52 protein-coding genes and 2 pseudogenes (2 of these 54 only partly in view) are annotated in these 56,190 nt (G+C 62.5%); 29 read left to right on the forward strand and 25 right to left on the reverse strand.

Features of this window, described 5'->3' with window-relative positions; all coding sequences use genetic code 11:
* Window positions 1–689 carry the 5' end (the start) of a propionate catabolism operon regulatory protein PrpR gene (gene prpR / locus DWV00_RS17435; RefSeq protein WP_181885501.1) on the reverse strand. 1,297 nt of this gene lie to the left of the window's left edge, so the window shows 689 of its 1,986 coding nt (coding positions 1–689); its start codon is at window positions 687–689; the stop codon falls past the left edge of the window.
* Between the two features lie 239 nt (window positions 690–928).
* Here prpR and prpB point away from each other — a divergent pair, with 239 nt between their 5' ends.
* The 5 genes from prpB to prpF all read left to right on the forward strand — a co-directional run bounded on the left by prpB (window position 929) and on the right by prpF (window position 8,631).
* A complete protein-coding gene (prpB, locus tag DWV00_RS17440; RefSeq protein WP_115534850.1) occupies window positions 929–1,801 on the forward strand; it encodes a methylisocitrate lyase in 873 nt (290 codons plus the stop codon).
* 38 nt (window positions 1,802–1,839) lie between these two features.
* Entirely contained in the window at window positions 1,840–3,006 is a 1,167-nt protein-coding gene (gene prpC, locus DWV00_RS17445; protein ID WP_115534851.1) for a bifunctional 2-methylcitrate synthase/citrate synthase, read from the forward strand.
* Window positions 3,007–3,091: 85 nt separating this feature from the next.
* Window positions 3,092–4,735 carry an acyl-CoA synthetase gene (locus DWV00_RS17450; RefSeq protein WP_115534852.1) on the forward strand — a complete coding sequence of 548 codons (1,644 nt, stop codon included), beginning with the start codon at window positions 3,092–3,094 and terminating at the stop codon, window positions 4,733–4,735.
* A gap of 73 nt (window positions 4,736–4,808) precedes the next feature.
* Window positions 4,809–7,403 carry a Fe/S-dependent 2-methylisocitrate dehydratase AcnD gene (gene acnD / locus DWV00_RS17455; protein WP_115534853.1) on the forward strand — a complete coding sequence of 865 codons (2,595 nt, stop codon included), beginning with the start codon at window positions 4,809–4,811 and terminating at the stop codon, window positions 7,401–7,403.
* A gap of 46 nt (window positions 7,404–7,449) precedes the next feature.
* Window positions 7,450–8,631, forward strand: coding sequence for a 2-methylaconitate cis-trans isomerase PrpF (gene prpF, locus DWV00_RS17460; RefSeq protein WP_115534854.1), 1,182 nt, complete (start codon window positions 7,450–7,452; stop codon window positions 8,629–8,631).
* Window positions 8,632–8,710: 79 nt separating this feature from the next.
* Here prpF and DWV00_RS17465 read toward each other — a convergent pair whose 3' ends face one another.
* Both DWV00_RS17465 and DWV00_RS17470 read right to left on the reverse strand, forming a co-directional pair.
* Window positions 8,711–10,024 (reverse strand): MFS transporter, encoded by a 1,314-nt coding sequence (locus tag DWV00_RS17465; protein ID WP_115534855.1) that lies wholly within the window; start codon window positions 10,022–10,024, stop codon window positions 8,711–8,713.
* Window positions 10,025–10,139: 115 nt separating this feature from the next.
* The gene (locus DWV00_RS17470; RefSeq protein WP_115534856.1) at window positions 10,140–11,222 is read right to left on the reverse strand and encodes a tartrate dehydrogenase; all 1,083 of its coding nucleotides are present in this window, start codon (window positions 11,220–11,222) and stop codon (window positions 10,140–10,142) included.
* Window positions 11,223–11,364: 142 nt separating this feature from the next.
* Here DWV00_RS17470 and DWV00_RS17475 point away from each other — a divergent pair, with 142 nt between their 5' ends.
* The gene (locus DWV00_RS17475) at window positions 11,365–12,276 is read left to right on the forward strand and encodes a LysR family transcriptional regulator (RefSeq protein WP_115534857.1); all 912 of its coding nucleotides are present in this window, start codon (window positions 11,365–11,367) and stop codon (window positions 12,274–12,276) included.
* A gap of 36 nt (window positions 12,277–12,312) precedes the next feature.
* Here DWV00_RS17475 and DWV00_RS17480 read toward each other — a convergent pair whose 3' ends face one another.
* The gene (locus tag DWV00_RS17480; RefSeq protein ID WP_115534858.1) at window positions 12,313–13,236 is read right to left on the reverse strand and encodes a LysR family transcriptional regulator; all 924 of its coding nucleotides are present in this window, start codon (window positions 13,234–13,236) and stop codon (window positions 12,313–12,315) included.
* A gap of 114 nt (window positions 13,237–13,350) precedes the next feature.
* Here DWV00_RS17480 and DWV00_RS17485 point away from each other — a divergent pair, with 114 nt between their 5' ends.
* The 5 genes from DWV00_RS17485 to DWV00_RS17505 are packed head-to-tail and all read left to right on the forward strand — an operon-like array spanning window position 13,351 to window position 17,383.
* The gene (locus DWV00_RS17485; protein ID WP_115534859.1) at window positions 13,351–14,025 is read left to right on the forward strand and encodes an RraA family protein; all 675 of its coding nucleotides are present in this window, start codon (window positions 13,351–13,353) and stop codon (window positions 14,023–14,025) included.
* Window positions 14,022–14,687 carry an RraA family protein gene (locus DWV00_RS17490; RefSeq protein ID WP_115534860.1) on the forward strand — a complete coding sequence of 222 codons (666 nt, stop codon included), beginning with the start codon at window positions 14,022–14,024 and terminating at the stop codon, window positions 14,685–14,687. Before DWV00_RS17485 ends, DWV00_RS17490 begins: the two co-directional genes overlap by 4 nt.
* On the forward strand, window positions 14,684–15,334 hold the full coding sequence (locus tag DWV00_RS17495) for an RraA family protein (RefSeq protein WP_115534861.1): 651 nt from the start codon (window positions 14,684–14,686) through the stop codon (window positions 15,332–15,334). The genes DWV00_RS17490 and DWV00_RS17495 overlap by 4 nt, the downstream gene beginning before the upstream one ends.
* Window positions 15,331–16,545: a pyridoxal phosphate-dependent aminotransferase gene (locus DWV00_RS17500; protein WP_115534988.1), complete on the forward strand. Its 1,215-nt coding sequence runs from the start codon at window positions 15,331–15,333 to the stop codon at window positions 16,543–16,545. The genes DWV00_RS17495 and DWV00_RS17500 overlap by 4 nt, the downstream gene beginning before the upstream one ends.
* A 10-nt stretch (window positions 16,546–16,555) precedes the next feature.
* Entirely contained in the window at window positions 16,556–17,383 is an 828-nt protein-coding gene (locus DWV00_RS17505) for an alpha/beta fold hydrolase (RefSeq protein ID WP_115534862.1), read from the forward strand.
* A 106-nt stretch (window positions 17,384–17,489) separates the two neighbouring features.
* On the opposite strand, the gene DWV00_RS17510 is transcribed toward DWV00_RS17505, so the two are convergent.
* Window positions 17,490–17,942 (reverse strand): outer membrane protein assembly factor BamE, encoded by a 453-nt coding sequence (locus DWV00_RS17510; protein ID WP_245964917.1) that lies wholly within the window; start codon window positions 17,940–17,942, stop codon window positions 17,490–17,492.
* 275 nt (window positions 17,943–18,217) lie between these two features.
* Between DWV00_RS17510 and DWV00_RS17520 the strand changes: the two genes are divergently transcribed.
* Window positions 18,218–19,429: an RNA-guided endonuclease InsQ/TnpB family protein gene (locus tag DWV00_RS17520; RefSeq protein WP_115534864.1), complete on the forward strand. Its 1,212-nt coding sequence runs from the start codon at window positions 18,218–18,220 to the stop codon at window positions 19,427–19,429.
* Window positions 19,430–19,451: 22 nt separating this feature from the next.
* Here the strand turns inward: DWV00_RS17520 and DWV00_RS34905 are convergent, their stop codons facing one another.
* On the reverse strand, window positions 19,452–19,583 hold the full coding sequence (locus tag DWV00_RS34905) for a hypothetical protein (RefSeq protein WP_281272636.1): 132 nt from the start codon (window positions 19,581–19,583) through the stop codon (window positions 19,452–19,454).
* Between the two features lie 280 nt (window positions 19,584–19,863).
* Here DWV00_RS34905 and DWV00_RS17525 point away from each other — a divergent pair, with 280 nt between their 5' ends.
* Entirely contained in the window at window positions 19,864–20,244 is a 381-nt protein-coding gene (locus tag DWV00_RS17525; protein WP_115534865.1) for a hypothetical protein, read from the forward strand.
* Between the two features lie 109 nt (window positions 20,245–20,353).
* On the opposite strand, the gene ydiJ is transcribed toward DWV00_RS17525, so the two are convergent.
* Window positions 20,354–23,479 carry a D-2-hydroxyglutarate dehydrogenase YdiJ gene (gene ydiJ / locus DWV00_RS17530; protein ID WP_115534866.1) on the reverse strand — a complete coding sequence of 1,042 codons (3,126 nt, stop codon included), beginning with the start codon at window positions 23,477–23,479 and terminating at the stop codon, window positions 20,354–20,356.
* A 159-nt stretch (window positions 23,480–23,638) separates the two neighbouring features.
* Between ydiJ and DWV00_RS17535 the strand changes: the two genes are divergently transcribed.
* A complete protein-coding gene (locus tag DWV00_RS17535; RefSeq protein ID WP_115534867.1) occupies window positions 23,639–24,595 on the forward strand; it encodes a LysR substrate-binding domain-containing protein in 957 nt (318 codons plus the stop codon).
* A gap of 43 nt (window positions 24,596–24,638) precedes the next feature.
* On the opposite strand, the gene DWV00_RS17540 is transcribed toward DWV00_RS17535, so the two are convergent.
* Window positions 24,639–25,190, reverse strand: coding sequence for a GNAT family N-acetyltransferase (locus DWV00_RS17540; RefSeq protein ID WP_342766987.1), 552 nt, complete (start codon window positions 25,188–25,190; stop codon window positions 24,639–24,641).
* Between the two features lie 132 nt (window positions 25,191–25,322).
* On the opposite strand from DWV00_RS17540, the gene DWV00_RS17545 reads away from it, so the two are divergent.
* On the forward strand, window positions 25,323–25,733 hold the full coding sequence (locus tag DWV00_RS17545; RefSeq protein ID WP_115534869.1) for a hemerythrin domain-containing protein: 411 nt from the start codon (window positions 25,323–25,325) through the stop codon (window positions 25,731–25,733).
* 134 nt (window positions 25,734–25,867) lie between these two features.
* On the opposite strand, the gene DWV00_RS17555 is transcribed toward DWV00_RS17545, so the two are convergent.
* The 3 genes from DWV00_RS17555 to betC form a co-directional block, all read right to left on the reverse strand.
* Window positions 25,868–27,010 carry a porin gene (locus DWV00_RS17555; protein ID WP_115534989.1) on the reverse strand — a complete coding sequence of 381 codons (1,143 nt, stop codon included), beginning with the start codon at window positions 27,008–27,010 and terminating at the stop codon, window positions 25,868–25,870.
* A gap of 41 nt (window positions 27,011–27,051) precedes the next feature.
* Window positions 27,052–28,020: a choline ABC transporter substrate-binding protein gene (gene choX, locus DWV00_RS17560; protein ID WP_115534870.1), complete on the reverse strand. Its 969-nt coding sequence runs from the start codon at window positions 28,018–28,020 to the stop codon at window positions 27,052–27,054.
* Between the two features lie 74 nt (window positions 28,021–28,094).
* On the reverse strand, window positions 28,095–29,636 hold the full coding sequence (gene betC / locus DWV00_RS17565) for a choline-sulfatase (RefSeq protein ID WP_115534871.1): 1,542 nt from the start codon (window positions 29,634–29,636) through the stop codon (window positions 28,095–28,097).
* A 185-nt stretch (window positions 29,637–29,821) separates the two neighbouring features.
* On the opposite strand from betC, the gene DWV00_RS17570 reads away from it, so the two are divergent.
* On the forward strand, window positions 29,822–30,748 hold the full coding sequence (locus tag DWV00_RS17570; protein ID WP_115534872.1) for a choline sulfate utilization transcriptional regulator: 927 nt from the start codon (window positions 29,822–29,824) through the stop codon (window positions 30,746–30,748).
* Window positions 30,749–30,785: 37 nt separating this feature from the next.
* Here DWV00_RS17570 and DWV00_RS17575 read toward each other — a convergent pair whose 3' ends face one another.
* Window positions 30,786–31,217, reverse strand: coding sequence for an Lrp/AsnC family transcriptional regulator (locus DWV00_RS17575; RefSeq protein ID WP_115534873.1), 432 nt, complete (start codon window positions 31,215–31,217; stop codon window positions 30,786–30,788).
* Window positions 31,218–31,459: 242 nt separating this feature from the next.
* On the opposite strand from DWV00_RS17575, the gene ctlX reads away from it, so the two are divergent.
* Window positions 31,460–32,425 carry a citrulline utilization hydrolase CtlX gene (ctlX, locus tag DWV00_RS17580; RefSeq protein ID WP_115534874.1) on the forward strand — a complete coding sequence of 322 codons (966 nt, stop codon included), beginning with the start codon at window positions 31,460–31,462 and terminating at the stop codon, window positions 32,423–32,425.
* Window positions 32,426–32,437: 12 nt separating this feature from the next.
* Here the strand turns inward: ctlX and DWV00_RS17585 are convergent, their stop codons facing one another.
* Window positions 32,438–33,370 carry a LysR family transcriptional regulator gene (locus DWV00_RS17585; protein WP_115534875.1) on the reverse strand — a complete coding sequence of 311 codons (933 nt, stop codon included), beginning with the start codon at window positions 33,368–33,370 and terminating at the stop codon, window positions 32,438–32,440.
* A complete protein-coding gene (locus DWV00_RS17590; protein ID WP_115534990.1) occupies window positions 33,367–34,944 on the reverse strand; it encodes a methyl-accepting chemotaxis protein in 1,578 nt (525 codons plus the stop codon). The genes DWV00_RS17585 and DWV00_RS17590 overlap by 4 nt, the downstream gene beginning before the upstream one ends.
* A 389-nt stretch (window positions 34,945–35,333) precedes the next feature.
* Between DWV00_RS17590 and DWV00_RS17595 the strand changes: the two genes are divergently transcribed.
* A complete protein-coding gene (locus DWV00_RS17595) occupies window positions 35,334–36,104 on the forward strand; it encodes a putative hydro-lyase (protein WP_115534876.1) in 771 nt (256 codons plus the stop codon).
* A 130-nt stretch (window positions 36,105–36,234) separates the two neighbouring features.
* Entirely contained in the window at window positions 36,235–37,470 is a 1,236-nt protein-coding gene (locus tag DWV00_RS17600; RefSeq protein WP_115534991.1) for an MFS transporter, read from the forward strand.
* Between the two features lie 34 nt (window positions 37,471–37,504).
* On the opposite strand, the gene DWV00_RS17605 is transcribed toward DWV00_RS17600, so the two are convergent.
* Window positions 37,505–38,260: a Fic family protein gene (locus tag DWV00_RS17605; RefSeq protein WP_115534877.1), complete on the reverse strand. Its 756-nt coding sequence runs from the start codon at window positions 38,258–38,260 to the stop codon at window positions 37,505–37,507.
* Between the two features lie 135 nt (window positions 38,261–38,395).
* Window positions 38,396–39,451: a saccharopine dehydrogenase family protein gene (locus DWV00_RS17610; protein ID WP_115534878.1), complete on the reverse strand. Its 1,056-nt coding sequence runs from the start codon at window positions 39,449–39,451 to the stop codon at window positions 38,396–38,398.
* A gap of 190 nt (window positions 39,452–39,641) precedes the next feature.
* Between DWV00_RS17610 and DWV00_RS17615 the strand changes: the two genes are divergently transcribed.
* Window positions 39,642–40,235: a TetR/AcrR family transcriptional regulator gene (locus tag DWV00_RS17615; RefSeq protein ID WP_115534879.1), complete on the forward strand. Its 594-nt coding sequence runs from the start codon at window positions 39,642–39,644 to the stop codon at window positions 40,233–40,235.
* 13 nt (window positions 40,236–40,248) lie between these two features.
* On the opposite strand, the gene DWV00_RS17620 is transcribed toward DWV00_RS17615, so the two are convergent.
* Window positions 40,249–40,989 carry an SDR family oxidoreductase gene (locus DWV00_RS17620; protein ID WP_115534880.1) on the reverse strand — a complete coding sequence of 247 codons (741 nt, stop codon included), beginning with the start codon at window positions 40,987–40,989 and terminating at the stop codon, window positions 40,249–40,251.
* Window positions 40,990–41,095: 106 nt separating this feature from the next.
* Between DWV00_RS17620 and DWV00_RS17625 the strand changes: the two are divergent.
* A pseudogene (locus DWV00_RS17625) lies at window positions 41,096–41,971 on the forward strand (AraC family transcriptional regulator); the annotation flags it as partial.
* Window positions 41,862–42,266, forward strand: a pseudogene (locus tag DWV00_RS35095) (GNAT family N-acetyltransferase); the annotation flags it as partial. The pseudogenes DWV00_RS17625 and DWV00_RS35095, both read left to right, overlap by 110 nt.
* A 33-nt stretch (window positions 42,267–42,299) precedes the next feature.
* Here the strand turns inward: DWV00_RS35095 and DWV00_RS17635 are convergent.
* Window positions 42,300–43,205: an NAD(P)/FAD-dependent oxidoreductase gene (locus DWV00_RS17635; protein ID WP_115534882.1), complete on the reverse strand. Its 906-nt coding sequence runs from the start codon at window positions 43,203–43,205 to the stop codon at window positions 42,300–42,302.
* A gap of 129 nt (window positions 43,206–43,334) precedes the next feature.
* Here DWV00_RS17635 and DWV00_RS17640 point away from each other — a divergent pair, with 129 nt between their 5' ends.
* The gene (locus DWV00_RS17640) at window positions 43,335–43,787 is read left to right on the forward strand and encodes an Rrf2 family transcriptional regulator (protein WP_115534883.1); all 453 of its coding nucleotides are present in this window, start codon (window positions 43,335–43,337) and stop codon (window positions 43,785–43,787) included.
* Window positions 43,788–43,835: 48 nt separating this feature from the next.
* Here the strand turns inward: DWV00_RS17640 and DWV00_RS17645 are convergent, their stop codons facing one another.
* Window positions 43,836–44,753 carry a LysR family transcriptional regulator gene (locus tag DWV00_RS17645; RefSeq protein WP_115534992.1) on the reverse strand — a complete coding sequence of 306 codons (918 nt, stop codon included), beginning with the start codon at window positions 44,751–44,753 and terminating at the stop codon, window positions 43,836–43,838.
* A gap of 176 nt (window positions 44,754–44,929) precedes the next feature.
* On the opposite strand from DWV00_RS17645, the gene DWV00_RS17650 reads away from it, so the two are divergent.
* Window positions 44,930–45,823: an NAD-dependent epimerase/dehydratase family protein gene (locus DWV00_RS17650; RefSeq protein WP_115534884.1), complete on the forward strand. Its 894-nt coding sequence runs from the start codon at window positions 44,930–44,932 to the stop codon at window positions 45,821–45,823.
* A 57-nt stretch (window positions 45,824–45,880) separates the two neighbouring features.
* Here the strand turns inward: DWV00_RS17650 and DWV00_RS17655 are convergent, their stop codons facing one another.
* The 4 genes from DWV00_RS17655 to leuC form a co-directional block, all read right to left on the reverse strand.
* Complete coding sequence (locus tag DWV00_RS17655) at window positions 45,881–46,603, reverse strand: GNAT family N-acetyltransferase (protein WP_115534885.1); 723 nt, start codon at window positions 46,601–46,603, stop codon at window positions 45,881–45,883.
* A gap of 92 nt (window positions 46,604–46,695) precedes the next feature.
* Window positions 46,696–48,021 carry a 2-hydroxycarboxylate transporter family protein gene (locus tag DWV00_RS17660; protein WP_115534886.1) on the reverse strand — a complete coding sequence of 442 codons (1,326 nt, stop codon included), beginning with the start codon at window positions 48,019–48,021 and terminating at the stop codon, window positions 46,696–46,698.
* Window positions 48,022–48,136: 115 nt separating this feature from the next.
* Window positions 48,137–48,775 carry a 3-isopropylmalate dehydratase small subunit gene (leuD, locus tag DWV00_RS17665; protein ID WP_115534887.1) on the reverse strand — a complete coding sequence of 213 codons (639 nt, stop codon included), beginning with the start codon at window positions 48,773–48,775 and terminating at the stop codon, window positions 48,137–48,139.
* A complete protein-coding gene (leuC, locus tag DWV00_RS17670; RefSeq protein WP_115534888.1) occupies window positions 48,768–50,180 on the reverse strand; it encodes a 3-isopropylmalate dehydratase large subunit in 1,413 nt (470 codons plus the stop codon). The genes leuD and leuC overlap by 8 nt, the downstream gene beginning before the upstream one ends.
* Window positions 50,181–50,293: 113 nt before the next feature.
* Between leuC and DWV00_RS17675 the strand changes: the two genes are divergently transcribed.
* The gene (locus DWV00_RS17675) at window positions 50,294–51,205 is read left to right on the forward strand and encodes a LysR family transcriptional regulator (protein WP_115534889.1); all 912 of its coding nucleotides are present in this window, start codon (window positions 50,294–50,296) and stop codon (window positions 51,203–51,205) included.
* A gap of 129 nt (window positions 51,206–51,334) precedes the next feature.
* Here the strand turns inward: DWV00_RS17675 and DWV00_RS17680 are convergent, their stop codons facing one another.
* Together DWV00_RS17680 and DWV00_RS17685 are read right to left on the reverse strand one after the other, a co-directional pair.
* A complete protein-coding gene (locus DWV00_RS17680) occupies window positions 51,335–52,084 on the reverse strand; it encodes an SDR family oxidoreductase (RefSeq protein ID WP_115534890.1) in 750 nt (249 codons plus the stop codon).
* Between the two features lie 30 nt (window positions 52,085–52,114).
* Complete coding sequence (locus DWV00_RS17685) at window positions 52,115–52,516, reverse strand: nuclear transport factor 2 family protein (protein ID WP_115534993.1); 402 nt, start codon at window positions 52,514–52,516, stop codon at window positions 52,115–52,117.
* A 162-nt stretch (window positions 52,517–52,678) separates the two neighbouring features.
* On the opposite strand from DWV00_RS17685, the gene DWV00_RS17690 reads away from it, so the two are divergent.
* The 4 genes from DWV00_RS17690 to DWV00_RS17705 form a co-directional block, all read left to right on the forward strand.
* A complete protein-coding gene (locus DWV00_RS17690) occupies window positions 52,679–53,296 on the forward strand; it encodes a TetR/AcrR family transcriptional regulator (protein ID WP_115534891.1) in 618 nt (205 codons plus the stop codon).
* A gap of 307 nt (window positions 53,297–53,603) precedes the next feature.
* Entirely contained in the window at window positions 53,604–54,368 is a 765-nt protein-coding gene (locus DWV00_RS17695) for a carbonic anhydrase family protein (protein WP_115534892.1), read from the forward strand.
* 199 nt (window positions 54,369–54,567) lie between these two features.
* Window positions 54,568–55,758 (forward strand): CaiB/BaiF CoA transferase family protein, encoded by a 1,191-nt coding sequence (locus DWV00_RS17700; RefSeq protein ID WP_115534994.1) that lies wholly within the window; start codon window positions 54,568–54,570, stop codon window positions 55,756–55,758.
* A 55-nt stretch (window positions 55,759–55,813) separates the two neighbouring features.
* On the forward strand, window positions 55,814–56,190 hold the 5' portion of the coding sequence (locus tag DWV00_RS17705; RefSeq protein WP_115534893.1) for a hydroxymethylglutaryl-CoA lyase. The gene runs 550 nt beyond the window's last position; 377 of the gene's 927 nt are visible here — the first part of the coding sequence; the start codon lies at window positions 55,814–55,816; the stop codon falls past the right edge of the window.

The following is a 56,190-nucleotide window of genomic DNA, read 5'->3' on the forward strand; positions in this document are numbered from 1 at the left end:
ACGCGGCCGTTCGCATCGAGCGCGACGACGCCGTCGCGCAGATGCTGCAGCAGATTGTCGATGTGCCGACGACGCTTCGCCTCGACGCGCGTGGCCTGAGCCAAATCCATGGCCGTCTCGAAGCCGCGCCGGATCGAAGCATGCGAATAGAGGAACACCGTATCGATCCCCGCCGCCGCCGCCAAGTCGGCGATGAGGCCGGGGCCGACGATCGCGCCGACCCCAAGCTCGCGCAAACGGTGCACGCAAGCGTCGGCATCCTCGGCCGAGCGATACGACGCGAACACGACATCGAGCCCATAAGCCGAAACGAAATCGCGCACCTCCGGCGGCGTCTCCCCCGGCGTCACGAGCGCCACTTGTCGCTCGCCGTGCTTGCGCGCCCGTGCCAGCGACTGCATGACGTCGAAGCCGGTCGGATTGATCTGCACGACCGGCACCGACAGGCGCGTTTTCAAGTACGCGGCATTGGATCCGCCCGCGACGATCACGTCCGGACGCCTCGCCCCGGCCGTCTCGACCTCGTGCACCGCATCGTCGTAAGCACGCGCGATCACGCGCAGGTCGGCGCGCTCGTCGTATTCGCCCGCGATCTCGAACAAGAGATCGCGCAGGCGGCTGATGCCGAAGGCCCAGATCCGCGGAAGCGGGGACACGGCGAATGAATGATCGGAAGGAAGACGGCTCACGGAGCAAACTCGTTCGTTGAACAGCGCGGATATCACGCAGGCACGCGCAGCCGGTATTATGCTCGCGTTATTTCCACTATGAAACACGTGATTTCATTTTTGAAATAGCATGAACGGCCGGACTCGGCGGCACCCTCGTAGAATCAAGCAGTTACGCCCCATAGAGCCACCTGGTCCGCACCTTGCTCTATGGGTTCACCTTTCTTGGAGCCAACGTGGAAACAGGTCATCAGCAACCCATGCGTGCCGGCGCGGCTTTCCGCGCGGCCGTCGCGAACGAACAGCCGCTGCAGGTCGTCGGCGCGATCACCGCTTACGCCGCGAAGATGGCGCAAGCCACCGGCTTCAAAGCCGTCTACTTGTCGGGCGGCGGCGTCGCCGCCAATTCGCTCGGCATTCCCGATCTCGGCATCAGCACGATGGAAGACGTGCTGATCGATGCCCGCCGCATCACCGACGCCTGCTCGCTGCCGCTGCTCGTCGATATCGACACCGGCTGGGGCGGCGCCTTCAACATCGCCCGCACGATTCGCTCGTTCATCAAGGCCGGCGTGGCCGCCGTGCACCTCGAGGATCAAGTCGGACAAAAGCGCTGCGGACATCGTCCCGGCAAGGAATGCGTGCCGAAGGAAGAGATGGTCGATCGCGTGAAGGCGGCCGTCGACGCGCGCACGGACGAATCGTTCGTGATCATGGCGCGCACCGATGCAGCAGCCTCCGAGGGCATCGACGCGGCGATCGAGCGCGCCGTCGCCTATGTCGAAGCCGGTGCGGACATGATCTTCCCGGAAGCGATGCGCACGCTCGACGATTACCGCAAGTTCAAAGCCGCCGTCAAAGTACCGATTCTGGCGAACCTCACGGAATTCGGATCGACGCCGTTTTTCACGACCGACGAGTTGAAGACGGCCAACGTCGATATTGCGCTGTACTGCTGCGGCGCCTACCGTGCGATGAACGCGGCGGCGCTCAACTTCTACGAGACGGTGCGCCGCGACGGCACCCAGAAAGCGGCCGTGCCGACGATGCAGACGCGCGAGGATCTCTACAAGTATCTCGGCTATCACGCGTACGAGGAAAAGCTCGACGCGCTGTTCGCCGCCAACAAGTAATCGTTCGATTTTCGAATCTCGAAGCTGGAGACAACACCATGAGTGAAGCAGTGAAGGAAGCGCCGGCCGCCGGCACGTTCAAGCCGAAGAAATCGGTCGCGCTTTCAGGCGTCACCGCCGGCAACACGGCGTTGTGCACGGTCGGCCGCACCGGCAACGACTTGCACTACCGCGGCTACGACATCCTCGATGTCGCCACCACCTGCGAGTTCGAGGAGATCGCCTACCTGCTCGTGCACGAAAAGCTGCCGACCACCGCCGAGCTCGCCGCCTACAAAAAGAAGCTCAAGGCACTGCGCGGTTTGCCCGCCAACGTGAAGGCCGCCCTCGAGTGGGTGCCGGCCTCGGCACACCCGATGGACGTGATGCGCACGGGCGTGTCCGTGCTCGGCACGGTGCTGCCGGAGAAGGACGATCACAGCATCGCCGGCGCGCGCGACATCGCCGACCGCCTGATGGCCTCGCTCGGTTCTATGCTGCTCTACTGGTACCACTACTCGCACAACGGCCGCCGCATCGAGGTGGAAACGGACGACGACTCGATCGGCGGCCATTTCCTGCATCTGCTGCACGGCAAGACGCCGTCGAAGTCGTGGGTCGAAGCGATGCACACGTCGCTGATCCTCTATGCCGAGCACGAGTTCAACGCTTCGACGTTCACGGGCCGCGTCATCGCCGGCACGGGTTCGGACATCTACTCGGCCGTCACGGGCGCCATCGGCGCGCTGCGCGGCCCGAAGCACGGCGGCGCGAACGAAGCGGCGTTCGAGATTCAGACGCGCTACACGACGCCCGACGAAGCCGAAGCCGACATTCGCCGCCGCGTGGAAAACAAGGAAGTCGTAATCGGCTTCGGCCATCCCGTCTACACGATTTCCGACCCGCGCAACAAGGTCATCAAGGAAGTCGCGCGCAAGCTCTCGAAGGAAACCGACGACATGCGCCTGTTCAACATCGCCGAGCGGCTCGAATCGGTGATGTGGGACGCGAAGAAGATGTTCCCGAATCTGGACTGGTTCAGCGCCGTGTCCTATCACATGATGGGGGTGCCCACCGCGATGTTCACGCCGCTGTTCGTCATTTCGCGGATGTCGGGCTGGAGCGCGCACATCATCGAGCAGCGCATCGACAATAAGATCATCCGTCCGAGCGCCAATTACACGGGACCGGAGGACTTGAAGTTCGTGCCGATCGGCAAACGCTGATCGGAGGAGCGGGCCCACGCCGAGAGGATGGGGTGGGCCCGTCGTCGCGGTATCGAACGGCTGGAACGAGGTGGGGAGACACACCATGAGCACACAGATGTACGAAGCGGGCCTGGAGAAAAACGCCGCCAATTTCGCTGCGCTCACGCCGTTGACGTTCATCGAGCGGGCTGCAAGCGTCTACCCGACGCGCCTCGCGGTCGTGCACGGCGACATTCGCCGGACCTGGCAGGAAACGTACGCCCGCACGCGCCGCCTCGCATCGGCGCTGGCCGCGCGCGGCATCAAGCAAGGCGACACGGTAGCCGTCATGCTGCCGAATACGCCGGCCATGGTGGAAGCGCATTTCGGCGTCCCCATGATCGGCGCCGTGCTCAATGCGCTCAACACGCGCCTCGATGCCGCCACTCTCGCCTTCATGCTCAATCACGGCGAAGCCAAAGCCGTGCTCGTCGATCGCGAGTTCTCCGAAGTCATGCGCGCGGTGCTGCCCTCGGTCGAGCGCCCGATCCTAGTCGTCGATGTCGACGATGCGCTCTACGCCGGCCCCGGCGAGCGGATCGGCGAAATCGAATACGAGGCGCTGCTTGCAAGCGGCAACCCCGAGTTCGAATGGCAACCGCCGAGCGACGAATGGAGCGCCATCAGCCTGAACTACACGTCGGGAACGACGGGCAATCCGAAGGGCGTCGTCTATCACCATCGCGGCGCCCACACGGCCGCGATCAGCAACATCCTCGAATGGGACATGCCCAAGCATGCCGTCTATCTCTGGACGCTGCCGATGTTCCATTGCAACGGGTGGTGCTTCCCTTGGGCCGTGGCGGCGCGCGCGGGCGTCAACGTGTGCCTGCGCAAGGTCGACGCGAAGGCGATCTTCGATCTCATTCGCGCCGAGCACGTGACGCATTACTGCGGCGCGCCGATCGTGCATAACCTGCTCGTCAATGCCCCCGATGAGGTCAAGGCCGGCATCGCGCATCGAGTCAACGCGATGGTGGCCGGCGCCGCGCCGCCCGCCGCGCTGATCGAAAGTCTCGAACGCCTCGGCTTCGAGTTGACGCATGTGTACGGGCTGACGGAAGTGTACGGACCGGCCTCGGTCTGCCCTCAGCAAGAGCAATGGCGGACCCTCGACATCGGCGAGCGTGCCCGCCTCAATGCGCGCCAAGGCGTGCGCTATCACTTGCAGGACGGATGCGCCGTACTCGATCCCGACACGATGATGCCCGTGGCGCTGGACGGCGAAACGATCGGCGAAGTCATGTTCCGCGGCAACATCACGATGAAGGGCTACCTGAAGAACCCGAGCGCCACCGAAGACGCCTTCCGCGGCGGCTGGTTTCACACGGGGGATCTCGGCGTGGCCTACCCCGACGGCTACGTGCGCATCAAGGACCGCAGCAAGGACATCATCATCTCGGGCGGCGAGAACATCTCCAGCATCGAGATCGAGGACGTCCTGTACCGGCATCCGGCCGTGATGGCGGTGGCCGTCGTCGCCAAACCCGATCCGCGCTGGGGCGAAACCCCGTGCGCATTCGTCGAACTGAAGGCAGGCGCGGCCGTCACAGCGGCCGATCTGATCGCGCATTGCAAGGCGCATCTGGCCGGCTTCAAGGTGCCGCGCGCGATCGAATTCATCGACTTGCCGAAAACCGCGACGGGCAAGATCCAGAAGTTCGAACTGCGCAAATTGGCCCAATCCGTTTCCGCGATCGACGTATGACCGTCGTTCGCATTCCTAAACATTTTCCAGCCCTGCGGTTCGCCTGGGCCGGCCCTCGCTCGACGCATGCAATATGAACACTGAATACCGCAAAGCTCTGCCCGGCACCGGGCTCGACTATTTCGACGCACGCGCAGCCGTGGAAGCGATCGAGAAAGGTTCGTACGACACCCTGCCCTACACGTCGCGCGTGCATGCTGAAAACCTCGTACGCCGCTGCGAGCCGTCGCTTTTGACCGATGCGCTCAAGCAGCTGATCGAGCGCAAGCGCGATCTCGACTTCCCGTGGTTCCCCGCGCGCGTGGTCTGCCACGACATTCTCGGCCAGACGGCCTTCGTCGATCTCGCCGGGCTGCGCGACGCCATTGCCGACGCCGGCGGCGATCCCTCGCTCGTCAATCCCGTCGTGCCGACGCAGCTCGTCGTCGACCACTCGCTCGCCGTCGAATGCGGCGGCTTCGACAAGGATGCGTTCGAGAAGAATCGCGCGATCGAGGATCGGCGCAACGAAGACCGCTTCCATTTCATCGACTGGACGAAGAAGGCGTTCAAGAACGTCGACGTCATCCCGCCGGGCAACGGCATCCTGCACCAGATCAATCTGGAGCGCATGAGCCCCGTCGTGCAGGTGCAGGGCGGCGTCGCGTTCCCGGACACGCTGGTGGGCACCGACTCGCACACGCCGATGGTCGACGCGCTCGGCGTCATCGCCGTGGGCGTCGGCGGCCTCGAGGCCGAAAGCGTCATGCTCGGCCGCGCCTCGTGGATGCGCCTGCCCGACATCGTCGGCGTCGAGCTGACGGGCGAGCGGCAGCCCGGCATCACGGCCACCGACATCGTGCTTGCACTGACCGAGTTCCTGCGCAAGGAAAAGGTCGTTTCGGCCTACCTTGAATTCTTTGGCGAAGGCGCGTCGCGTCTTACCCTCGGCGATCGAGCGACGATCTCGAACATGGCGCCCGAATTCGGCGCCACGGCCGCGATGTTCTATATCGACGAGCAGACGATCCGCTACCTGAAGCTCACGGGCCGCGACGACAAGCTCGTCGCGCTCGTCGAAACGTACGCGAAGGAGGCCGGCCTCTGGGCCGATTCGCTGGCGCACGCGCAATACGAGCGCGTGCTGCGCTTCGATCTGTCGAGCGTCACGCGCAACATCGCGGGCCCGTCGAACCCGCACCGGCGCGTGCCGACGGCCGAACTCGCCGCGCGCGGCATCAGCGGCAAGGTCGAAAACGAGCCGGGGAAAATGCCCGACGGCGCCGTCATCATCGCGGCGATTACGAGCTGTACCAATACGAACAATCCGCGCAATATGATCGCGGCCGGCTTGCTCGCGCGCAACGCCAATCGGCTGGGGCTCGTGCGCAAGCCGTGGGTCAAGAGTTCGCTCGCCCCGGGATCGAAGGCCGTGACGCTCTACCTCGAGGCCGCCGGTCTCATGCCCGAACTCGAGCAGCTCGGCTTCGGTGTCGTCGCCTATGCGTGCACGTCGTGCAACGGGATGTCGGGTGCGCTCGACCCGGTGATCCAAAAGGAAATCGTCGATCGCGATCTCTATGCGACGGCCGTGTTGTCCGGCAACCGCAATTTCGACGGACGCATCCACCCGTACGCGAAGCAGGCGTTTCTTGCCTCCCCGCCGCTCGTCGTTGCCTACGCGCTCGCCGGGACGATCCGCTTCGACATCGAGAAAGATGTACTCGGCGTCGATGCCGCCGGCAAGCCGATTCTGCTGAAGGACCTGTGGCCGTCGGACGACGAAATCGATGCCGTGGCCGCTTCGAGCGTGAAGCCCGAGCAGTTCCGGCGCGTCTATGAGCCGATGTTCGCCCTCGCCGCGCAGCAGAGCGAACGGGCCGATCCGCTCTACGATTGGCGCCCCCAAAGCACCTACATCCGCCGCCCGCCCTATTGGGAAGGCGCGCTGGCCGGCGAACGCACGCTCAAGGGCATGCGTGCGCTGGCCGTGCTCGGCGACAACATCACGACCGACCACATCTCGCCGTCGAACGCGATCATGCGCGCGAGCGCGGCCGGCGAGTACCTCGAAAAAATGGGCCTGCCCGAGGAAGATTTCAACTCGTACGCGACGCACCGCGGCGATCACCTGACCGCACAGCGCGCAACGTTCGCCAATCCGACGTTGAAGAACGAGATGGTGCTCGAGAACGGCCAGGTGAAGGCCGGCTCGCTCGCCCGCGTCGAACCCGAGGGCAAAGTCACGCGGATGTGGGAAGCCATCGAAACCTACATGGAACGCAAGCAGCCGCTCATCATCGTGGCCGGCGCCGATTACGGCCAAGGTTCGTCGCGCGACTGGGCGGCGAAGGGCGTGCGCCTCGCGGGCGTCGAAGCGATCGTGGCAGAAGGATTCGAGCGCATTCACCGCACGAATCTCGTCGGCATGGGCGTGCTTCCGCTCGAATTCAAACCCGGCACGAATCGCGAGACGCTCGGCATCGACGGCACCGAAACGTTCGATGTGATCGGCGAGCGCACGCCGCGCGCCGATCTCACGCTCTTCATCGAACGCAAGAACGGCGAACGCCTGACCGTGCCGGTCACGTGCCGGCTCGATACGGCCGAGGAAGTCTCGATCTACGAAGCGGGCGGCGTGCTGCAGCGCTTTGCGCAAGATTTCCTGGAATCTTCCGCGGCGGCATAAGGCACGAAGCAACAAGCAAGAAACAAGAGTCAAGGACACCTAACGAATGACGCACTCCCCTCAAATCAAGGTGCCCGCCATCTATATGCGCGGCGGCACGAGCAAAGGCGTGTTTTTCCGGCTGCAGGACTTGCCTGAAGCCGCGCAAGTGCCCGGCGCCGCGCGCGACGCGCTGCTCATGCGTGTGATCGGCAGCCCCGACCCGTACGGCAAGCAGATCGACGGCATGGGCGGCGCCACGTCGAGCACGAGCAAGACGGTGATCATTTCGAAGAGCACGCGGCCCGATCACGACGTCGACTATCTGTTCGGGCAAGTGGCGATCGACAAGGCGTTCGTCGACTGGAGCGGCAACTGCGGCAATCTCTCCGCCGCCGTGGGCCCGTTCGCGATCTCGAACGGCTTGGTGGCCCCCGATCGCATCCCCGCCGACGGCATCGCCATCGTGCGCATCTGGCAAGCCAACATCGGCAAGACGATCGTCGCGCATGTGCCGATGACGGGCGGCGCCGTGCAGGAAACGGGCGACTTCGAACTCGACGGCGTCACGTTTCCGGCCGCGGAAGTCGCGCTCGAGTTCATGGACCCGGCGGCCGACGAAGACGGCGCGGGCGGCGCGATGTTCCCGACGGGCCGTCTCGTCGACGATCTCGAGGTGCCCGGCGTCGGTACGCTGAAGGCGACGATGATCAACGCCGGCATCCCGACGATCTTCGTCGAGGCGGAAGCGATCGGCTACAAGGGCACGGAACTGCAAGACGCGATCAACGGCGACGAAAAAGCGCTGTCGATGTTCGAGACCATTCGCGCGTACGGTGCACTGCGCATGGGCCTGATCGAGCGCATCGAAGACATCGCGAAGCGGCAGCATACGCCGAAGGTCGCCTTCGTCGCGAAGCCGGCCGATTACGTTGCGTCGAGCGGCAAGACCGTGCGGGCGGGCGATGCCGATCTGCTCGTGCGCGCGATATCGATGGGCAAGCTTCATCACGCGATGATGGGCACGGCGGCCGTCGCGATCGGCACGGCGGCGGCGATTCCCGGAACGCTCGTCAATCTGGCGGCCGGCGGCGGCGAACGCGAAGCCGTGCGCTTCGGCCATCCGTCGGGAACGCTGCGCGTCGGCGCGCAGGCGGCGCTCGTCGACGGCCAATGGGTCGTCAAGAAAGCGCTGATGAGCCGCAGCGCACGCGTGTTGATGGAGGGATGGGTGCGCGTGCCGGGTTGATCGGTCGGCAGCGCAACGCTTGAAGCAAGACGACGCCGGCCTTTCTAAGCCGGCGTCGGTCTTTTGGCATCCACCCCTGTCAGTGGTCGTGTTTGGCCTGAGCCATCGCCGGCCGTCCTTCCTTGCTGCTCAGCAACAGGGTGACCACCGCCGAGACCGCCAGCGTGGCCCCGACGAAGTACAGGCCTGCGCTATAGCTGCCGGTTCGATGTTTCAACCAGCCGATCATGGCCGGGCCGAAGAATCCGCCAAGATTGCCGATCGAGTTGATCATCGCGATGCCCGCCGCCGCGCCGGCACCAGAGAGAAACTTGCTGGGCATGGCCCATAGCGGCGCTTTCGCCGCGCTGATGCCGACGTTCACGACGACGAGCGCGAGCACGATCAGCAATGCCGTATCGGCCTGCCCAGCGAACACGAAGCCGATGCAAGCGAGTACGCAAGGGATGACGACGTGCCAGGTGCGCTCCTTCGTTCGATCGGAGTGCCTCGCCCACAGAATCATCGCCACCACAGCGGCGATGCTAGGAACGGCGTTGAGCAAGCCCGTCTCCATCGCGCTGAATCCATACTGCCGGATGATCAGCGGCGCCCACAAGCCGAGCGTGTAAAGCCCCGCCGAGGTGCCGAAGTAAATCAGGGCAAGCGCCAGCACGCGCGGGTCGCGCAGCGCCTTCAGCGCGCCGGCCGTGTGCCCTGCATGAGACTCGCGCTCCCGCGATTCCTCTTTCATCCGCGCCACGAGCCAATCGCGCTCGTCGGCTTGCAGCCAGTTCGCTTGTGACGGCGTATCCGTGAGGAATTTCAGCACGACGAACCCGAGCAGAACCGCCGGAACCGCTTCGATCACATAAAGCCATTGCCAATTGGCGAGCCCGAGCATCGAGTGCATCTGCATGATCGCGCCCGAGATCGGCGAGCCGAGCACGGTCGAGAGCGGCGCCGCGGCCATGAACCAAGCGGCAGCGGCGGCACGCTGCTTGGTCGGAAACCACAGGCTCAGGTAAAGGATGATGCCGGGGAAGAAGCCTGCTTCGGCCGCCCCGAGCAGAAAGCGCAGGACATAGAAGCTGGTTGGGCCGGCCGTGAACGCGGAAGCGGCCGAGACGAGGCCCCAGGTGATCATCACGCGCGCGATCCAGATGCGCGCGCCCACCCGGTTGAGAATCAAGTTCGACGGCACCTCGAACAGAAAGTAGCCGATGAAGAACAAACCTCCGCCCAAACCGAACGCGGTCGACGACAGGCCGATGGCCTTGTTCATCGTCATCGCCGCGAAGCCCACGTTGACACGGTCCAAGAAACTCACGAAGTACAGCAGCATCACGAACGGAATGATGCGCCACGTGAGTTTGCGCGTTACCCGCGATTCGACGTCTGATTGCCTTTGCATTTGTCTCCTCCATCGAGGCTGGGCGGCGCTCTGTTCGATTCGGCGCCGCTCGCGTATCGGTACGACCTAGCGGTACAACTTTTTGGTACTGCTCTGCGACTATCCGGCGGCAGGATCAGGCCGCCACAGCTTCCTTCTGCAAGAACGCGCAGACGGCGGCCGTCACTTGCTCGGTCGTCGCCTGGCCGCCGAGATCGCGCGTGTGCAGTGCCGGATTCGCCGTCACGCTCTCGACGGCGCGCATCACGCGCGCGGCGGCATCCGCTTCGCCCAGATGCTCGAGCAGCATCACGACCGACCAGAACGTACCGATCGGATTGGCCAGCCCCTTGCCCATGATGTCGAACGCCGAGCCGTGAATCGGCTCGAACATCGACGGATAGCGGCGCTCGGGATCGATATTGCCCGTGGGCGCGATGCCGAGACTGCCGGCCAGTGCGGCCGCCAAATCGCTGAGGATATCGGCGTGCAGATTCGTGGCGACGATCGTATCGAGCGTCGCGGGGCGATTGACCATGCGGGCCGTCGCGGCGTCCACGAGTTCCTTGTCCCATTTGACGGCCGGAAACTCGAGCGCCACTTGATTGGCGATCTCGTCCCACATGACCATCGCGTGACGCTGCGCGTTGCTCTTCGTGATGACCGTCAGCAGCTTGCGCGGGCGCGACTGCGCGAGCCGGAAAGCGAACCGCATGATGCGTTCGACGCCCGCACGGGTGAGGATCGACACGTCGGTCGCGGCTTCGATCGGATGACCTTGGTGCACGCGGCCGCCCACGCCCGAGTATTCGCCTTCCGAGTTTTCGCGCACGATGACCCAGTTCAATTCCGCGGGCTCGCAGCGTTTGAGCGGCGCGTCGATGCCGGGAAGAATCCGCGTCGGCCGCACGTTCGCGTACTGGTCGAAGCCTTGGCAAATCTTAAGACGCAAGCCCCACAGCGTGACGTGATCGGGCACGTCGGGATCGCCCGCCGAGCCGAACAGAATCGCGTCCTTGTCGCGGATCCGATCGAGACCGTCCGCCGGCATCATCACGCCGTGCGCGCGGTAGTAGTCGGCACCCCAATCGAAGTCCTCGAAGTCGAACGCGAAACGGTCCGTCGTTTTGGCGAGCGCGTCCAATACCGCCCGGCCAGCCGGAACGACTTCCTTGCCGATGCCGTCGCCGGGGATGGTTGCAATGCGATAGGTCTTCATGTCTTTCGTCCGGGAAATGAATGAGCGTGTGAGCGAATGAGTGAATCGATGAGCCGACGTCGATGCACTCTACCGAATCGGAAGTTGAAGAAACGGTGCTAGACTCAAAGCGCCTTTAACTTAAATTCACAAATCAACCGCGATGGACGCCGTCCAACCTGCCGATTTGGGCTTCTTTTCGACGCTGGCCGCGTCAGGCAGCTTGAGTGCCGCGGCTCGGGAGCTAGGGCTGACGCCCGCAGCCGTCAGCAAACGGCTGTCGCAGATGGAGGAGCGAGCCGGCGTGCCGCTGATCAATCGCACGACACGCCGGATGATGCTGACGCCGGAGGGCGAGGTCTATCTGGAGCACGCGCGCCGCATCCTCGACGAAATCGACGAGTTGGGCGAACTGCTCGGCGGATCGAAGAAGAACCCGACGGGGCTCTTGCGCGTCAATGCCACTTTGGGTTTCGGGCGCAGCCACATCGGGCCGGTGATATCGGGATTCATCGCGCAATATCCGCAGGTCTCCGTACAGCTTCAGCTTTCGGTCGCGCCGCCCCCGATCAGCGACGATACGTTCGACGTCTGCGTGCGTTTCGGCGAGCCGCCCGACAGCCGCGTCATCGCTCGGCGTTTGGCGCCGAATCGACGGCTGCTGTGCGCGGCACCAGCCTATATCGCTCGACGCGGCCTACCCGCCACACCGCACGATCTCGCCAAGCACAATTGCATCGGCATTCGCCAGGGCGACGAGCCTTACGGCGTCTGGCGGCTCTCGAGCCAACGCGGCGCGGCGCGCCAGACCGAAGCCGTGCGCATCAACGGCAATCTGACGACGAACGACGGCGAGATCGCCGTGAAGTGGGCGCTCGACGGGCACGGCATCTTGATGCGCGCCGAATGGGACATCAAGGAGTACCTCGCCGACGGGCGCCTCGTCGCCATCCTGCCCGGCTACGACACGCCGGGCGCCGACATCTATGCGGTCTATGCCCAGCGGCATCAGCTGTCCACGCGGATCCGCGCGTTCGTCGATTTTCTTGCGCTGCGGCTTGCCGGGGCGGAATAGGTCCGTGGGCCGGGGGAGCGGCCGGGCCAGTATCGGCTAGCTTCGGCCGCGGCGCGCCTTGTGCGCGAGCCCACCCGCGCGAAGCACGGCAACGATTTCGTCGACGAGCGGGTTGTCGCGCGTGGCGTTCCATGCCACGGCGGTCGTGACAACGCTCAGGTTTTCCGTCAGCGGGCGTAGAACGACGTTTTGCGGGGCGAGCTTCCGGAGCGAGGCTGGCACCAATGCGATGCCTTGCCCGCAACCGACGAAGGCCACCTGCGAAGCCACCGAGCGCACCTCGTGTACGACACGCGGCAAGAATCCATTCGAGCGGCAGGCGTCGACGAGGCTGTCGAAATAGACGGGGCTGACGCGCCGGGAGAACATGACGAACTCCTCCTGCGCGAGTGCCGCGAGCCGGATGCGGGAGCGGCCCGCGAGCGCGTGGTCCATCGGCATCGCCACCATCAGCCGGTCTTGTTCGAGCGGCATCGAGCCAATCGCCGGCCCTAGCTCTCCCTCGAGCCGCGCGAATGCAAGGTCGATATCGCCCGATTCGAGGGCGGGTATCGCCTCGACGCTGTCGATTTCCTTCACCGATATGGTCAATTGCGGGTGGCCGGCTTTGAGCTTGGCGATCAGCGGCGGCAGGAGATCCATCATGGCCGACGAAATCGCACCGATCGTCAACACACCGCTGCGTCCGGCAATCGCTTCGTGCACAGCGAGTTCCAGCCGCTCCACTTGATCGGCGAATTTGCGCACCGCCGGCAAGATCGCCGCGCCCACGGGCGTCAATTGCGCCCCGCGTCGCGAACGCTCGAACAGCTTGACCTTGAGCGCTTGTTCCAGGGCTTGAATCTGCTCGGTCAACGGCGGCTGCGACATATTCAAGCGCTGCGCGGCGCGCCCGAAATGCTGCTCCTCGGCTACCGCGAGAAACAGCCAGAGATGGCGGATCAAACGAAAATTGACCATGGTCGATCGATAGGTTTGGCGTATTGAATCGTTACTTTATTCGGAATTTACATATCGTGTGCCGGAACCGAAAGTTAGGCATCGCAACTGCTGCTGCCACGCCGGTAACTTTCCATGTCTACTCATCCGCTCCTCGATCGCCTTGCCGCGCTCGACACCAACACTGTCTCCGACGCGCTCGATTTTCTCGGTCTGCCCGGAGCCACGTTCGGCCTGCGCCCGCTTTGGCATTGCCCCGCTATCGTCGGGCGCGCCAGCACGATTCAACTCGGGCCTAAAACCGACGCTAGGCCTACCGTCCATCTGATCTCTCCTGTCGTTGCCGAAATCCAGTCCGACGACCGCGTTCTCGTCATTGCGGGTGGAGCCGAAGGCATTTCGTGCTGGGGCGACATTCTCGCCAATGCCGCGAGATGCAAAGGCGTACGCGGTTCCGTCATCGACGGCGCGTCGCGCGACATCGAAGGCAGCGAATCGATCGGATACCCGGTCTTCGGTCGTGGCGTCACGATGATCAGCGCACGCAATCGCATCGTGCAAGTTTCGTCGGGACAGCCGATCATGGTCGCCGGCGTGCTCGTTCATGAAGACGACTATGTTATCGCCGATCGATGCGGGGTCGTCTTCGTGCCCGCCGCGCGAATCGAAGCTGTGCTCGAATTGGGCGAACGCATTGCAGCGCGTCAGCGCGGCATGGTTCTGGCCGTCCGCGCCGGCCGCTCAGTTGCCGATGTCATGCACGACAAAGAATTCGATGCCATCGCCATCAAGGAAGACTGCAAATCATGAAAGACGACGATCGCGAGTTGGCTGCGCTATTCGCGGGGCTCGACACGCCCGGCGTATCCGATGCGCTCGACAAGCTCGGCCTGAATGGCCAGTGCCTCGGCATCGTGCCGCTCGAGAACTACACCGGTGTCGTCGTGGGCCTTGCCTTCACGGTCAAATATGTCCCGGCCGCCACGCCACCTGGAACCGTCGGCGATTTCATCGACGACGTCCAGCCAGGTGATGTAGTCGTAATCGACAACGATGGCCGTACGGATTGCACCGTCTGGGGCGACATCATGACCCAATACGCGGGGGTTCGTAACATCGCGGCGACCGTCATCGACGGTGTCTGCCGGGACGTCGCCAAAGCGCTGAGCGACGAATATCCGTTGTTCACGAAGGGCCGCTTCATGCGTACGGGGAAAGACCGCGTCGAAGTCGGTGCCGTCAACGTGCCGGTGTCAATCGGAACGGCGCGCGTCTGCCCGCGCGACATCATCGTCGCCGATGCGAACGGCGTCGTCGCGGTCCCGCGCGATCTTGCGCGCGAGGTGGCCGAGACGGCACGGCAAATCGAGGCGGTAGAGGCAAACATCCGCGGCCAGATCGCAAGCGGCAAGACTTTGAGAGAAGCACGTTCGGCGCTCGGCTATCACACACTGCAACGGAGAGTTTCGTGAGCGAGAATCAATCATCGTTTGCGCTGCCGGCCGCTCTTGCGTCGCGTGCGCGAGCACTAGGCACCGCAACGCTCTATGAAGCATCCGGGCTGCCGTGCGCGGTCGATCCGCAGGTGCGTCCGGTTTGGCCAGGCGCATTCATTGCGGCGCCTGCCTATCCGCTCGTCTGCTCGCCCGGCGACAATCTGGCGATTCACATCGCCATGGAACGTGTGCCGCGAGGGAGCGCACTTGTCGTCGGCACGAGCAATTTCCTCGCGGGCTATTGGGGAGAAGTCCTGACCGTCGCCGCCGAAGCCGCGGGCGTCACCGGCCTGATCATCGACGGCGGCGTGCGCGACGTCGCGGCCATCGCCGCGCGCTGCTTTCCGGTGTTCGCACGCGGCATTTCCGTGCGCGGCACCGTGAAAGCGAGCGCGCCGTCGGTGGGAAAACCCATGATCTTCGCAGGCGCTGCTGTCGCGGCGGGCGATCTCGTCGTCGCTGACGATGACGGCGTCGTCTTCATTCCGTCCGCGGAGATCGAGCGAACGATCACCGCCGGCGAAGCTCGCGCGGAGAAAGAAGCCGCGATGATGCAGCGTATTGCGCAAGGCGAAAGCACCCTCGAATTGATGGGTCTGACGCAATGGAGGCACAACGCATGAGCACGGACACGCAACGTTTGAACGTGCGTCTGGCCGATGCGCAGCCATCGGCGACCTATCGCATGATCGACCGCGTCGCCGCGCGCCGTGCTGCCGGGGCGAAGATCATCTCGCTGAGCGCCGGCGAACCGGACTTCGACACACCGTCACACATCCGCGAAGCTGCCATCTACGCCATCCGCGCGGGCCATACCCGCTATACGCAGGTTGCCGGCCTGCGTAGCCTGCGCGAAGCGGTGGCCGATAAATTCCAGCGTGAGAACGCCCTCGAAATCGGCTGGCAAGACACGATCGTCTGCTGCGGCGGCAAGCAAGTGATCTACAACGCACTGGCCGCGACGCTCAACGAGGGAGACGAGGTCGTCGTGCCGGCGCCGTACTGGGTCAGTTACCCGGAAATAGTGCGGCTCTGCGGCGCGAAGGCGATCGTCGTCCGCTGCGGCAGCGATAGCGGCTTCAAGCTGACGCCCGGCGCCCTGGCCGAGTCGATCGGGCCGCGAACGCGTTGGCTGATCTTGAACTCGCCGTCCAATCCGACCGGTGCCGTCTACAGCCGCGAGGAACTCGCCGCGTTGGCGCAAGTGCTGCTCGATCATCCGCACGTCCTCGTGCTTTCGGATGACATCTACGAGCATCTGATCTTCGACGGCGCGCCGTTTCATACGATCGCGCAAGTCGAGCCGCGACTGATGCCGCGGGTATTGACGACGAATGGCGTGTCGAAAGCCTACGCGATGACAGGATGGCGCATCGGCTTCGGTACCGGCCCGCGCTGGCTTCTCAATGCCATGGAAAAATTGCAAGGGCAGCAGACCTCCGGTGCCAGCTCGATTTCCCAGCATGCCGCACTGGCGGCCTTGACGGGGCCGCAGCAGTTCCTCGATGAGGCGCGGTCCGTGTTCGAACAAAGGCGAGATTTGATGGTCGATTTACTCAACCAAGCTCGCGGGCTACGATGCGCGAAGCCGGCCGGGGCGTTTTACGCGTTCGCTTCATGTGCCGATCTGATCGGACTTCGCACGCCCGCAGGCGTTCAGTTGAAGGACGACGAAGACGTCGCAACCGCGCTACTCGACGAAGCCGGCGTCGCCGTCGTCCCGGGTAGCGCGTTCGGCCTCGCGCCATTCATCCGTATCGCCTATGCGCTCGACGACGACGCACTCGTCGCCGCGTGCCGCGCGATCCGGCAATTTTGCGAATCGCTCATTTAGGACGGGACCGATGCAACCGCTGCTTGAACAACGCACCGTGTCCACTTCCGTGGAGGGCGTCGAACTCGACATCGCAACCATGTATCGGGCCGGCGACCTGACGCCCATCGTATTTCTGCATGGCTTCGGATCGACGAAGGAAGACTACGCCGACATCGTTCACTATTCGGCCTTCGACGGCCATCCAGTCCTCGCGTACGATGCGCCCGGATGCGGGAAGACGCTTTGCAGCGACCTCTCTCGGGTTTCAATTCCGTTCCTCGTTGAGACGGCGGGGGCGATCCTCGATCGCTTCGGTATCGATCGATTCCATTTGGTCGGTCATTCAATGGGCGGGCTGACGGCGCTCATGCTCGCGCATGCAAACCCAGAGCGGATGCTGAGCTTCACGGACATCGAAGGTAATGTTGCCCCGGAAGACTGCTTCCTTAGCAGGCAAGTCATAGACTACCCGGCCGACAGCGACCAGGCGTTCTTCGATGCCTTCATCGAAAGAATCTGGCACTCGCCGTACTTCTCGTGCCCGCTCTACGCCGCAAGCCTGCGTCATAAGGTACGCGCGCAGGCGGTACGAGGGATCTTTACGTCGATGGTGGAACTGTCCGATCACGCCGATCTGATGACGAAGTTCTTGTCGCTGCCGTGCCTCCGCATGTTCATGTACGGCGAGCAGAACGCATCATTGTCGTATCTAGGACATCTACGAGACAACGGCGTGGCCTTAGCGGAGATCAAGCACGCCGGCCACTTTCCGATGTATTCGAATCCTGTGGAGATGTGGGGCCGCCTGGCGCAATTCCTTGCGGACGCCGGCATGAACGCCGATATGCCCGGCTAGTCGGTCTCCTCGCCGAATTTGATCAGATTGCCGCCGGGGTCGAGCACATAGCGTTCGGCCATACCCCGAATTTCGCATGACTCTCAGTCATTGCCTCTCCCCCTGATTAATGCCCGCGGAAGATATCGGATCGCGACGTCGTATAGACACGCCCCGACGCATCGAAATGCACGTCGAAGAACGCATCGCCCGACGGCCCGCCCTCCTGCCACTTCCAACTCCACACCGTCTCCGGCTTCAATCGATAGACAGCGACGTCACCAGGCTTCCCCAACAGCTGCCGCACTTCGTCCTGCGTCATGCCGATGCGCACTTTCGCGAAGTTCTCCGCCGTCAGCACTTGCGTGACAGAGATCAACTTGCCGTGCGCATCGATGTCGACCATATAGGTCGTCGTACCCTGCGGCCCCCGCGGATACTCGAGGCGTTTGAAGCCATCCGGCAACATACGCTCCGTTTCCGGCTGCCCCATCTGATCGCGAACCTGCGCCTCGGTCGTCACACCGGGCGTCAGCCCTCGCCAAAGGAGCGAGTCCGGCTTGATCGAAATGCACGTCAAACCTCGTCCTTCAGGGCGAGGAAGGATAGTGCGGACGCCGCAGGCGTCCTTCTGAGGGGTTGGTGCGGGCGCTGCTGGTCGATGCGCTGACGCACGATCTTAATCGGTGCCCCGCGCCGCAGCCACCCGCGAAATGGGAGGAGGACCGTAGTGTGCCTCCCCATCGCTTTTTCTGGGTGCTCGGGTAGGTCTTCTTTCTGACAAGTAGGCTCGGCACGCATTTTCAGAACTGTCCTAGGCGTCAATGTAACCGCCTCGGTGGACAATACGACCCTATGCAACGACTCCAAGCCTTCCGATTCGAACTGAAGCCGAACGGCGAACATGCGCGCAAGATGCGTCAGTTCGCGGGCATGTGCCGCTTCGTCTATAACAAGGCGCTGGCTTTGCAGAAGGAAACCCACGAAGCGGGTGGAAAGTTCATCGGCTATGTGCCGATGGCAAAGCGTTTGACGGCATGGCGCCATTCGCTGGAAACGCCATGGCTGAAGGAGGCACCGGTTCACACTTCGCAATGCGCGCTCAGGGACTTGGATCGCGCCTTCGTCAATTTCTTCGAGAAGCGCGCGGCCTTCCCCCGCTTCAAACGTAAGGGCATGGGCGATAGTTTTCGCTATCCTGACGCGAAGCAAATTAAGCTCGACCGGAGAAACGGCCGTATTGCGCTGCCCAAGCTCGGCTGGCTGCGTTATCGCAATAGCCGTTTGGTACTGGGTGAGGTGCGCAGCGCGACGGTATCGCTTCGCGCAGGCAAGTGGTACGTATCCATTCTCACGGCGCGCGAGGTCGAGCAGCCGGTTCCACATGGCCCGGCGGTGGGTATCGATGTAGGTGTCGTACGTTTCGCGACGCTGAGCGACGGTACGTTTATCGCGCCACTGAGCAGCTTCAAGAAACACGAACAGCGCCTCGCGAAGTATCAGCGTCGCATGGCGCGCAAGGTGAAGGGCTCGGCGAACTGGAAGAAGGCTAAGGTCAGAATTCAACGCATTCACGCGAGCATCGCAAACGCACGCTCGGATTTTCTGCATAAGGCATCGAACACGATCTGCAAAAACCACGCAATGATCGCCGTCGAAAACCTTCAAGTGCGCAACATGACGCGCTCGGCCAGAGGGACGGTCAAAGCGCCGGGGCACAACGTTCGAGCAAAAAGCGGGCTGAACAAGTCGATCCTCGATCAGGGATGGGGCGAGTTCCGTCGCCAACTCGCGTACAAGACGGCGCGGCACGGCGGTCTCTTCATCGCCGTTGCGCCGCGGAACACGAGCCGCACGTGTCCGTGCTGCGGTCATATATCGGCCGGCAACCGTAAGACGCAAGCCCTATTCGCCTGCATCAAGTGCAGGCACGAGGCAAACGCCGATCACGTCGGCGCAATCAACGTTTTAGCGGCGGGACACGCCGCGATTGCCTGTGGAGGGATGACGCTGTCAGGTCGCCCGGCGAAGCAGGAACCCACTGAAGCGCAAGCCATCGTGGCTTAAGCGCAGTAGGAATCTCCGCCCTTTAGGGCGGTGAGGATGTCAACGCATTGAGAAACGCTTTGAGTTTTCCCATCGTTTGCTCGTATTCACGATCGTCGCAGCCTGTGAGCGCAAGCGACACACTCAGGCCGGCGACGATGGCCAGCAATTTCATCGAGTTTTTCATCTTGCATGAACGATACGCGTAACGCGTTGCCGATCGATGGGTAAGCATAGCGCACCTCGGTGCGGACATTCAAAACGAAGCGCTCCGAGAAACCTAGTTCGGTTGAAGGTTCGCTTGAAAGTTCAATCGATCGAACCCAAGACGCACGTTCATTCGTTTCGTCACACCGCTTACGTTTTGTCACGAGAGCCGCGTCAACTCGCGTCATCTTCGCAGCGTTAAACCGGCAGCGCTGAACTCTTTCGGCCGCCCTAAATAGGAGTCACCTATGAAGACGATGTTTGCTGCCCTCGCTTCCGCCCTGCTCGTTTCGACGGCTTTCGCACAAACCACCGCGGCACCTGCGCCGTCCACCAACGCAACCACGTCGGCTCAAGCCGGCCAAGCCAACTTGAAGGCGAGCACCGCAGTACAAAACGACACGGTGAAGACCGATACGGCGACTAACGAAGCCGGCGCTGCAAGCGAGAAGGCGACGACGAAAGGTCACGCTGCGAAGAAGTCGGCCGTGCATTCGAAGAAGACGCACGCGCACAAGATGAGCAAGAAGAAGGAAAGCACCGCCGCCGGTGCCGATAAGCAAGCCGCCCCGGCAAAGGCCGACGTGAAGGCCGACACCAAGACCGATGCCGCCACGAAGACGCAATAACGAGATCGGTCACCGGCAGATACCAGTCCGCGGTCCATAACGCTGGAAACGCCGTTAAGGGCGAGCCTTCGGGCTCGCCCGCTTTTATTTGCTCTACTGTTTCTACTGCTTACAGGCAACGATCACCGCTGCGATAGACATCGAGCAATGCTTCGATCGGATGCCGAAGCCGGCGACCTCTCAGGCGATTGACCTGGCATCGGCACGAATAGCCTGTCGCCAGCAATTCAGGCCGATCGGTTGCGGCCTGCCGCGTGCCGCCAGGAGATAACCACGCATCGACGTGCCGAGCCCAAGACTGCTCGAAGATAGTCTTCGACGTCTCGACATTGCGTGCTTCGTGCCCATAGGTACCTGACATGCCGCAGCATCCGCTCGCGGGCATCGTCAACGACAGCCCTGCTCGAGCGAATACGTCGGGCCAAAGCGCCGCGGCGGCCGGCGCGTTCGTCCGCTCGGTGCAATGCGCCAGCAAGCGATAATGTGCGGCGACGCCCGAGCTTTCGCCCCGTAGAGCATTCGTCGAATCGCTGCCGCTGTCGGACGCGCCTGCGCTAAGCGCGTCGATGAGCCATTCCTGGGGCAGCATCACCATCGGACATCCGTCGACGCCGTCCACCTTCCGATACTCCTGCCGGTACACGAGCGTCATGGCTGGGTCCATGCCGATCAGCGGCACATCGAACGCGGCGAGCGCGCGCAACTGTGCGGCGTTTCGCAGTGCAGTGCGCCTGAATGCGCGCAAGAACCCTTGGACATGCAGCGGCTTTCCATTCGGCATGTACGGCGCAAGGAACACGCGATAGCCGAGCCGCACGGCAAGTTCGACGAACGCCGCAACAACGCCCGTTTCGAAGAACTGCGTGAACGCATCCTGAACAAAGATGATGCTGCGCTTGCGCTGCGCGTCGCTTAGCTTGCTTAAGCTTTCCGCGGTTGCGGGTTCAACTTGCCATCGCCGGGTCACGTCTCTCCATGACGCCTCGCTCAACAACGGACTATCGACAATGCCGGCGACACGCCTCAACAGCGCTTTAACCGCGAGGGCACGCATCAACACGTTGTAGACCCGGCGCGCACCGGGAATTGCCGCCACGTAGGGCATGCTGTACTCGAGCGACCCGATCAGGTAATCCCGCGGCGACCGCGCGTAGCGCGAGTGATAGTGTTCGAGGAAGCGGGCCCGAAACTCCGGCACGTTGACCTTGACCGGGCATTGTCCCGCACACGATTTGCAAGCGAGGCAACCCGCCATCGCGCCATGGACTTGATGTGAGAAGTCGCGCTCGCCGCGATGCTTGCGCCATGTATTGACGATCCGCACCGGCAGCGCCGCGGGCGTTGGCTCAGAAATCAAATCCGCCCCCGCCTCGCCCTGGAGCCTCAGCCACTCGCGCATCAACGATGCACGCCCCTTCGGCGAATGAATCCGTTGCCGAGTCGCCTTCCACGACGGGCACATCGCATCGTCGGGATCGAAGTTGTAGCAGGCCCCATTGCCGTTGCAATGCACGGCATCGCCGTTACGCTGCCAAACGCGCTCGTCGATGCGCCGGTCGGCCTCGCCTCGGATCGGCACCGCATCGATACGGAGCAGCGATTTGCCGCTATCGGCCGGCGTCGCGATTTTGCCGGGATTGAGTTGATCGTGAGGATCGAACGCCGCTTTGAGCCGTTGCAGCGCGGGATACAGCGGGCCGAAGTATTCGGGCACGTACTCGGATCGAACGCCCTTTCCATGCTCGCCCCACAGCAGGCCGCCGTACTTCAGCGTCAATGCCGTCACGGCATCGGAGATCGGCCGGATCAACGCGGCTTGACGCGGATCGCGCATGTCCAATGCCGGTCTCACGTGCAATACGCCCGCATCGACGTGCCCGAACATGCCGTATCGCAAACCTAGGCCGTCGAGCAGTGCCCGAAATTCCGCTATGTAGTCAGGCAGATTCTCGGGCGGCACGGCCGTGTCTTCGACGAACGGCTGCGGGCGGCTTTCTCCGCTCACGTTGCCGAGCAAGCCTACGGCGCGCTTGCGCATGGCGTAGACGCGATTGACCGCTGCCTCGCCCTCGGCGATCGTGACTGCCATTCGGCGGCCACCGGCGTCCGTTTTCAAGTGTTCGACGAAGGCTTTCACCTTGGCCCGCAGTTCTTCGGCATCGTCGCCGCTGAATTCGACGAGATTGATGCCCCCGGCTCCATCCTCGGAAGCGCCGACGTCGGGCAAGTATTCGGCCACGTTCCGCCAAACGATATCCTGCCGAGCAAGCGTCAACACGGTCGAATCCACCGTTTCGATCGACAGCGGACGGTGTGCCATCAGCGGCTGCGCGTCACGCAATGCATCCATGAAGCTCGCGTAGCGGATGTTGACGAGCGAGGCATGCGCCGGAATCGGCAATACGTTCAGCGTCGCTTCCACCACCAAGCCAAGCGTGCCCTCCGATCCGCACAGGATGCTGTTGATGTCGAAGCGGCCGGCATCGTCGCGCAGATGTGCGAGGTCGTACCCTGTGAGGCAACGATTCAGTTTTGGAAAGCGCTCGCGAATCAGGTCCGCATGACGTTCGCTGACATCGCGCGCGGTGCGATAAACGAGCCCGACCTTATCTTCGCGGCTACACAGGCCGTTCAAGGCTGCGGTGTCCACCGGCGCGCTCGATAAACGCTCGCCGCCGATCAAAATCGACTCCAGTGCCAAGACGTGATCGCGCGTCTTTCCGTAAGTGCAACTACCCTGACCGCTCGCGTCGGTACTGATCATGCCGCCGATCGTCGCGCGGTTCGACGTCGAAAGCTCGGGCGCAAAAAATAGGCCGTGCGGTCTGAGCGCGGCATTGAGCTGGTCTTTGACGACGCCGGCTTCGACGCGCACCGTGCGCGTCTTCGGATCGATCGACAAGATCCGGTTCATATGACGGGACAAGTCGACGACGATGCCGTCCGTCAACGATTGACCGTTCGTTCCTGTGCCGCCGCCGCGCGCGGCAACCGTCACCCGGCGAAATTCCGGCTGACCGAGGAGTGCTGCGATGCGCTGCACGTCTTGCGCATGGCGCGGAAAGACCGCCGCCTTAGGATAGCGCTGGTAAATCGAGTTGTCGGTTGACAACACCGTTCGGAGCGCTTGGCTGTAGTCGATCTCGCCTTCGAATCCCGACGCTCGCAGTTCGACGAAGAAGCTTGTATGCAGACTATCGGTCGAATCGTTGGGGGGGAGGCGGGCAATCGTCATCTATCTGCGCTCGGTGCCGGTCATATTGGGTTTCGACCATGTAAACTCTGCATGGGACGAAGCATGCCGGCACATGCATCTCTCCCATTCGATCGATTTTCCGAGGCTCTTCCACCGTGCGCAAGCGGAAGTTCTTCGGGATGTTCATGAGATTTATGAATGAATTACCGCAAGCTCACCCCGTCGATGTCGCTGCTCCTGGCGTTCGAGGCTTCGGCCCGTCATCGGAGCTTTACCCGCGCGGCCGAGGAGCTATCGTTGACGCAAAGCGCCGTCAGCCGCCAAGTACAGACGCTGGAGGCCATGCTCGGCGTGGCGTTGTTCCAGCGCGAGGGCAAGCGCATCGTCCCCACCGATGCGGGCCGCGCCTATATGACCGAGGTGGGTGCCGCGTTGACGTTGATCCGTAACGCGACGTTGCAAGCCTTGTCTTCCGAGGCGCTCGGCAAGCGCCTGCGCGTGGCGACGCTGCCGACGTTCGGCGCGAAATGGCTTTTGCCGCGCCTGCACCGTCTTTATCAAGCGCATCCCGATCTGCAGATCGATCTGCATTCGCGAATCGAGGAAGTCGACTTCTCGTCGCAGCCGCTCGATGCGGCAATCGCTGTCGGAGATGGGCGCTGGCCGAACGTGGTGGCGCACCGGCTCTATGCCGAGGAGCTCGTGTTGATCGGCAGCCCAACCGTATTGAAGGCAAAGGAAAAGCGGCAACGCGGCGGCCGCGCTCGATCGCGTGCGGGCGCCCAAACCATACGCCCGACCGTCGCCATGCTCGAAGGGCTCACCCTTGTGCGAGTCAGCAGCTTTCCCGACGCTTGGCGCGAATGGTGCGCGCATTTTGGGCTGCCCCATGATGCGCTGCGGCTCGGCCCGAGCTTCGAGTTGACGTCGCATCTGATTCAAGCGGTCGTTGCGGGGATCGGGGTGGGACTCGTGCCGCATATGCTCGTCGAAGACGAGTTGAACGATGGGCGGCTGTGCAGCCCTTTCGAGCCGGTGCCAAGTTCACGTTCCTACTATTTCACGTACCCCGAGCGCGTTCAGCGTCACCCTGCGCTCGTGGCATTCCGCGAGTGGCTGTTGCATGAGTTGGTCGTACCGCGGCCATCAGTGTGAAGCGATGCTCACTGCGAGCCCAGAAGGTTACGCCAATCGGGATCTATCGATCACCGGCGCTCGCCGCAGATGCCGTGAAGTCCGTCCGGATCAACGCGAACTGAAGCAGATCGTGGTAGGCGCCATGCCAATAACCAGCCTGGCGCAGGTAGCCCTCGCGAGCGAAACCGAGCGTCTCGAGCGTTTTGATCGAAGGCTCGTTCTCCGGGTGAACCTGGGCTTCGACGCGGTTCAACTGCATCGTCTCGATGCCATAGCCAATCGCGGCGCACAAAGCTTCGCGCATGTATCCTTGGCCGCGGGCTGATCGCGCCAGCTCATAGCCGACCGTGCAACTGCGCCATCCGCGGTTCCAGCGGAACAGACCGCACGTGCCTAGAAACGCCTTATCCTCTCTCCTTTCAATTGCCCAACGAAAACCCGACCCGCCGCTTCGTAAGTTGGCGAATACCTGAACCATCCTTTCCGCGTCGCTGAGTTGGGTCATTGGATCCGTACCGAACCATCGCATGCCTTCGGCATCGGAATGTACCGCGAACAACGCGCGGGCATCATCGGGCAGTATCTCGCGCAGCGAAAGGCGCGACGTCGCCAACAGCGGGAATGAGTCCATGGGATCAGGTCGAAGATTTCGTAAAGAAAATCGCTTCCGATCCCGCAATCTATCATCTAAAGTTTCCTGACGAATCGGACATAATACGTTTGACACACATCTAAGGGGACGCGGATGAACATCGACAAGTTCAAGCATCAGCACATCGAGATCATGGAAGCCGTGAACGAGTTGCGCCACCTGGTGGCCGAGGGCATCGTGAGAAACGCCGACCGGATCGCAGCCAAGATGGTCTCGATGAGCGGCACGATCAAGCTGCACTTGTCGGTCGAAGATTCCGTGCTCTACCCCGCGCTACAGAAATCGCAGAACGCTGCGCACGTAGCGTTGGGCAACCGGTACCGTTCCGAAATGGACGGCCTGGCCGCCGCCTACACACAGTTTGCCGGAAAATGGCTGTCCGCCAAGCGAATCGCCGATGACGCCGACGGCTTTCGAGCCGACGCGAACACGGTCTTCAAAGCGCTCCACGAGCGGATCCAGCGGGAAAACAAAGAACTGTATCCCGTGCTGGAGCAGATCTAGGACTACGAGCAGTCGGTACAACTCGGCGTCGAATACGCGCCCGCACAGCCGTTCGACTGCGGGCGTCGGGAGCGCGCGAAAAAAACAGCGGGCCGTGCCAAAGACACGCCCGCCAAAGTACGACGAGGAGTTGCTCAGAACGAATGCCGCATGCCAATGCGCACGTCGGCTTGCGTCGACGTGGTCGACGGCGTGAAGCTGTATCCGATTACCGCGTCCACTCCGCTCGACGCTTTCAAATAGTCTCCGGAGATATAAACGTCCGTCCACTTCGACAACAGATAATGCAACCCTGCCGACACCTGATTCCAATGGTGTCCTTCGAAGTGCGTGTACTGATACCCGCCGTCCAAGGTCAGTGCGGGCGTCATGCTCCAAGACGCCCCGCCCTCCCCGACTTGCATATGTGAAGACTGGCCGAATCCCTTGATCGTCGTATAGGAGTAGTTGCCCATCAGCATCACGGGACCGAGCTTATAGCTCGCACCGACGCCGAGCGTGCCTTGCTTGTCCACCGCGAACGCCGTACTCGAATACAGATCCGTGATCGCTCCCGTGGTGGGGTTAACGCTCACGGTAGGCTGGCCGAGGAAGGTCTGCGTCCCGATCATCGCGTACGGATCGAACCCGTAAATACCGTTCGGATTGTTCAACTGCGTATAGGCGGCACCCATCGTAAAGGGGCCATTCGCATAGTGCGCCCCGACGCTATACGCACTGTTTTGATGGAAATTGCCGGCGATGTTCCCGAACGACCACATGCCCCCGAACTTGAACCCATCGATGTCGTTCGACATGAACTTCACCGAGTTAGGCAGACGATCCCCATTGAATCGATCGAAGTCGCCCTGATGGATCGCGTATCCGCTTGCCCACGCGGAGATGTTGTACAAGAACACCATCTCCTCGGTCATGTCGAGCTGATCGCCTAACGACACCGTGCCCCAAGGGCTGGAGAGGCCGACGTAAGCCTGCCGGCCGAACTCGGCGCCGCCGAAGGCCAGCCTGCCCGTGCCGAGCTTGAATCCGCTTTCCAGCGCGAACACGGCGGCCAGCCCGTTTCCGAGATCCTCCTTGCCCTTGATGCCCCAACGGTTGCCGTAGGAAATGCCGTCATCGAACCTCACGACATGCGAGCCGCCGGTATTGGTCACGTAAGTGACGCCGGCATCGAGAATGCCGTACAGCGTGACGCTGCTTTGAGCGTGGCTGACGGCCGGCGAACAGGCGAGCGCCAGCGCCACGCCCGATAGAATCGGGGCGCGTAATGCTTTCATCATGATGGTCTCTTTGTGTTGTCTAGCTGTAGCTGTGGGTATCAGTGATCGGCAAGTGCGCTATTGACCGCCTGCAATCCATTCGCGCCGCTCGCTGTCGTTACGCCGTCGAGCCAAGGCCCAAGCATCTGCGGATGAGCCTTCAGCGCGTCCCTCGCGGCCGTATTCACGCTCACCTTGTTCTGCAGAACGTTCGCGATGATCTTGTTTTCGAGGTCGACGTTGAACGTCATCTGCTTGAACAGGCGGCCGAGATTGGTGCACTGATTCGCGAACCCGGTCCGGGTCACCGTATTGACCGTCGCGCCGCCATAGTTCGGGCCGAAGTACGCATCTCCGCCCGACAGATACGTCAAATGAAACTCCGTGTTCATCAGATGGGGCTCCCACGCGAGAAACACGATCCACTTCTTGTCTCGAACCGCGCGTCCGACCTGCGTCAACATCCCCGTCTCGCTCGATGCGACGAGCTTCCAATCGCCGAGTCCGAACGCCTTGTCGCCGATCATCTTCGAGATATTCTGATTCGCCGGCGCGCCCGGCTCGATACCGTAAATCCTGTCGCCGAACTTCTCGCTGTACTTGGCCAGATCCGCGAACGTATGCACGCCCGCCGCCGCCACGTAATCCGGCACCGCCAGCGTGAACTTCGCATTCGTCAAATTGGCATGCAGCACGTCGATCGAATGGCTGTCGACGAACGGCTTCACGAGCGGGCCCTGCGCCGGCATCCAATTGCCGAGGAACACGTCGACCTGCCCTTTCTTCAACCCCTCGTACGTGATCGGTACCGATAGATTCGCGACGTCCTGGTGATAGCCGAGCGCGCCCAATATCACGCCGGCCATGGCATTGGTCGCATCGATGTCGGTCCATCCGGGATCGGCCATGCGCACTTGCGTGCAACTGCCGGGATCCGCTGCGTGCGTCGTCGCCCAAGGCACGATGGCAGCCGCCGATAAGAGCGCGGCGATCCAGCGCCGGGACTTGTGGTGCGTGCTTCCGTTCATTTCCCACTCCTGTGTGGTAGATCTGCTTGTAGTTGATAGTTGGATTAAGTTAGGCGACGGTCCCGGCCGCCTGCTCATTCATGCACGACACGCGGAAAGCGTGCCATCGCTTCGAGCGTGTCGAGCTCGATGTGATTGCGCATGTATCGCTGGCTCGCATCGTTGAAGGGCTGCCAGTCCCACGATTGAATGCGTCCTTGCGTCGTCGCGGCGTAGTGGAAGCGCCGGCGGCGTTGGCTCGCGACCACCTCCCGACGCAACGTGTCGAGATTCCAGCGCTGCCGGACTTCGGCGCGCAATGCCTCGACGGTCTTCGCATGCGCGGGATCGCTCGCGAGATTGATCAGCTCTTGCGGATCCGCTTCGAGATCGAATAGCTGGTCAGGGTCCGCAGGGGTGTGGATGAATTTGTACGATCCGCGGCGAATCATGACGATCGGCGCGATCGCACCTTCGGCTAGATATTCGCCGAACGTCTCGTCATGGCCGCCGTCGCCGCGCAAATGCGGCACGAGACTATGGCCGTCGATCGGATCGGGCCAAGCGCTCTCTCGGTTGCCCGTTGCAAGTTCGACCAGCGTGGGCAATAGATCGATCGTCGACACCGATGCTTTTACGCGGTGCGGTGCGAACGCTTTGGGAGCGTGCACGATCAGCGGCACCCGCGCGGCGTTCTCGAAGAACGTCATCTTGTACCAAAGCCCGCGCTCGCCGAGCATGTCTCCGTGATCGGAGGTGACGACGACGATCGTGTCGTCGGCCAATCCCGTCGCTTTCAGTGCGTCGAGGATCGCCCCGAACTGCGCGTCGACGTACGACAGCGCCCCGTAGTAGGCGTGGCGCGCATTGCGCACCTGCTGCTGCGTCGGTGGCGTGCGGTCGTTCTCGCTGACATGGCGCAAGCGCTTGGAGTGCGGATCGCTTTCGTCGTAGCTCAGGTTCGTGCGCGGCAAATCGATCTCTTCGTCGCGATAGAGATCCCAATACTCCGACGGAATCGCATACGGATCGTGAGGATGCGTCAACGACGCCACGATGCAGAAGGGCCGGGCATCGCTGCCCACCTGGCGTTCGCGCGCGATGTCGTAAAGCTTTTGCCGCACGGTGAACGTCACTTCGTCGTCGAAGTCGAGTTGATTGGTTCGCACACAGGGGCCCGCGTCGAGCACCGAGCTCATATTGTGGTACCAGCTCGGCCGCACCTCGGGTTGTTCCCAATCGGGCACCCAGCCGAAATCGGCCGGATAGATATCGGTCGTCAGGCGCTCCTCGAAACCGTGCAGTTGATCGGGGCCGCAGAAGTGCATCTTGCCCGAGAGCACGGTCCGGTAACCCGCGGCGCGCAGGTAGTGGGCAAAAGTCAGCGTTTGCGCCGGGAGTTCGGCGGCGTTATCGTAAGCTCCGATCTTCGACGGAAGTTTGCCGGCCATGAAGGCGAAGCGCGACGGCGCGCAAAGCGGGCTCGCGCAGTAAGCGGAGTCGAACACCACCCCCTCGCCGGCGAGCGCGTCGATGCGCGGCGTCTTCGACACCGTATTGCCGTACGAACGCAGCGACGAAGGCGTCATCTGATCCGCCATCAGAACGAGGATATTTTTTCCGGTATTGGGCTTCATGAAGTCGATGATTACAATGCGTTGGAGTCGTTGGTGCGGCGCCGGATGTTCCGCGGCGCATCCATGGTCCCGGCGCTCCGTCGCTGCACTGCGGGATCGCTTGCAGCCGGAGCATGACGTCAATATGTCGACCCAGAATTCGCGTGTGAAGACGCCCGCCATTTATGGCCCCATAAGGCAGCCTTATGTCTGACCAAGATCGTTTGCCGCCGCTGCAGATGCTGTCGGTGTTCGAGTCCGCGGCTCGGTTGACGAGTTTCACGGCGGCCGCGCGCGAACTCGGTTCGACACAGCCGGCCGTCAGCCAGCGGATCGTGCAGCTTGAAGCCGAACTCGGCGCGCCGCTGTTCGAGCGCGGGCACCGCGGCGTCACCCTCACGGCCGACGGCCAGCGTCTATACGAAGCGGTACGTCAAAGCATGGCGACGATACGCGACGCCGTCGCGGACATTCGCGCCGCGCGCGCCAAAGGTGCATTGACGATCGTGACCGATGCCGGCTTCGCCACCTACTGGCTGGTCCCGCGCCTCATGGACTTGAGGCGCCTGTTGCCTGATATCAATGTAAAAGTGGTCACGTCGCAGCTCGCATTCGATCCGCGCCGCGATCATGCGGACGTGGCGATCGCGTTCGGTGACGGCGATTGGTCGCCTTGCACCGCAACACGGTTGTTTCCCGAGGAAGTGATTCCGGTTTGCTCGCCCAAGTTTCGCGACACGCATCCGCGGATTGCCGCCCCATCCGATCTCTATGCCGTGCCCTTGCTGCACGTGCAGCCGGCCGAACCCGAGCGCTGGCTCGGCTGGAACGGCTGGTTCGCGGTGCACGGTCTCAGCGCGCCGCCCGATCACCACGGATCGACGTTCAACAGCTACGCGCTCGTCATGAACGCCGCGCTCACGCATCAAGGTGTCGCGCTCGGGTGGCGGCCGCTCGTCGACGAACTCATCGCGACGGGACAATTGGTGGCGCTGTTCGACGAGCCGGTGACGACCCCGCGCGGGTATTTCCTGGTCTGCCCGCCCGCGCGCCCCGAGACGCCCGCCGCGCCGGCTTTCCGGCGGTGGCTGTTCGGGGCCTGCGCGGCAAGTGTCGCGGCGACGGCGTCGTAAGGCGACGATGCCGGCGTGCCGCCCCCGACGATGGCCATCATGCCTTGTGCGTCGACAGCAAAATGCTCGTCTCTGTATTGGCGATGCCGTCGATCATGCGAACCGCCCCGAGTACCCGATCGAACTCCTCCAGCGAATCGGCCTGCAACTCGGCGATCAAATCCCAGCGCCCGTTCGTGCTGTGGATCGTCGTGACGTTGGGATGACCCCGTAGCACCTTGATGATTTCCGCCGCGCGATTGCCCTGCAGGGCGACCGACATCAACGCGCGGATCCGATGCCTTTCCGCGGCACGCTTGAGCCGCACCGTGTAACCAACGATCACGCCATCGTTTTCGAGGCGCGTCAGCCTGTTCTGCACGGTCGCCCGCGCCACCCGCAACGCCTTCGCAAGCGCCACCACCGGCATTCGCGCATCGTCGCGCAGCAACGCAATGAGCTGCCGATCGACATCGTCGAGATTCATCATTTTCAGTTGCCCCCTCCGCCCAGGGCCGCGCTCCCGTCAGCGCACCCAAGCCGCCGACTGAACAAATTTCCATCCGAATTGAGCATATTGTCAATTCTGGCTATCAATTTGTCACCTTTGCCAGCTTTTTGTTGGCTCCGCCCGCGGAAATAATGACTCCACTCTGCGGCGAACGACGCTGCGGCATTCAGGAGACGACACCCCATGACTCGCTTTCTCAACGTTCCCGTCGCCACTCCCTTATGAATACCCAATCGATTCAAGCCCCCATCGCCGTGGCGATGGTCCGTCCGCACCGTTTCATGCCGAATCCGGAAACGGCGGCGGACAACGCGTTTCAATGCAATCGCGCGACGGGCGACGCAGCAGCGATAAGATCGCTGGCCGACAAGGCTCGCGATGAAGTAACGGCGGCCGCGCATGCCCTCTCTGAGGCGGGCGTGTGCGTGCATCTGTTCGACGATCACGGCGAGCTGGAAACGCCCGACTCCGTCTTTCCGAACAACTGGTTTTCCACACATGCGGGCGGCCACGTAGCGTTGTTTCCGATGTACAGCCCCAATCGCAGACGCGAACGCCGCGCCGACATCATCGAGACGCTCAAAGCGAAGTACCGAGTTCGGGAAATCGTCGACTACTCGGGGCTCGAAAACGACGGCGTGTTTCTGGAAGGGACCGGTGCGATGGTGCTCGATCACATCGGCCGTATCGCCTTCGCCGCTCGCTCGCATCGCGCAAACCCGATCGCGCTGGAACGCTTTTGCGCTCGGTTTCACTTCGAGCCGATGTGCTTCGACACGGCCGACCCCGACGGGCACCCCATTTATCACACCAACGTGATGATGAGCGTCGCAACCGAGTTCGCACTCGTGGGGCTCGATTCGATAAGCGACGCGCGTCAGCGCGATGAAGTGCGACGGCGGCTGATGGAGACGGGCCGCACCGTCATCACGCTCGATCATCGGCAAATCGCGGGCTTTGCCGCCAATGCGCTTGAATTGAACGCCCGAGGCGGGCGCATATTGGCGCTGTCCCGGCGGGCCTTCGATAGCCTCACACTCAGCCAACGCGCGCTGATCGAGCAGTCGGCGCGGCTCGTCCCACTCGATGTGCCGACGATCGAAACCGCCGGAGGGTCAGTGCGCTGCATGCTTGCCGGGATTCATCTTTCTGCTCGCGCATTGACCGGCGTCAGCGCGCCGGCATGACCGATGCCTTCTTCAAAGCGCTTCGACCAAGTCGCGCCGCTTCGTCCGGCAATAGGCGGTGCAGGCGAGATGCGCGGCACTGGCCGCCGCATTGACCATCGCGGTCGCGTTGGTGGGCTTGCACACCGACACGACGATCGGCGGCGGCACGGGCTTGAGCGGCAACTCGACGAATTCGCCTGTCTGCAACTCGTCGGTGACGAACAGGCTCGGAATGCAGGCCACGCCGTAGCCGTCGCGCACGAGCTGCACGATCGCGGCCACCGACGGCGAGCAGGTCACGCGCGTTTGCTCTGGGCGCACGTTCTCTTGCCGGGCGAGCGTGAGCACGATGCTTTGCAACGCGACTTGCGGCGCCGTGCCGCGGCCGAACGTCAAGATGGGCCGGTGCAGCACACGCGAGGCAAGGCCCGCCGTGCGCCGCGACAGCAGGCCACGCTTCGCGATCCAGCGCACGGGATAGCTGGCTATCGCACTCGAAGCGATCTTCGTGCTGTCGATGCCCTCGACGCGAATGGCCAAATCGAGTTCGCCCGCCAGCAGCCGCTGCTGCAGCACCGCGCTCGAATCCACCGTCAAATCGACGTCGAGCTGCGGAAATTTCGCATTGAGGTGGGTGACGTAGTGCGAGAGCCACGAATGGACGACCGTCTCGATCACCCCCAAACGCAGCTTGCCGCCCACGACAACTTCCTGCCCTGCCGCCTCGCGCAGCGCACGCGCGGCGTCCACGACGTTGCGCGCCAGCCCGAGCAGGCTTTCCCCGGCGGGCGTGAGGCGAAACTGGGTCGTCGAGCGATCAATGAGCTCCGCGCGCAACTCGTCTTCGAGCGACTTGATCCGCAGCGAAATCGTCGCCGGCGTGGCGTGCAAGACGCGCGCCGTCGCACGGAAGCTCTCGAGTTCCGCCAGCGTGACGAACGTTTCGACGAATCGTGTATTCATCGCCCGGCGGAGTGAGCCGCATCCGTCGCCACGCGAAATACCTGCATGGCCTCGCCCAGTTGCTGAGCCTGCTCGTTGAGGGACACGGCCGCCGCCGCGGCCTGTTCGACGAGCGCGGCGTTCTGCTGCGTCGCGCCGTCCATCTGCGAGATCGCGCGGTTGACTTCGTCGATGCCGATGCTTTGCTGCGTCGATGCCGCCGCGATTTCCCCGACGATCGACGTGACGCGCTTGACCGCCGCGACGATGCCGCCCATCGCTTCGCCCGCGCTTTCCGCCAGAGCCGCTCCGCTCTCGACCTGCGAAAGCGAGGTGTCGACGAGCACGCGGATCTCCTTGGCCGCCGCCGCGCTGCGTTGAGCCAGGCTGCGCACCTCGCTCGCGACGACAGCGAAGCCGCGGCCGTTCTCCCCGGCGCGCGCGGCTTCGACCGCCGCGTTCAGCGCGAGGATGTTGGTTTGGAATGCGATGCTGTCGATGACCGAGGTGATGTCGGCCACCTTCTTCGAACTCTCGGCGATCGCCCTGACCTTGCTCACGACGTCGCCCACCACGCCGCCGCCGCGCTCGGCTTCGGACGATGCGCTCGCCGCCACTTGCGTGGCATGCGACGCGTTCTCGGCGTTTTGCTTGACCGTCGACGTCAACTCGTCCATCGCCGCCGCGGTTTCCTCGAGCGATGCCGCCTGCTGCTCCGTACGGCTCGACAAATCGCCGTTGCCGGTGGCGATCTCGGCGGCCGCGATGCGGATCGTCTCGGCCGCCGTCTTCACGCGTGCGACGGTGCCGGCAAGCGTATCGCGCGTATAGGCGATGGCCGACACGATACTGTCGTCGTCGCCGTCGGCAACGTCGATACGGCCGGTCAAGTCGCCCGACGCGATCTGACGCGCCAGCTCGGCGGCCTTCGCGGGCTCGCCGCCGACCGAGTGCCTCACGCTCTTGACCGCAAGCGAAGTCAGAATCGAAATCGCCGCGCCTAGCGCGATGAGCACCGCCAGCGATGTTTCGAGCGTGTGATAAAAGGCCGTTTGGATGTCGTCTTGATAGACGCCCGCGATGAAGTCCCAATTCCAAGGTTTGTAGCGCTTAACGAATCCGAGTTTCGAACTCGGGTCGGTCTCGCCGGGTTTGGGCCACCAATATTCGACATACCCCATCCCGCTCGGCGATGCACCGGCCGCCGCGATATCCCTATAGAGCAGATTGCCCTTGGCATCCTTCCATTGCGACATGTCCTTGCCGTCGAGCTTCGGCGCCATCGGGTGCATGACGACCACCGAATCGGCGCCGACGACCGTGACATAGCCGTTGCCGCTATATCGGAGGTCGGCGATACGAGCGAGCGCTTGCTGCTTCGCCGCATCCGCGCCGAGCTTGCCCGCCTGCGCGTCGCGATCCAGCCCCGCCGCGATCGAATAGGCCATCTCCGTGACGTCGGCGAGGCCGTGCTTTCGCTCCTTCAACTGCATGTCGCGCATCTGCAGTGCATGCCAGACTGTGAGCGTAAGCAGCCCGACCCAAGTCAGGAGTAGTGGAATCCAAAGCTTTTGGCGCAACGTTAAGCGGGACATGGTGTTTTCTTCCGACAAATAGGTTATTCGCTTCTTCAGGATGCCGACCGCGCCTGATGCGCGCCCCGTCTGCATATCGGCATCCATGCGCAGATGTTAAGCAATTCAAAAAGCCGGCGCCGCCCTTTTCGATGCACAAATTCGATCGTTTCGTACGGGTTAAGCCAATCCATGGCACCTCGCATCGATCGCCGCACCGATCTCTGAAATCCTTATCCAATAATCTTCTCCGCGTTCAAGCCGCCCCCGATCCACTTTTTCACGCTCGGGAAAACCCGCATGAAAGTGTTAAGCAAAACCTGACACCGGCGCGCGGAATAACTTGCTGGCGCGTCATCCGGTTCAAACCTAATCTGCTCTCCAAGCCACCTTCATCGAGGAATGCCGTCATGCCGCATCGATTTCGCCAGCTCGTACGCCGCAAGGACTTCAAAGGTCCCACCGCCGGCCAATGCGGCGAGTACGCGCAAGCCAATCTCGTCGTCATTCCGAGCGCCTACGCGGAGGATTTCCTACGGTTCTGCATCAGAAACCCGAAGGCTTGCCCGTTGCTCGGCGTCGGCGAACGCGGCCAGTGGAATGTGCCCTCGCTGGGCCACGATCTCGATCTGCGCACCGACGTTCCCGGCTACAACGTCTATCGCGACGGCGTATTGAGCGAACAGCCGGCCGACATTCTTTCGCTCTGGAACGACGATCTGGTCGCGTTCGCGATCGGCTGCTCGTTCTCGTTCGAGCAAATGCTGGCGCATGAAAAGATTCCCCTGCGGCACGTCGACGAAGGCGTCAACGTGCCGATGTTCCGCACCAATATCGCCAATGCGCCGGCCGGCCCATTCGGCGGACAGCTCGTGGTGTCGATGCGGCCGATGAGCGGCGCGCATGCGATCCGTGCCGTCCAGGTCACGAGCCGGTTCCCGTCCGTACACGGGGCGCCTGTCCATCTGGGCAGCCCGCGCGCGATCGGCATCGAAGATCTGTCGCGTCCCGACTACGGCGACGCCGTCACGATTCGCGAAGACGAAGTGCCCGTGTTCTGGGCCTGCGGCGTGACGCCGCAAAGCGCGCTCGAAGCGGCGCGCCTGCCGTTCGCCATCGCCCATCGGCCCGGGCACATGCTCGTGACCGACATCCCCAACGCATCGCTCGCCGTCCTTTGACAGGGACTTGACGGGAATTCGTATCCGAAAGCTCGAGATAGATAGTGAGGAGACCGAAGTGAATACCGAAGCAAATTATCCCGACATTGAGCGCGCCGACGAAGGCAGCGGCGCCGCCGATGCGAACGCCATGTTTGCCTGGTACGGCCACCTGCGCGCCAACGAGCGCCGGGCGTTCTGGAGCTGCAAGGCCGGCTACGCGCTCGACGCGATGGACACGCAGTTTTTGAGCTTCGTCATCCCGGCGCTGATCGCGACCTGGGGCTTGACGAAGGGCGAAGCGGGACTGATCGGCACCGTGACCTTGCTGACGTCGGCGCTGGGGGGATGGGTCGCGGGCATCTTGTCCGACCGCGTCGGCCGCGTGCGCACGCTGCAGATCACGATCGTCTGGTTCGCGGTGTTCACCCTCGCCTGCGCGTTCGCTCAGAACTTCACGCAGTTGCTCGTGGCGCGCGGCTTGATGGGGCTCGGCTTCGGTGGCGAGTGGACGGCAGGCGCCGTGTTGATGGGCGAAGTCATCCGCGCGCGCGACCGCGGCAAGGCCGTGGGCATGGTGCAAGCGGGCTGGGCGATCGGCTGGGCCGTGTCGGCCGGCCTCTACGCACTCGTGTTTTCGCTGCTGCCGACGGAGCTCGCGTGGCGCGCGCTGTTCGCGCTGGGCATCCTGCCCGCCCCGTTCGTCATCTTCATCCGCCGCCTGGTGGAAGAACCCGAGCTGCACCGTCTGGCCAAGCAGCGTGAGCGCGAGACCCATACAACGCACTCGTTCATGGAAATCTTCGGTGCCGACATGTGGCTCACCACGTTGCGCACGGCACTACTCGCAACCGGTGCCCAAGGCGGCTACTACGCCATCACGACCTGGCTGCCCACCTACCTGAAGACGCAGCAGCATCTGAGCGTCGTGGGGACGAGCGGCTACCTCGCCGTGATCATCGTGGGATCGTACGCGGGTTATCTATGCGGCGCGTGGCTGTCCGACCGCGTCGGCCGCAAGCTGGCCTTCATCACGTACGCGCTGGCATCGATGGTCATCGCCCTTGCCTATACGCACGTCACGCTCGACAACACGCTGTTGCTGATTCTCGGCTTCCCGCTCGGCTTCTTCGCATCGGGCATCTTTTCCGGCATGGGCGCCTTCATGTCCGAGCTGTTCCCCACCCGCATCCGCGGATCCGGCCAAGGCTTTTGCTATAACTTCGGCCGCGCGGTGGGCGCCGCTTTCCCGTTCCTCATCGGCTTGGTGGCACAGAAAATGGCCCTCGGCGCTGCGATCGGTGCGTTTGCCGCCTGCGCTTACGGCGTCGTAATCTTAGCGGCCCTCACGCTGCCCGAGACGCGCGGCGCGAAGCTGAAATACTGATCCATGAGTCGCCGCCATTCGCCGCCATTCGCCGCTAGTCGTGTTCCCCGAGCATGTTCAGGTACGTTCCGAGCGTACGCCGGACGGCCTCGACGACAAAACGTGTAAGAGCATCGTAATCGCCCGCCACGCACGCCTTGTCCAACGCTTCACGGTAAGCCGCGCGCTCGTCGTTGCGAATGACCGCGGGAGGATAGCCGGCTTTCATCAGCTCCAGGTTGAGGAGCAGCCGGCCGATCCTGCCGTTCCCGGCAACGAACGGGCAAATTTTCCAAAACCGGGCATGCAACTGCGCCGCGCGCACCAACGGGTGCATCGCTGCCGCATGAGCATGCCAGTCGATAAGCGCCGCCATCTCCGCCGGCAGTTGCGAGAAATCGGGAAGTGCCGCGCTCGCGCCGTCGATCTTCACGTTGACGCGGCGATACTGGCCGGCTTCGCTATCGTCGACATTCTTGAGCACGCGGGCGTGAATGTGACGAATTTGTGACTCGGAGAGCGCCTCGTTATGGCCGACGATCTCTTCGGCATAGCGAATCGCGTCGCGGTGATTCAATGCTTCGAAGTGCTCGCGAAGCGTCTTGCCGCCGACCGCCATGCCCTCGAGCGCGATCTTGGTTTCGCCCAAGGTCAGCGTGTTGCCCTCGAGCGCATTCGCGTTGTACGTCCACTCCAGCATCAGCGTGTCGCGCAGCGACTCGAGGGTATGAAGCGGCAACGGGCGGTCCGCGTCGAGTTTTGCCTTGTCGGCATCGAGGGCTTCGATCGAAGCGTCTAGGGAAGCATGCATGAAATCACCGTCGCAATCGGGAAGCCCATATTGTATATCCGCTCCTACCGCCGAATACGCCGGTAGGAGCAAGACGGACGGTGACGCGCTTGGCCGCGCCCAGATTCGATCGGAAACGATCGCCCCTCCCCTTCCTCAGCTGGCTTGAACGTCCTTGCCGCGAAGCGCCGGGCCCGATACCGTCTCATACCTGACGTCCACCGTATCGAGCGCGGCCAGGAAGTCAGCCGCATCGAAAATCTCGCCCAAGCTTGCTACGCCGCCCTTCGACGAAGTCTTGCCGCGCAGCAACCGCTCCACCGCCTCGACGATGATCGGCGCGCTGACCGCGTAGATGTCTCGTCCCGTCGCCGTCACGCGCCGTGCCGCGCCGTTCTGTGCGACGACGACGTCCATCGTGAACTGCTGGGCGGACCGCCCGAGATCATCGCTCGCCTTCGGCGGCGGCGTATTCGGATCGCGAAGTTCGCGCAGCGCAGAATTGACGAACCACGACTCGACCGTATCGACGGGAAGATGGCGCGACACCGTCAGCACTTCCGTAAACGGAAGCATCACCACTTCTTGGTCTCCGACCGGTTCGGCGAACGACCACGCGCCTTCCTGGACCGGCTGCGGCAGTGGGACGAGCTTCCCGCCCCGCTGAATCATCCTCGTCGCGCGGTTGCGTTCGCCGGTCACGCGCGTCCCTCGCGTGGGCTGCCAACTGTCGAGCGCGACGGCGATGTCGACGCGTTCGATCGGCGTACGGGCGTCTGCGCCGGCAGTGACCAGCAAATCGGCAAGGCCTCCGTAAAACGCGGCCGCCGGGATCAGCGTCACACCGGCAGCACGTGCAGCCGCATCGCGCTGATCGATGATCGCCTGCAGCGCCGGCTGTTCGGCGGTGACGTCAAGGTAAGGAATGCCTGCACGCAGCGCGGCATCGACGATCGGGAGCGCCGTGTCGAGAAACGGGCCGGCACAGTTGATCACGGCATCGGCGCCTCGGAGCGCCGCATCGAGCTGCTCGGGGTCGTCGATCGAAGCGACCCGCCACGGCGTGGCATCGTCGGAGCCGCTCTCCTGCAAGCGCGCGGCGTCCCGCCCGACGCGCACAGCGCCGATACCGCGCCGCGTCAGTTCATCCACGACAAAGCGCCCCGTGTGGCCCGCCGCTCCGTACACCGCCACCGTCATCCGTTCGTTCATTTTCGACCTCCGTGTTGGAATGACGAATTTATAGTACAGATCTGTAGCGCAGTCAATACAGATCGGTAGCGTCATGGAAACCGATCTGTAGCGAAGTAGATACAGATCGGTATTGACGCCCGTGCTCGTGCTGTCGTAGTGCTATCATCGATGCGACTGTTGTGGCACGGAAACGGACTGAGGTATAGCAATGAAGAAGGGAGAAAAGGCGCAGAGCCCGGTACTTGATACGCGCGAGCGCATCCTGCGAACGGCTAGCGAACTCTTCTATCGGGAAGGAACGCGGGCGGTCGGCGTGGACCTTATCGTGGCGCAGTCGGGCGTGGCCAAGACCAGCCTTTATCGTCACTTCGCAACGAAGGACGACCTGATCGAAGCCTTTCTCCACCGCGAAGACGAAGACTTCTGGCAACACTGGGATGACGTGGCCGCGGAGCACAAGGACGCGCCGCGCGAGGAATTGGACGCGCAGCTTCAATGGCTCGGCGAACGGATTGCCCGCCCCGGGTATCGCGGCTGCCCGCAGATCAACATCGCCGCGGAGTACTCCGACGACAAACACCCCGCGCGCAAGGTCGCCGTCGCGCATAAGCGCGAAATGCGGCGCCGGCTCGCCGAATTGGCGAGTGCCATGGAACTCGATGAGCCGGAGACGTTCGCGCTACGGCTCGGAACGATCATCGACGGTGCACTCAGCAGCGGGCGCGCGCTTCACGCGGAAGGGCCCGCGAAGTTTCTGCAGGAATTGGCGCAGATGCTGATTCCGAAGAAAGGCAGGAAGTGACGCACGCGCTTTATTAAGTGCGCAGCAACGCTACCGCATCCGCCCCCGCATGGATGCGACCAGGGGCCGACGGGTCGTTCACAGCACGCCATACAGCCTCCGCGACATCGACCGAACGCGTGATTTCGGTCGACTTCTCCCATTCGGCGAAAATACGGTGCGCCAGATCGGCGTACGGCTCAGGGAATCCGTCTTGCATCCGCGGCTGGGCGTTTTCGCCGAAGCGAGTGTCCGGTGCACGCCCTGGCAGCACAAGACTCGCACGCACGTTGAACGGCTCGAGTTCGAGCGCGAGCGACTCGGTAAATGCATTGACGGCGGCCTTGCTCGCCGTATAGACGGAGAGCAACGGGAGCGATCTCACCGTCACGGTCGATGTGACGTTGACGACGACTCCCGCCTTTCGTTGCCTGAACTGAGGCAGCACGGCCTGCGTCATCGCTATCGTTCCCAACGTATTCGTTTCGAAGACTTCGCGAGCGATATCCATTGACGTGCCTTCGAGCGCATTCAGCACGCCGATCCCCGCGTTGTTGACGAGGACATCGATCGGCCCTGCCGCTTCCACTGCCCGGCGGATGCTTTCAGGGTCCGTGACGTCGAGCGCAAGCACGCTCAGATGCTTGGACCGCGGCAGCACGTCCTCGCGCGGCGTACGCATCGTGGCAACGACTTTCCAATCGCGGTCGAGAAAGTAGCGCGCGATTTCAAGGCCGAATCCGGACGAGCAACCGGTGATCAAGATGGTTTTCATGCAGGAAGAACTCCTAGGGATCGTGTTTGCGGTGTGGGTACGATAGCCCGCGGCAACCGGATTCGCTACAATCGGGAGTCCACGTTTCATTCGCAAGAGTCCAGGCATGGTCGACCCGCTCTCCGAAGTTGTCGCACTGCTCCAGCCGAGCGCCTGCTTCACGAAGCTCGTCAACGGCGCGGGCCGTTGGCGCGTGCGCCGCTGCGAGGTCGGGGAGCCGTTCTATTGCGCGATCCTCGAAGGAACATGCCGTCTCGCGGTCGACGGTTACGCGCCGATCGTCCTGCAAGCGGGCGACTTCGTATTGATCCCTACCGTGCACACTTTCACGATGTCGAGTGTCGAGCCATCCGCATCCGGCGACACCGATGGCGCGCCGATCCGGCTGCCAAACGGTGAGTACAGGCTCGGGGCGCAAAGCGGCGCCATCGATGTCCGCTACGCCGTCGGTTATTGCATCTTCGGCTCGCCCGATGCCGCCTTGCTGGTGTCGCTGCTCCCGCAGTTCGTGCACATCCGGGGCGAACCGCGACTCGCTACGCTCGTCCAGCTCGTAGCGGAGGAATCGCGTGCGGCTCGCCCGGCACGCGATGTCGTGCTCGCGCGGCTCTTGGAGGTGCTTCTCATAGAAGCCCTGCGCTCGACGAAGGGGACGACAGCCTCGCCGGGACTCTTGCAGGGGCTCGGCGACGAGCGGCTCGCAGCCGCCATACGATGCATGCACGAGAACCCGTCACAAACGTGGACCGTTGCGCAACTCGCCAAGGAAGCCGCGCTTTCGCGGTCGGCGTTCTTCGAGCGGTTCAGCCGTGCGTTGGGCATTGCGCCCATGGAGTACCTGCTTGCATGGCGCATGGCACTGGCCAAGAACATGTTGCTGCGCAAAGAAGGCAGCGTTGCGGAAGTGGCAGAGCGCGTCGGCTATAGTTCCGCGAGTGCGTTCAGCGTGGCATTCACACGGTTTGTCGGATCGCCGCCGTCGCGCTACGCCCAGGAACAGATGGAGGTCGAGATTTGATCGCTCAATTCTGGCCGAGCCGGCATGGGGCGACGGCTTTGCCACCGAAGCCGCACGCGCGGTATTGCAGTGGGCCTTCGACACACTCGACCTGAATCGGGTCCAGGCTGAGGCCGACACGCGCAATACGGCATCGAGCCGCGTTCTGGAAAAGCTTGGGTTCGTCCACGAAGGCACGCTGCGGGAAGATTGCGTCGTGAACGGTGAAGTATCGGATACCCACGTTTACGGCCTTCTCAGGCGGGAATGGGCGCAGTGATACTCGCTGGCGCATCGCCGCCTTTCGTGACCTCTACGCCGGGAAAATAAGCGATCGATGCGCGGCGACACCCGCCGCCACACCTGCGGCCGACGCAAAAGTCGCGTTCGTCATCGCGGACGAAGCATCGCCTGCAGCGAAGACACCTGCCACGCTCGTCTCTTTCCAATCGCCCACCCGAATCACCGGACCGAGCGGGCCTTCATCGATGGCACAACCGAGTTGGACCGCAAGATCGCTGGTCAACGCCGTACGCGCGCCTACGAATAGTGCATCGATCGAAATTTCTCTCCCATCGATCAGACGAAGTGCGTCGATGCCTGGCGCCGCTCCCACTATCTCCGCCACAGGCGTGCGCTCGACGATCACCCCGCGCGCGTGCAAGTGAGCGGCCTCCTCCGCGGTCGGCTCGACGATTCCCTGTGTGAACCACGTTGTCGGGCCCCAATCGGGAATCAACAAGGCCTGGTGAATCGAAAGCGGATGCGTGGCAAGCACGCCAAGCTGCCTATCCCCCACCTCATAGCCGTGACAGTAGGGACAATGCAGCACGCTGACGCCCCATCGTGCCTCGATCCCGGGCACGGCCGGCAACACGTCCCGGACGCCCGTGGCAAGAATCAGCCGGCTGGCGTGGACACTGAAACCATCCGCGAGATCGACATCAAAACCGCCCGCCTCGCCATAGGCTTTTCGCGCCTCGCCTTTGATCAGCGACACCGTGGGGTATTGGAGCAGTTGCGCCGTGGCATGGGCGACAACTTCGGACGGCGGCACGCCATCCTGACCGAAAAAGCCATGCGCATGCGACGCAAAGCGGTTGCGGGGCCTGCCTGCGTCGATCAAACAAACGCGGCGCCGGGCCCGCGCAAGTTGCATGGCGGCCGAAAGACCGGCGAAGCTGCCGCCGACGACGATGACATCGTAGTGCTCTTGCATGTGGGCTTTTTCCGATTGAGCGAGCGGCACACGTCGAGCGACCTGGCACACTCATGAAACATCACGAGTTACATGATAGGCCGATGTTATCATTCATGCAACTTCAGGTGTTTCGAGAGATTGGTCTAGATGAGAACGGACAGCCGTTTGTCGCGCTTGCTGCACGCGCTGCTGCATATGGAACATGCCGAGAGGCCGTTGACGTCCGACGCGATGGCCGAGATGCTGCGCACGAACCCCGTTGTCGTGCGCCGATTGCTGTCCGGCTTGCGCGAGAGCGGATATGTCCAGTCGGAGAAAGGCCATGGCGGCGGCTGGGTGCTCAGCGCCGCACTCGACGACATTACGTTGCTCGATGTCTATCGCAGCGCGGGGGAGCCCGCGTTATTTTCCGACCTCGTCACCGAAGACGACCCGCAGTGTCTCGTCGAGCAGGCGGTGAACGCGCATCTTTCGGCGACGGTGCGGGAAGCCGAGCAGGCATTGCTCGAGAAGTTCGGCAAGGTCACATTGGGGGATCTGTCGCGCGAGATCAAGAAGAAGGGCAAGAGAATGAGTCCGCCACGACAAGAAGCCACATGACGAGAACCTCATGGTTCCCGGTTTAAACTCAGGCCAACGCTAAGCAATTCACAACTCGATGCGCGGCCCGATAAAGTCGAGGAAGCAGCGCACTCTGCTTGCGAGCGCAGCGCTGCTGTAATAAACGGCGTTGACCGGCTGCCGCTCGTCGAGCAGCAAATCGTCGAGGATCGTTATCAACCGCCCTTCGCGCACGTCCCTGGCCGTCATGAAATCGGCAAGACACGCGATGCCAGAGTGAGCTAGTGCTAGCTGGCGAATCGTCTCGCCGCTCGATGCAGCAACCGACGGCTTGATCTTCAGTCCCCCGTCGTCGGTACTGCCCGATCCAGCTGCGCCGGTACTCGATATCCGCACGGGCCAGCGGTTCAACAGATCAGGTGCCGTAAATCCAATCAGCCTGTGATCGCGCAACTCATCGACTCCGCGCGGCACGCCCTTCTCCTTCAAATAAGCAGGACTCGCAACGATCCTTAGCTTGCTGCGGCCGAGCGTGCGCGCATGCAGCGACGAATCCTGCAACACACCAATCCTGATCGCAATGTCGACCTTCTGTTCGAGCAAATCGATCACGCGTTCATTGCTCGTCAACTCGAGACGAATCTCCGGATAGCGGGTGTTGAATGCCTTCATCAGCGGCACGATGCAGTGAAGCATGAACGGCGAAGCAGCATCGACCCTCAACCGTCCCGATAGCCGCTTGCGACGCCGTGCGACGGACTCCTCCGCATCCTCCATCGCGGCGAGGATCGCGCGAGCACGGACGAGAAACAATTCGCCCTCTTCCGTCAGTTGCAGACGGCGGGTCGTCCGCTGTACCAGCGCGACGTCGAGTTTGGTTTCGAGCCGTGTGAGCGCGCGGCTCACGCCGGAAACCGTCTGCTCCAGCTTTTCCGCGGCGGCGGTGATCGAACCGCTGTCGATCACGGTCACGAATGCGAGCAGTTCTTCAGTGGAGGTTTTCATGATGACGTAAGCGGCGGAAACGCTGCGCGGGTCGAGCAAATCGGCGCATGGGGCAGGCATACGGTGAGGTTCTTTCTTGACTTCAAATCAAGAATGATTTGAGCCTAACACGGTTTTTGCGGACTGCGCGCACACCGATACTGTGAGCCAACCCAGCATTCGAAGGAGCAACTCACATGAACGTCTTCATCACCGGCGCCGGCGGTTTCATCGGCGGCTCGCTCGCCGCAGGTTTCGTCAAGGCAGGCCACCGCGTGCGCGGCTTGGTGCGCCGCGCCGAGCAATGCGCAGCACTACGAGCCCTTGGTGTCGAACCGGTAGTCGGCTCGCTCGACGACGCTGAACTCTTGATCGCCGAAGCACACGCCGCGGATGCCGTCGTCAATGCGGCGAGCAGTGACCATCGCCGGGCGGTGGAAGCGCTGATCGACGGACTCGCGGGGTCCGGCAAGGCGCTGCTTCATACAAGCGGGTCGAGCATCGTGGGCGACGCATCGGGCGGCCAGGCAGGCAACACGATCTACACGGAAGACACGCTACCCGAACCGACCGCCGACAAGGCTGCGCGCGTCGCCATCGACCGGCTCGTTCAGGCGGCGGCCAACCGCGGCGTACGCTCGATCGTGCTCTGCAACACGCTGATCTATGGACACGGCGCTGTGCCCGGCAGCGCTAGCGTACAGTTGCCGCGGCTCGTCTCGCAAGCCCGAGATAGCGGAGTCGTGCGGCACGTCGGTACCGGCGGCAACATCTGGTCCAACGTTCACATCGACGATGTGGTCACGCTCTACCTGCTCGCGCTCGACAAGGCGCCCGCGGGCAGCTTCTATTTCGTTGCGAGCGGCGAAGCGGCGTTTCACCAGATATCGGCAGCTATCGGCGAAGCGTTGGGGCTCGGCTTACCGCAAGATTGGCCCCTCGAGGATGCGATCGGACGATGGGGCTACGAGATGGCATCGTACGGACTCGGTTCGAACAGCCGCGTCCGTGCGGAAAAGGCGCGGCAAGAACTTGGCTGGCAGCCGAAGCGCACGTCGGTAACCGATTGGATCCGCAACGAAATGCTTTGAAGCCGGCACTGCGGAGAGCGATCGCGCGCTCAACTTGAAACGGCAGTGATCAGCACATCAAGAATGCAGGGACTCGGGTTGAGCGTCGGCGTCGTCGCGCATGATTCTAAACAGCCGAAACGATTGCCGATCTTCAAATCCAAGCCGCCGATAAAGCCCGATGGCCGGCATATTGTCGCCTAGGACATGAAGAATCGGCATATCGCCGCGGCTTTGGATTTCCTTTCGAAGAACGTTCATCAGGCGAGCGGCAATACCTCGGCCGCGATAGTTGTCGTCGACGCACACCGCGCTGATTTCAACATGCCCGGCCAGGCTCATCCGTTCGCCCGCCATGGCGATAAGCGATCCGCCGTCCCGGATGCCAATGTAATTTCCCGTTTCGACGGTACGGATGGAAAAAGGTCCCGGCTTCGCTCTCTGGGCGAGGTCCAGCATTTCGCTTGCGTTGTCGCTGCTCAGTCGGACCACGTCGCGATCGTCGATCGCGCCCCCGGGCTCCGGGCAAACCATCTGCAATAGCGTAAATATCTGCTCCGCGCGAATACCTTCGACCGAAGGGATATCCGCCAACGCCAAAACCGCGACGGATTCATTGGGACCGATGAGTTGTCCAAGCGCTTGAAACGCCTCTCGCACAGGGCTTTCCACGCCCGCGAACGGTGCCACGGCGGGGTCGTAGCGACGAGCCAAACCGGCTCCCTGGGCTAAATGGGCGTGCCTCGTGGTCAAGGAAAACCACGCCGGGTTGTCCAGCAAGCTTCGATCTTGATGCGCCATCCCGCCCCTCTCTCACGTAGAATCGACCGATTATTCGGCAATTCTACGTGACCTCGCTCTTGCGAGGATGCGGCAGCCCAACGGCCTACGGCCTACCCATGCAGCCACTTCATCGCGATCGTGGCGAACACGACCATCGCCGCGCCGCCGATACGTGTCGAAATCTGCGCGAACGGCATCAAACCCATCCTGTTCGACGACGAGAGGATCGCGACATCGCCCGTGCCGCCTAAACCGCTATGGCACGCCGTGATGATGGCGGATTCGACCGGGTACATCTTCAGCCAGGCCCCAACGAAGAAACCCGAGGCCACCATCGAAAGCACGATTGACGCACAGATCACGAAATACCCCGGCGAAAACGCGTTGACGAGCTTGTCCCACGATACGAACAACGTTCCCAGTCCTACGAGGATGCCGAACGTCAGGTTCGTCGACATGAATTTGTACATCTGATAGGCACCGACCTCCATCGATTCGGGAATGGCACGGCAAACCTTCAAGACTGCCGCGGCAAGAATCATCAACACGGGGCCGGGGATGCCCGTCAGCGGCGCCAGCAACCCGCCCAAGATGAACAGCGTGCAAGCCAGCAGCAAACCGAATCCCATCAGTTGCAGATCCAGCGCGTCCTCCGCCTTTTGCGCCTTGAGCAGTTCGAGATCCTCACCGGTTTTCACGAGCAGGCCGTCGCCGCTGTAGCGGCGATGCTTCTCGCCGAAGCGCTTCAACATGCCGCTCGCGAGAATGGCGACGACATTGCCGATTAGCGCCGCCGGCACCATCATGGCGATCAGATGGCCCTGCGTCGTGCCGAGGATGTCGGAATAGCCGATCGACAGCGGCAGAATGCCTTCGCCGATGCCGCCGCCCAGGATCGGCATGACGATATAGAAGAACGTGTGCTTTGGGTCATACCCGAACAGCAAGCCGACGGCCACACCGGCCGCAATCGCGGTAATCGTGCCGACGAAGAGCGGAATGAACATCTTGAGGAAGCCTTGGATCAGGATCTTCCGGTTCATGCCGAGAATGCTTCCCGCGACGAGGCAAGCGATATAGAGGTACTGAAGATTCGCCGTCTTCATCGTGGTCGTAATCGCTTTGAGCGTCGCGTCGTCCATCAGTTTGTAGCCGAGCAAAGCCGACGGTACGAACAGACACAGAATGGCCGGGCCGCCGATGTGCTTGAACACGGGAACTCGCCGGCCGATCTCGCCTAGCAGAAGGCCCGACAGCATCAAGACAGCGAAGCCGCCGATCATGTCGTTGGGCAGCTTCTTTGCCATGGCGGCCGCGATCGTGATGACCGCGATCGCCAGAAACATCGGAAGCGGCATTCCGCCGATCTTGAGATTCGTTAGCGAGAATAGGCGCGTCAGCGGGCTGATGCTCGTCTGCAATGGGGAAGTCTCCACTTCATGTCTCCGTGTTTTGATGTTTTGCGTCGCGTTGTGCGTTGCGGCCGGACCAAACGGATTCCGATTGCTTTCGTTTGGCCTCGAGGCTAAGGGCGAACTCTTGACGCCCCCATCAGCCTGCCTTTTGCTGCTCAGGAAGATCGATCTTCATCCAGGGATGATCGGCGTAATGACGGCCTTCGAACGCACCGATCGCGTCAGCATCGGCGAGCGTCATCCCGATCATGTCGAGTCCCTCGACGAACATGCGCTTCTGCCGCGCGGGCAGATCGAATGGGAACTCACTGCCGTCCGCGGTCTTGACGACCTGGCGCCGCACGTCGATCGTCAGGCTGCTCTGCTCCGGATCGCCGATCCGTTCGCTCAGTTGCGCGATGACGTCGCGATCGAGCATCACGAGCAGCAGCCGGTTGTTGAGCGCATTGAAATAAAAGATCTCGCCGAAGCTCGGTGCGATCACGGCTTCGAAGCCCGCTTGCTGCAAGCCCCACACCGCATGTTCCCGGCTGGAGCCGCAGCCGAAATTGGCTCCGGCGACAAGGATGCGCGCCCCTCGATATTCAGGGCGGTTCAATACGAAATCCCGCCGCGGGGTACCGGACGCGTCGTAACGGAGGTCGTACAGAACGCCGCGCGCAAGGCCTGACTTGTCGATACCGAACAGGAACTGCTTCGGCATGATTTGATCGGTATCGAGATTTTCCAGCGGTAGCGGCGCGGCGATACCCGAAACGAACGCGTGCTCAGACATGGTCGAACTCCTTGCGTACATCGACGATTCGTCCTGCCAGCGCGGCGGCTGCGGCCATGGCCGGACTCATTAGATGGGTGCGAGCCCCGCGGCCCTGCCGGCCCTCGAAGTTGCGGTTGGTCGTCGAAGCGCAGCGTTGGCCCGGCTGAAGCATGTCGTCGTTCATCGCCAGACACATCGAGCAACCGGGTTGGCGCCACTCGAAGCCGGCGTCGATCAAGATCTGGGCGATGCCTTCGCGGTCCGCCTGTTCGCGAACCATGCCCGACCCCGGTACCACCATCGCGCGAACCGACGGCGCCACGCTTCGCCCGCGCACGATGTCCGCAACCGCGCGCAGATCTTCGATTCGAGCGTTCGTACATGAGCCGATAAAGACGTGATCGACAACAAGACCGTCGAGCGCTTGCCCGGCATCGAGGCCCATATAGTCGAGCGCCTTCAGTTCATTGCGGCGTTCCAGCGGTTCGCTGGAAAGCGCCGGGATACGATCGGTAATCGCGATTGCCTGGTCGGGGCTCGTGCCCCACGTCACGAACGGCGCGACCTCGTTTGCGTCGAAGCGATGCGTCACGTCGAACACGGCGTCCGCGTCGGATTTCATCCGCTTCCACTGTTCGACGGCATCGGCGATCCGATCGTCGGGCAGATCCCTGATCCGCTCGGATATGTAGTCGATCGTCGTATCGTCGGGCGCGATGAGCGCGCCGCGAGCACCGGCTTCCACCGTCATGTTGCACAGGGTCATGCGCGCTTCGGCACTCAGCGCGCCGATTGCGGACCCACGGTACTCGACGACGAAGCCCCGCGCGCCCTGAGCACCGATCTTAGAGATGATGTAAAGGACGAGATCCTTCGACGTCGTGCCGATCTGAAGCGCGCCCTCGACCTGGATACACATATCGCGAGCGACGCGATAGATCAGCGTTTGCGTTGCGAGCACGTGCTCGACTTCCGACGTGCCGATCCCGAAGCCCAACGCGCCCAGCGCACCGTAAGTCGTCGTGTGGCTGTCGCCGCACAGGACGACCATGCCCGGTCGAATCAGGCCGATCTCCGGGGCGACCACGTGCTCGATGCCCTGCTCGCGGTCCTTCACGTCGAACAGGTGGATGCCGTGCTTGCGGCAGTTGCGCGTGAAGTTCGCGGCCTGATTGGCGGCCGCATCGATGACGATCGTGCGCTGATCGATCGAGACGGGATGCGTCGGAATCACGTGATCGACGATGCCCATCTGTTTTTCCGGGCAGCGGACCGGCAGATTCTTTTCGGCAAGCCCGGCGAACGCCTGGGGGCTCGTGTACTCGTTCATGATGTGCAGGTCGGCATAGAGCGCGACATGCTGCTCGTCGACCCGGAAAACCGTGTGGCTCTCCACGATCTTCCGGTAAAGCGTCTGTCCCATCGTTCCTCCAATCTTCCAAAACGCCCTCTTCCAGAGGTTTTAGCAAGTGTAATTTGGAGGGTTACAGCTTAAAATAGGCATTGGCTTAACCCATTGTTAAATTAAACTTTAAGATGGACCCGATCGCAGACCTGGAGTTTTTCGCGCGGCTCGTCACGCACGGCAGCCTGTCGGCATTGGCGCGCGATCTTGGAGTCACGCCGCCCGCCGTTAGCGCGCGGCTCAATCAGATCGAGCGGCGCCTCGGCGTGAAGCTGCTGAACCGGACCACGCGGCGATTGGCGATGACGAACGAAGGCGAGGTGTATCTCGCGACGGGATCGAAGCTGCTGGAGCAGGTGCTGGAACTCGAGCGGACAGTTTCGAGCAGTCGCGACCGGCCCCGCGGGCTATTGAAGGTCAACGCGACGTTCGGCTTCGGGCGGCGCCATATCGTTCCCGCGCTGTCCGAGTTTCGAACGCGCTATCCAGACGTGGAAATTCAGCTGGAACTCACCGACCGCCCCATGAATCTTGCCGAATTCGCGTACGACGTCGGGATCCGGTTCGGGGAGCTGCCGGATCAACGCGTGGTGGGGAGAAAACTCGCGTCGAACCGGCGCCTCGTGTGCGCGTCGCCGAATTACTTGAAGAATCATGCGGCGCCGAAATCACCCGGAGACCTGCGTGAACACGATTGCATCGTTCTGCGCGAGAACGATACAGCGTACGGGACGTGGCACTTCACGAAAGGAAAACGCCACGAACTGGTCAAGGTGCATGGCGTCATGAGCAGCAACGACGGTGAAGCTACGTTGCGTTGGGCAATCGATGGACACGGCGTTCTTGTCCGGTCCGAATGGGACGTCCAGGCCTATATCGATTCGGGAGCACTGGCTAGATTGCTTCCGGATTGGTCGCTGCCGCCCGCCGATATTTATGCGATCTACCCTGAGCGGCTCAATCTGTCGGCCAAGGTGCGGGCGTTTATCGATTTCCTCGGTGAATACCTCCACCGTCCATACGAGGCCCCGACGTCTCACTAGCGCACCGATGGTGCTTCACCCGCTGCGTTGAATCGGAGAGTCAAGTTCTCTTCGAAGATAGGACACGGCCCGGTAGCCCAATCGCGCCATAGGGCCTTCGTGCTTCCACGGAGCGATCACGCCGACGGCTCAACCGCCGTTGAACATGTCATTGAACTGGTTGACCCATGCGTGTTCGTTGGGGCCCGGGTTCGCACGCATGTTCACAGCCTGACCGCCAACCAGAATCTCCTTAGCGCCAGTGCCAAGCTGTTCGACGGCACCGGCAATGAACTCGTCGAGCGGCATCGCCCTTTCCTCTTCGCTGCTGTTCATCAACTCGGTGCGCACCCACGGCGGCGCGATTTCAATGAACGAGACTTTGCTGTCGCGAAGCAGATAGCGCTGCGAAAGCGTATATGAATGCAATGCGGCCTTCGTGGCGCTGTACACCGCGGTAATCGCCAGCGGCACAAAGGCGAGCACGGACGTCACATTCGCCACGACTGCACTGTCTTGCTTCTTCAGATGCTCGATCAGCGCCGACGTCATACGGATCGGCCCAAGCAGATTCGTATCGACGGTCGAACGAGCCAACTCGTCGTCGACCTGGCCTTGTGCACCGTCGGGCAGCATGATGCCGGCGTTGTTGATCAAGACATTCAGATTCGGATACTCGGCAATCAGTTTGGCCGCGACAGCCTGAATATCGGCAGGATTGGTGATGTCGAGCGAAACCGCGCGCATGCCCGGATTCGCATCGATCGTTGCTTGCAGGCGCTCGACGCGGCGCCCCGAGATGATCACCTGATTGCCGCGCTTATGAAGCGCTTCCGCAAGCGCGCGTCCAATACCCGAACCGCCGCCCGTGATGAAGATCGTGTTGCCGGTGAGTTTCATGATTAGCTCCGTTGGAAATGGTGAATGTCGTTAGTGGGGGAAGCTGTTTCCGAACATGGGCAAGCCGCTTGTCGAATCGGCCTTGGTAGCCTCGTCTTGCAATACATCCCAATGTTCGGCGAGCGCACCGTTCTCGATGCGAAGGATGTCCGCCGCGATCCAGGCGACGGGACGCCCGTGACCGGAAAAGCGGCCGTGAACGATCACGTAGTCGCCGTCGGCGACGATCACGCCCGGCTCGTAACGCAAGCCTGGGGGCAGCGCTTTGATCAGGTTGAACAAGCCGTCGCGCCCCGGCTCGATGTGCGCGCTGTGTTGGATGTAGCTAGGCGACCAGAAACGCTCGGCCGCGGTGTAGTCGCGCCTATTGAAGAGTGTGTCGAATGCTTCGAGCACGAGGGCCTTGTTCGCGGCCGCGCCGGCTGTCGTCATGATGTCCTCCTGATTTCCTATGATGTTTGAGGGGGCCACCGCAAACACGATGATGATTGACATTGAGTTTGGGTGATCGATCGGCAAATGTCAATGGTGATCGACATCGTCTTTTTGGAAAGACGCTATAATCAGAATCAATGACAGTGGGAGCATCGGACGATGGGTGTGTCGAAACAGCAGGCGGTGGAGAACCGGAAGGCCATCCTCGAGGCTTCGGAGAAGCTGTTCCGCGAGCACGGTATCGATGGCGTCGGCCTGAGCGCGCTGATGAAGGCGGCCGGCTTTACCCAGGGCGGGTTCTACAACCACTTCCAATCGAAAGAAGCCCTGGCCGCCGCGGTCGTCGCGAGCGCGATGGAGAAGTCCTACGAGGATCTCAAGGACGAAGTCGAGGCGCCGATCAAACGTGGCGGGGACCGGTTGAAACGGCACGTCGACTTTTACTTGTCCGACGCGCATTGCGGCAACATCGAGCGCGGGTGTGCGGTCGCGGGGTTTTCCGCGGACGTGCGGCGGCTAGGTCATGAGGCTCAAACAAGCTTTGCCGGTGGCTTGCAAACGCTGTTCGATACCTTGGCCGAACTTGTGGTGGAACAACGCGGGAACGACGTCGACGAGAAGGAGGCGCGCCGGGAGGCAATCGCGTTTTATAGCGAAATGGTCGGAGCGCTGATTCTCTCGCGAGCGGTCGGCAGCGCCGCGCCCGAACTGGGAGAGGAAATACTGAAGGCGAACCGGGAAACGTTGCACAAACGGTTGACGCCCGAGCCATCGTGACGGTAACCACGAACGACCTTGCTTCAGGGATCGTACTTTGCGTGCCCGGCGCGAAGCGAGTTCTTTGAGCGTAGGCGACGCTCCATCAACGATATCTTTTTTCCCGCGAGGGACGGCTCTTTCATTCCGCTTGCAGCCCCGAGGCGATGGCCTATATTGAATCATCGCCGCGGCGGCCAACAATAGATCCGTTCCCATCAACAGCCCCGCACCGATCCCCACCATCGGCAGCGCGCGCCGGCGCCCCCTCCCTACGCGCCCATTCGCGAATGCCGAATGCCAATCGTCGAACGAAAGGAACAAGACCATGTGCGACACAGTCGAGTATCCGGGGCAATACAGAGGCAGAGGTCAAGGCGCAGGCGCGCGTCGCCGCAACTTTCTCAAGCTGGCCGGCGCCGCCACGGTGGTAGGGCTCACCACAGGCCCTCTCCTTACGCAGCAAGCACGCGCCGATGCGTTGACCAAGGCACAACGCGACAGCATGACGCCGGAGCAGATCATCGAAGTCATGAAACACGGCAACGCGCGTTTCCAGCGAGGCGAAAGAAAGAACCGTGATTACTTGCGGGAACAACGCGCAAGCGCCTCCGGCCAGTATCCCGCGGCAGTGCTCCTCAGTTGCATCGATTCCCGCGCCCCGGCCGAGGTCATCATGGATCTGGGCATCGGCGACGTTTTCAATTGCCGCGTTGCCGGAAACATCGACAACGGCGACATCCTGGGCAGCATGGAGTTCGCGTGCAAGCTATCGGGTGCCAAAGTCGTCGTCGTCATGGGACACACGGCATGCGGCGCGATCAAGGGCGCCATCGCCAATGCCGAGCTAGGCAATCTCACCGCATTGTTAGACAAAATCAAGCCAGCGGTGGAGGCAACGAAATACGACGGCGAACGCACGGCAACGAACTACGATTTCGTGGATCTCGTGGCGCACAAGAACGTCGAAATGACCATCGCCGACATCCGCCAGCGCAGCCCCGTGCTCGCCGACCTCGAAACCAAAGGCACGATCAAGATCATCGGCGCCATGTACAACCTCAAGACCGGCGCAGTCGAATTCTTCGGTTAAGCGCACCGACACACCGCTCCCCTCCATATCGCTCCGATCCGCCACACGCTGCCGCCACACGCCGCGGCAGCGTGTGGCGGCAGCATTCGCCCCGCCCGCCTTTCCCGCCGGGAAACGGTGCTTGATCATTCATCGATTATCGAGCCGCTCAATCTCCCGCAACATTGCCGTCATGAAGTCGATGGACGGAGACATGACGATGAAGCGGCCGCTGGATGGGATTCGGGTACTCGAGATGGGACAGCTCATTGCTGGCCCCTTCGCCGGGAAAATGTTGGGGGAATTCGGCGCTCAGGTCGTCAAGATCGAGCCGCCCGGAACAGGCGATCCGCTGCGCAAGTGGCGGCTTCTCCATGAAGGCACCTCCGTCTGGTGGGCGGCGCAGTCCCGCAACAAGAAGTCCGTCACCCTCGATTTGCGCTCCATCGAAGGGCAGGATGTGGCTCGCCGCCTCATCGCCGAAAGCGATGTCCTGATCGAAAACTTTCGGCCCGGCACGCTCGAATCGTGGGGACTCGGCTGGGACGAACTGCAACGAATCAATCCCGGTCTCATCATGCTGCGCGTTTCGGGCTACGGTCAGACGGGGCCGTATCGCGATCGCCCCGGCTTCGGTGTCATCGCCGAAGCGATGGGCGGCCTACGGCATCTGTCCGGCGAGCCCGGCCGCACACCTGTGCGAGTGGGGATTTCGCTCGGCGATTCGCTGTCCGCCCTGCACGGCGTCATCGGCATCTTGCTCGCCCTTCGGCATCGCGAGCAGCATGGCGGCAAGGGCCAAGTCGTCGACGTCGCCCTTTACGAATCCGTCTTCAACATGATGGAAAGCCTGCTGCCCGAATACTCGGTGCTCGGTGCGGTGCGGCAGCCCGCCGGCAGCAGTCTCCCCGGCATCGCACCCAGCAACGCCTACCGCTGCCGCGACGGCAAATACGCGCTGATCGCCGGCAACGGCGACAGCATCTTCCGCAGGCTGATGGAATTGATCGGGCGGCCCGATCTCGGCAATGACCCCACGCTCGCGCAAAACGACGGCCGCGTGAAGGATGTCGAGCGTATCGACGTCGCAATCGGCGAATGGGCGGCGCAGCGTTCGCTCGACGAGGCGCTCGCCGCGCTCAACGCAGCGAAGATTCCGGCCGGCCGCATCTACGATGTTGCCGATATCGCCGCCGATCCGCACTACAAGGCCCGCGAGATGATCGTCGACACAAAACTTCCCGATGGAACACCGGTGCAGGTGCCCGGCATCGTGCCGAAGCTCAGCGAGACCCCAGGCACGATCGACAGTGAAGCCGCCACGCTCGGTCAGCACACCGATGAAGTGCTCGGCGGTCTCGGCATCGATGCCGAGACGCGCGCCGAATGGCGCTCGCGCGGTGTCATCTAGGCCTAGGTTTGTCTAGGTTTGGATTGAGGTTGAGGATTTGCAAGGAATCGATGACATGTTGAAACCACGAACGAAGCTTTACATCAATGAAGTCGCTACGCGCGACGGCTTTCAGAACGAGGCGCAATTCGTCGAAACGGAGGCGAAGGTCGCGCTTGTCAATCGGCTGAGCCGGTGCGGATTCGCCAAGATCGAGGTCACGTCTTTTACGTCGCCCAAGGCTATTCCCGCCCTGCGTGACGCGGAAGCCGTGATGTTTCAGATCGCACGCGTTCCCGGCGTGGTCTATACCGTGCTCGTACCGAACGTGCGCGGCGCGGAGCGCGCGCTTTCCTGCGGCGTCGACGAAGTCAATCTCGTGATGTCGGTCAGCGAAAGCCACAACCGGACGAACCTGCGCATGACGCGCGAGCAGTCGTTCGCGCAACTGAG

The organism is Trinickia dinghuensis, from assembly GCF_003367175.1.
Classification (GTDB): domain Bacteria; phylum Pseudomonadota; class Gammaproteobacteria; order Burkholderiales; family Burkholderiaceae; genus Trinickia; species Trinickia dinghuensis.

Bases quoted from the DNA above. Each gene is read 5' to 3' on its own strand.
- DWV00_RS17640 (WP_115534883.1), top strand. From the start codon at position 43,335: ATGAGAACGGACAGCCGTTTGTCGCGCTTGCTGCACGCGCTGCTGCAT.
- DWV00_RS17450 (WP_115534852.1), top strand. From the start codon at position 3,092: ATGAGCACACAGATGTACGAAGCGGGCCTGGAGAAAAACGCCGCCAAT.
- DWV00_RS17645 (WP_115534992.1), bottom strand. From the start codon at position 44,753: ATGAAAACCTCCACTGAAGAACTGCTCGCATTCGTGACCGTGATCGAC.
- DWV00_RS17615 (WP_115534879.1), top strand. From the start codon at position 39,642: ATGAAGAAGGGAGAAAAGGCGCAGAGCCCGGTACTTGATACGCGCGAG.
- DWV00_RS17695 (WP_115534892.1), top strand. From the start codon at position 53,604: ATGTGCGACACAGTCGAGTATCCGGGGCAATACAGAGGCAGAGGTCAA.
- DWV00_RS17555 (WP_115534989.1), bottom strand. From the start codon at position 27,010: ATGAAAGCATTACGCGCCCCGATTCTATCGGGCGTGGCGCTGGCGCTC.
- leuD (WP_115534887.1), bottom strand. From the start codon at position 48,775: ATGTCTGAGCACGCGTTCGTTTCGGGTATCGCCGCGCCGCTACCGCTG.
- leuC (WP_115534888.1), bottom strand. From the start codon at position 50,180: ATGGGACAGACGCTTTACCGGAAGATCGTGGAGAGCCACACGGTTTTC.
- DWV00_RS17690 (WP_115534891.1), top strand. From the start codon at position 52,679: ATGGGTGTGTCGAAACAGCAGGCGGTGGAGAACCGGAAGGCCATCCTC.
- DWV00_RS17595 (WP_115534876.1), top strand. From the start codon at position 35,334: ATGCCGCATCGATTTCGCCAGCTCGTACGCCGCAAGGACTTCAAAGGT.
- DWV00_RS17585 (WP_115534875.1), bottom strand. From the start codon at position 33,370: ATGAATACACGATTCGTCGAAACGTTCGTCACGCTGGCGGAACTCGAG.
- DWV00_RS17465 (WP_115534855.1), bottom strand. From the start codon at position 10,024: ATGCAAAGGCAATCAGACGTCGAATCGCGGGTAACGCGCAAACTCACG.
- DWV00_RS17685 (WP_115534993.1), bottom strand. From the start codon at position 52,516: ATGACGACAGCCGGCGCGGCCGCGAACAAGGCCCTCGTGCTCGAAGCA.
- DWV00_RS17675 (WP_115534889.1), top strand. From the start codon at position 50,294: ATGGACCCGATCGCAGACCTGGAGTTTTTCGCGCGGCTCGTCACGCAC.
- DWV00_RS17570 (WP_115534872.1), top strand. From the start codon at position 29,822: ATGTCTGACCAAGATCGTTTGCCGCCGCTGCAGATGCTGTCGGTGTTC.
- DWV00_RS17575 (WP_115534873.1), bottom strand. From the start codon at position 31,217: ATGATGAATCTCGACGATGTCGATCGGCAGCTCATTGCGTTGCTGCGC.
- DWV00_RS17480 (WP_115534858.1), bottom strand. From the start codon at position 13,236: ATGGTCAATTTTCGTTTGATCCGCCATCTCTGGCTGTTTCTCGCGGTA.
- DWV00_RS17650 (WP_115534884.1), top strand. From the start codon at position 44,930: ATGAACGTCTTCATCACCGGCGCCGGCGGTTTCATCGGCGGCTCGCTC.
- DWV00_RS17505 (WP_115534862.1), top strand. From the start codon at position 16,556: ATGCAACCGCTGCTTGAACAACGCACCGTGTCCACTTCCGTGGAGGGC.
- ctlX (WP_115534874.1), top strand. From the start codon at position 31,460: ATGAATACCCAATCGATTCAAGCCCCCATCGCCGTGGCGATGGTCCGT.
- DWV00_RS17680 (WP_115534890.1), bottom strand. From the start codon at position 52,084: ATGAAACTCACCGGCAACACGATCTTCATCACGGGCGGCGGTTCGGGT.
- ydiJ (WP_115534866.1), bottom strand. From the start codon at position 23,479: ATGACGATTGCCCGCCTCCCCCCCAACGATTCGACCGATAGTCTGCAT.
- DWV00_RS17520 (WP_115534864.1), top strand. From the start codon at position 18,218: ATGCAACGACTCCAAGCCTTCCGATTCGAACTGAAGCCGAACGGCGAA.
- DWV00_RS17535 (WP_115534867.1), top strand. From the start codon at position 23,639: ATGAATTACCGCAAGCTCACCCCGTCGATGTCGCTGCTCCTGGCGTTC.
- acnD (WP_115534853.1), top strand. From the start codon at position 4,809: ATGAACACTGAATACCGCAAAGCTCTGCCCGGCACCGGGCTCGACTAT.
- DWV00_RS17700 (WP_115534994.1), top strand. From the start codon at position 54,568: ATGAAGCGGCCGCTGGATGGGATTCGGGTACTCGAGATGGGACAGCTC.
- DWV00_RS34905 (WP_281272636.1), bottom strand. From the start codon at position 19,583: ATGAAATTGCTGGCCATCGTCGCCGGCCTGAGTGTGTCGCTTGCGCTC.
- DWV00_RS17600 (WP_115534991.1), top strand. From the start codon at position 36,235: ATGTTTGCCTGGTACGGCCACCTGCGCGCCAACGAGCGCCGGGCGTTC.
- DWV00_RS17590 (WP_115534990.1), bottom strand. From the start codon at position 34,944: ATGTCCCGCTTAACGTTGCGCCAAAAGCTTTGGATTCCACTACTCCTG.
- prpF (WP_115534854.1), top strand. From the start codon at position 7,450: ATGACGCACTCCCCTCAAATCAAGGTGCCCGCCATCTATATGCGCGGC.
- DWV00_RS17525 (WP_115534865.1), top strand. From the start codon at position 19,864: ATGAAGACGATGTTTGCTGCCCTCGCTTCCGCCCTGCTCGTTTCGACG.
- DWV00_RS17635 (WP_115534882.1), bottom strand. From the start codon at position 43,205: ATGCAAGAGCACTACGATGTCATCGTCGTCGGCGGCAGCTTCGCCGGT.
- DWV00_RS17485 (WP_115534859.1), top strand. From the start codon at position 13,351: ATGTCTACTCATCCGCTCCTCGATCGCCTTGCCGCGCTCGACACCAAC.
- DWV00_RS17605 (WP_115534877.1), bottom strand. From the start codon at position 38,260: ATGCATGCTTCCCTAGACGCTTCGATCGAAGCCCTCGATGCCGACAAG.
- choX (WP_115534870.1), bottom strand. From the start codon at position 28,020: ATGAACGGAAGCACGCACCACAAGTCCCGGCGCTGGATCGCCGCGCTC.
- DWV00_RS17470 (WP_115534856.1), bottom strand. From the start codon at position 11,222: ATGAAGACCTATCGCATTGCAACCATCCCCGGCGACGGCATCGGCAAG.
- DWV00_RS17545 (WP_115534869.1), top strand. From the start codon at position 25,323: ATGAACATCGACAAGTTCAAGCATCAGCACATCGAGATCATGGAAGCC.
- prpC (WP_115534851.1), top strand. From the start codon at position 1,840: ATGAGTGAAGCAGTGAAGGAAGCGCCGGCCGCCGGCACGTTCAAGCCG.
- DWV00_RS17500 (WP_115534988.1), top strand. From the start codon at position 15,331: ATGAGCACGGACACGCAACGTTTGAACGTGCGTCTGGCCGATGCGCAG.
- DWV00_RS17490 (WP_115534860.1), top strand. From the start codon at position 14,022: ATGAAAGACGACGATCGCGAGTTGGCTGCGCTATTCGCGGGGCTCGAC.
- prpB (WP_115534850.1), top strand. From the start codon at position 929: ATGCGTGCCGGCGCGGCTTTCCGCGCGGCCGTCGCGAACGAACAGCCG.
- betC (WP_115534871.1), bottom strand. From the start codon at position 29,636: ATGAAGCCCAATACCGGAAAAAATATCCTCGTTCTGATGGCGGATCAG.
- DWV00_RS17620 (WP_115534880.1), bottom strand. From the start codon at position 40,989: ATGAAAACCATCTTGATCACCGGTTGCTCGTCCGGATTCGGCCTTGAA.
- DWV00_RS17475 (WP_115534857.1), top strand. From the start codon at position 11,365: ATGGACGCCGTCCAACCTGCCGATTTGGGCTTCTTTTCGACGCTGGCC.
- DWV00_RS17610 (WP_115534878.1), bottom strand. From the start codon at position 39,451: ATGAACGAACGGATGACGGTGGCGGTGTACGGAGCGGCGGGCCACACG.
- DWV00_RS17655 (WP_115534885.1), bottom strand. From the start codon at position 46,603: ATGGCGCATCAAGATCGAAGCTTGCTGGACAACCCGGCGTGGTTTTCC.